We start from the raw sequence: 54,590 nt of genomic DNA, 5'->3' as shown, positions 1-54,590 counted from the left end.
TTTTTTAGTTCCGGTAAAGACAATCCACGAATAGCAGTATTGATTGAGAAGCAGGCATAGAGCCGCATACATTATTCGGGCGCTTGCCCCATCGCTCGCGGCAAAATTACCAATTTCAACAATCGAGTCGCGTGAAACGGGATGTGACAATCGTGCAGACAGCACGACTTCAACCGGGACATTAAGATAGTGTTCGAGGTATATCTTGCCCATTGAGGCCGGCTGGACGCCACAGGCTGCTTTTAATTCTCCGTTGGCATCGAACATTCCAAGTAACCATGGCATGCAGCGAGGAAGAGAAGCATGATAAAACTGAGAATAACTTTCACGAATAAACTCTGAAATATCATTTTGCTCACGTTCACCTGGAAGCCAGCGCAACGTATAAGGAGATAAGATTCGCATAGGAAGACCTCTTTTAGCGTCTTATCAGTATGGCGAGTCAACATTATGTCAACATTAAGTTGAGCATGAGCCAGGTAATTTAAATCCAATGTCGCGACAAAAATGTGTAGGACCCGAAAAAACGGAATATCTGATGTGTAAATACATTACGTAAAAAAATTAATAAGTTGCGCTCTTAAATCGTTGAACATTTCTGCTTACAGGGGTGCTGTATAAAAAACAGTGTATACATCGGAGGTAATTATGAGAGTTGAATTAGCCATTGATCGCACTAAAGAACTACCAAAAGGCGCGATACCAATTCTCCAGGATTACAGCAGGCATTCACTGAGTGCCTGCTGTAATGCTAAACATTAAAATTTGTATTTATTTCTTATCGTTACAGTCAGGGATCATTCTCAAAAGAGTGTTATCTTTCTGGACGTAGTGATGAAATAACGCTGCACCTGCATGCGCTGCGATTAAAAAGTATCCGACGTTTGCCAGTGTTTCGTGAATATCTTTAATAAGTGATTTTGTTTCCCCGTCAGGAGTAACGAAAGGTGAAATGTTAAAACTTAAGAAGCTCCAGTCCTTCCCACCGTAAGCCATAATTGCAATACCTAATAATGGCAGAGCCAAAAAAGAAATGTATAGCAGGATATGCATTATTTTAGCAGCCATCATCTGCCAGGTCGGTGGGGGCGGAGTGATGGCTGGGTCATGATACTTATGTTTAATAATTAATCGTATTATCATTAAAAACCAGACAAATACCCCGGCATTGTAATGTGTTTCTTTCATGAGCAGGTAGGTGTTGCTGCCTTTAGGAAACCAGCCGCGTAGCTCCATAGCTGCATAGGTTATCGCTATTAACATCAGAGCCAGCCAGTGTAAGCGAATCTGAAGTTTTGAGAATTTCATCATTATTGTTTCCTCAAAGGGTGTGTTGCATCGACCATAAAGTATGAAGCTTAACAAATCCTTATTTTCGTTGAGAGATTAAGAAATTGTTATTCCAATGACCGCACGTGAATGTTTTGATAATTATTATCACTTACGGGTCCTTTCCGGCAGTCCGGGCTGTTTCTTGTTGCCTTCATTTTTCCATTCGTAGCAACCATCAGCAAAGAAAATTGCGCGGCCATGCTGCCAGAGTGGTTTAAACATTCTGCGGGTGGCTGCAGTTTCAGATCGTGCATAAATTAGTAGCAGCTTAGACCACCATAGATTGTTACTTATTTGGGGGCAAATGTGGTGGGGGGGAAGGGATAATGTAGCGGGTGATAAAAAGCCGGAATCGCTTACGCTTATCCGGCTTCTGTTCAGCATCTGGGGAGTTGCTGATTACTTCAGTTCATCAACCATGGTGATGGCGCGACCAATATAATTGGCAGGCGTCATTGCTTTCAGGCGAGTTTTCTCTTCTTCCGGCAGTGCCAGACCATCGATAAACTGCTTCATACCTTCGGCGTCAACGCGCTTGCCGCGGGTCAGTTCTTTCAACTTCTCGTACGGCTTCTCAATACCGTAGCGACGCATCACGGTCTGAATCGGCTCTGCCAGAACTTCCCAGTTATGATCCAGTTCATCCAGCAGATGATCGCGGTTCACTTCCAGTTTGCTCACACCCTTCAGCGTGGACTGATAGGCGATCAGCGCATAGCCGATACCCACACCCAGGTTACGCAGAACGGTAGAGTCTGTCAGATCACGCTGCCAGCGGGAAACCGGCAGTTTACTCGCCAGGTGCTGCAGAACCGCATTGGACAGACCCAGATTACCTTCGGAGTTTTCGAAGTCGATGGGGTTAACTTTATGCGGCATGGTGGAAGAACCGATTTCACCCGCGACAGTTTTCTGCTTGAAGTGACCCAATGCAATGTAACCCCAGACGTCGCGATCGAAATCGATCAGAATGGTGTTAAAGCGGGCGATGCAATCAAACAGCTCGGCAATGTAGTCGTGCGGCTCAATCTGCGTGGTGTAGGGGTTCCACTGGATACCCAGCGAGGTGACGAACTCTTCGCTAAACTGATGCCAGTCTACTTCCGGGTAAGCGGCAATGTGGGCGTTATAGTTACCCACGGCACCGTTGATTTTACCAAGAATTTCAACCTGGTTGAGCTGGCGATACTGACGCTCCATGCGGTACGCCACGTTTGCCATCTCTTTGCCCATTGTTGATGGGGTGGCAGGTTGGCCGTGAGTACGGGAGAGCAGAGGAATATCGCGATATTCAACTGAAAGCGCGGTGATGCCATCAATCAGTTGACGCCAGTACGGCAGAACCACTTCGTCGCGTGCGGTTTTCAGCATCAGCGCGTGAGACAGGTTGTTGATGTCTTCTGAGGTGCATGCGAAGTGGATAAACTCGGAAACGGCGTGCAGTTCCGGGATATCCGCCACTTTTTCTTTCAGGAAATACTCAACTGCCTTCACGTCATGGTTGGTCGTACGCTCAATGGTTTTGATACGCGCAGCATCTTCTTCATTGAAGTTAGCGACGATCGCATCAAGGTAACCGATTGCGTCGGCAGCAAAAGCAGGAACTTCCTTGATCGCTGCGTGCGCGGCCAATTTTTGCAGCCAGCGTACTTCAACCTGTACGCGGAATTTCAGCAAACCGTATTCGCTGAAAATCCCGCGCAGCGCGCTGACTTTATCGCCGTAGCGTCCATCGACAGGGGAAACGGCGGTCAGTGAGGATAATTCCATAGATCACAACTCCGGGGTTAAATGAGCAAGAATTTGTTTTGCCTGAGTCGTCAGGCGATTACGAGAAAACATGAGTTGCAGACGGCCTCCACCAACCTGATGCCAGAGCACGGCAGCACGGATGCCAGCCAGCAGCGAAGCGCGTACTTTAGCCTGAACCTGCGGGCTCTGGAGGATGGCCGGGGAACCCGTGACCTGAATACGCGGGCCGAGTGGGCTGATGACGTCAACATAAATGCCAGCCATCGCACTCATCAACGTTTCTGACTGCAAATCAAAATGGTCCAGCTGGCGCTGCAAGCCGCTGATACGATCTCCCAGCGTGTCCATAGCGCCCTTGGCCGCTGACAGCTTACGCTCCAGCACCATCAGGCTTAGCGTGTAACGAGTGAGTTCAGCGTTCAGTCCCTGGCGACTGCTGGCGTTCAGTACGCCGAGCATTGTTTCCAGCCCCAAACGCAGGTTGGCCTCGCTGCCGCCAAACACGCCCAGCGTAGAGCTGGGATTCATGTCGATGACACTGTTCAGTGAAACGTGTAATGCATCGGCATCACAATGCCCCTGGTGCGCCAGTTCCTGCACCAGGCGTGCCGACTGGCAAATGCCTGCCAGGGCGAGGGTGATGTCATAATAATTCTTTGCCACGTTCACTGCTTCCTTGTATCAAATGTGTAAGTAATTATACCGGCAGAGGCAATCGTTGTTCGATAATGCCGCCGCCGAGGCACACTTCGCCATTGTAAAAGACAGCCGACTGACCCGGCGTAACCGCCGCGACTGGCTCGTCGAAAATGACTTCAATACGCTCAGCATCCAGTGCCTTAACGGTGCACGGAATGTCGGTCTGACGATAGCGGGTTTTCACCGTACAGCGCATGGTACCAGTGAACGGTTCGCGATCGACCCAATGCAGCTGTTGCGCCACCAGGCCAACAGACATCAGACGTGGATGTTCATGACCCTGAGCGACAACCAGAATGTTGTTCTCTACGTCTTTATCCACTACATACCATGGATCTTCTGTCCCTTCTTTCGTTCCGCCAATACCCAGACCTTTACGCTGACCCAGAGTGTGGTACATCAGCCCCTGATGCTGGCCAATCTCTTCACCATCAACGGTGATGATTTTGCCTGGCTGAGCCGGCAGGTAGCGACCAAGAAATTCGCGGAACTTACGTTCGCCAATGAAGCAGATGCCGGTGGAGTCTTTTTTCTTGGCCGTAATCAGACCAAGGTCTTCGGCAATTTTACGCACCTGCGGTTTTTCCAGTTCACCGACCGGGAACAGGCTTTGCGCGATTTGCTCATGGCCGAGCGTATAGAGGAAATAACTTTGGTCTTTATTACCATCGAGCCCACGCAGCAGGCGACTTTTGCCGTCGACATCTGCGCGACGCACATAGTGACCGGTGGCGATGTAATCGGCACCTAAATCTTCGGCGGCAAACTCAAGGAAGGCTTTAAACTTAATTTCTTTATTACACAGAATATCCGGGTTCGGCGTACGGCCCGCTTTGTACTCTTCAAGGAACAGTTCAAAGACGTTGTCCCAGTATTCTGCGGCAAAGTTGACGGTATGCAGTTCAATGCCGAGTTTGTCACAGACAGCCTGTGCATCCGCAAGGTCGGCTGCCGCTGTGCAGTATTCCTCGCCATCGTCCTCTTCCCAGTTCTTCATGAACAGGCCTTCTACCTGATAGCCCTGTTGTTGTAACAGCCAGGCAGAAACGGAGGAATCGACACCGCCGGACATGCCGACGATCACTTTTTTTGGGCTTTCAGACATAGGAATACTCACAACATTGAACTTCAAGGCGGCATATTCTAGCACGCAGCCCTTTACTTGACACCCTCTGTAAACGGCCAGTTAAATTCACCGATCATGGCCAGCGGGTAGCGCTGGCCGCTCTGATAACAGCGAATACTCTCTGCAACCAACGGCGAACGCAGGTTTGGCGCAGAGAAAATCTCTTCTGCGCTGACCCAACGACAGCAATCAATATCGCTGTCATGGGGTTCAGTAGCGCACATATTGGCAAGTTCGATAGAGAAAAGAAAACGCAAGAAGGGCGTTCTGTCCGGTGCAATCCATTGATGCATACGAACAAAATGCTGTGGCTGTGCTTTAATGCCCGTTTCTTCCCATAGTTCGCGTGCTGCGGCTTGTACCAGCGTTTCGTCGGCTTCCAGGTGTCCTGCGGGTTGATTCCACAAGGCCTTGCCATTGATCGTTTCTTCAACGACTAAGAATTTATCTTCTGCATGCACAATGCAGGCAACGGTGACGTGCGGTTTAAACATGTTTCCCCCTTATTCCTCAGCAAAACCTTCGGCAACATCTGGCCAACTAATTTCACCGCTGGTCTTGTCGATACTGATATAAGCCACAGGAGGCGATGTTTGTGGGTCGGCTCCTCCGCGACACAATGCAGTTTGATGATCCTCGCGTACGATAATCTCAATGGCCTTTTTAGCATTCCAGCTTTCATAAAAAATGCATTGATAGTCCGGGCGAAGGCTGAGGGTCGCGACTCGTGTAGCTTCGTCTGTCGATAATGGATTGATATCATAGCGGTAGTTATCACCGCTGTTTAAAGGCTGGAGTTGTGACTTTTTCAACCAGCCGCGTACGATATGGCGATCGGCGGTGTAATAAACCGCTTCAATAAAGTCATCTTTTGACTGCTCTTGTGTGGAAATAATGTCGCCGGGAACCAAAAAAACGGACTGGCTGCGGCACTGTTCCGTTGGCATGGTATAAAACCAGGCGCGATCGTTGCCTGTAACCTGATAATGATTATCAGCAACGGGGGGCATTCTTTCGCGTTGCGGCATCTCTTTGTGCGCCCATTTCTTACAGGCCGGATTTACGGATAAGGGAGTCGTCAGAGGTACCAGACCTTCAGCCGCGACCCAGCCTGTGGCGAACATGCCTTTGGCATCACGGTATCGAACATAGCGAAAAGTATGAACGGGAGCGTCTGCTGATTGGGCCGATCGCGCTTCTCTTAACACCTCTACCGTATTGCCGTTGACCAGGAAAGCAGGGAGCTGACATTCAACATCTGGTGCGGAGTTGAAGTGTAGTCGGGAGGTTGTTTTTACCTGAGCGGTTTCATAGAGATAATCAGCCGCACCTGCCGCGATACCTGCTGTCGCTTCACAATTCTGCGCGGCATAACCCAATGGCGATACGGCACACAGAATGAGTGGCGCGATGAGTCGTTTGTCCATTTCTTTCATTCTTCCTTGTTAATGGCGCTGTAAAGGCCTGATGCTAGAGCTCCCGCCACTCGCCGTTGGCGAGATTATCCAGCGTGTAATCCCCCATAGCATAGCGAATGAGACGCAGCGTAGGATATCCAACATGTGCTGTCATACGGCGAACCTGGCGGTTGCGGCCTTCATATAAGGTGACTTTCAGCCAGGTGGTGGGGATATTTTTCCGCTCCCGAATCGGCGGATTTCTCGGCCACAGCCATACAGGTTCCTCTACTACCTCAATGCCAGCGGGTAGCGTGGGGCCATCATTGAGCGTTACTCCGGTACGCAGGGCGTCCAGCGCTTCTGCTGTCGGCTCGCCTTCAACCTGGACGTAATAAATTTTCCCGGTACGCTTTCCGGGTTGCGTTAACCGCGCCTGCAGCGCGCCGTCATTGGTCAGCACCAAAAGCCCTTCGCTGTCCCGGTCGAGTCGGCCCGCCGCATAAATTCCCGGCAAGGGAATAAAATCTTTTAACGTGCTTCTGCCTGCCTCGTCAGTAAATTGTGGCAAAACATCGTAGGGTTTATTGAACAAAACCACGCGTTTTGGCTGGTTTTCTTTACGCTGCTTAGTGACTTGTCGTGAGCTGAATCGCTCAACCCGGTGATTTCTAAAAGAAGTTTTTTGCATGGTATTTTCAGATTATATCAATTGCCGCATTATAGCCTAAGAACGAGTGTCTTTCATGGCGACGAACATTAGGGTAGTATTGACATGCTCATTACAAAACATTAACAAAAAATTGCTCTAACGCATTCGTGCAGCAGGACGCAAACGCACATGCAGCGCGATGACAGACGAGCAGAACCAGAAGCGCTCGAAGGAGAGGTGAATGGAAAGCAAAGTAGTTGTTCCGGCGGAAGGTAAGAAGATCACCCTGCAAAACGGCAAACTCAACGTTCCTGAAAATCCGATTATCCCGTTCATTGAAGGCGACGGTATCGGCGTTGATGTAACCCCACCGATGATCAAAGTTGTCGATGCTGCTGTCGAGAAAGCCTATAAAGGCGAGCGTAAAATCTCCTGGATGGAAATCTACACCGGTGAGAAATCCACTCAGGTTTATGGCCAGGACGTCTGGCTGCCTGCTGAAACCTTAGATCTGATTCGTGAATATCGTGTTGCCATTAAAGGCCCTCTGACCACTCCTGTTGGCGGCGGTATTCGCTCTCTGAACGTAGCTCTGCGTCAGGAACTTGACCTGTATGTCTGCCTGCGTCCGGTGCGTTATTATCAGGGTACACCAAGCCCGGTTAAACACCCTGAACTGACCGATATGGTCATCTTCCGTGAAAACTCCGAAGATATCTACGCGGGTATCGAGTGGAAAGCTGACTCTGCCGATGCTGAGAAAGTGATTAAATTCCTGCGCGAAGAGATGGGTGTGAAGAAAATACGCTTCCCGGAACATTGCGGTATTGGTATCAAACCTTGTTCTGAAGAAGGGACTAAACGTCTGGTACGTGCAGCGATTGAATACGCCATCGCCAACGATCGTGATTCAGTTACCCTGGTACACAAAGGCAACATCATGAAGTTCACCGAAGGCGCGTTCAAAGATTGGGGTTACCAGTTAGCGCGTGAAGAATTTGGTGGCGAACTGATCGATGGCGGTCCATGGGTGAAAATCAAGAACCCGAAAACCGGTAAAGAGATCGTGGTTAAGGACGTCATTGCCGATGCGTTCCTACAACAGATCCTGCTGCGCCCGGCTGAGTATGACGTGATTGCCTGTATGAACCTGAACGGTGACTACATCTCCGATGCGCTGGCCGCACAGGTTGGTGGTATTGGTATCGCGCCGGGTGCAAACATTGGTGACGAATGCGCACTGTTCGAAGCAACTCACGGTACTGCACCGAAGTATGCAGGTCAGGATAAAGTGAACCCAGGTTCTATCATTCTGTCTGCAGAAATGATGCTGCGCCACATGGGTTGGATCGAAGCGGCTGATTTAATTGTTAAAGGTATGAGCGGTGCGATCAATGCCAAGACCGTAACCTATGACTTCGAACGTCTGATGGACGGCGCTAAGCTGCTGAAATGTTCAGAGTTTGGCGACGCAATCATCGAAAACATGTAATACGGTAATTTGTTAAATTCATTAACGGGAGCGTAACGCTCCCGTTGTTTTTTATTAGGCTGCTAACGGTTATCAAAATTTTATCAAAATAAGTTATCAAAACCCCCTAGTAGTTTGACGCACAGTGGTGGGGTGGCAGAAGATGTCACTATGCAGAGTTGTATTTTGCACCCTTATGTTGTTCGCAGTTATTTTGTAATGTGCGCCATAATATTTATGACTAGTATGTGTCTGAGACATACATTTCTATTTTATGTTTTAAGCACGAAGTAATAGGTTGTCAGTCAACAAAAAATGAACCAGCATGGTTTATGGGATACGATTAAACTTTTTATCTGATGTGAATTCTAGACGAAGCGACATGTTAGACTATTAAAACATGAGAGTGGTACGGGACTAATTTTTAATGGAGAAAATGTATCCGCATGAGCGTTAATCAAAATACCACCATTGGTGAATCTTGGGGGCTCGTATCGCTTACTCCGGAGTATATTGAGGCAGAACATGTTGGTTACGTTGCGGCTATTGAAGAAGCCCTTTCTGATGAACAAATCCGCAATATTGCGTTATCCGGAAATTACGGTGTTGGAAAGAGCAGCATCTTGCAAGAGGTTGCTAGGCGGCAAGATGGTAGGGTAGTTGAGATTTCTCTGTCAACGCTATCGCCGATCGAGGTATCAAAGCTTGATGATTCAGTGCCAAAGCAAGCAACTACTCCGACAAACCGTATACAGCAGGAAATAGTAAAACAGCTGCTCTATCGTGAGGAGCCGAGTAAAACCCCCGGTTCCCGCTTTCGGCGGATTGAACGCTTTCGATGGGAAAGGGAAATTTGGTTAGCTGCATTGATGGGATTTGTAGTTTGTATCATTTTCTTGTTGACTGGGTGGACAGCTAAAATTGTTTCGTCGATTCCTCCCCTGAAAGACATAGGCGCTTGGAAGCATGCACTCATTTTTGCAGCGGCGACAGGGAGTGCATTTTTTGTTCGCTGGCGTTTTTATGGGAAGCTTCATATCAAGCAGTTTTCAGCGGGCTCGGCTACGGTTACCTTAGACGACAACTCTGTAACATACTTCGATCAGTATCTTGATGAGATAGTCTATTTCTTTGAGGTATCAGAGCGTAATATTGTTATTTTTGAAGATATTGATCGCTTCAATGACTCACATATTTTTGAGACGCTTCGCGCTTTGAATACTTTGCTTAATGCGTCGCCACAGATTACAAAACCTATCCGTTTTATCTATGCCATTAAAGACAGTATTTTCGATTATATTACCTTGAAAGATGAAGGGCGTAGACTTGAAGAGGACATCCTTGCTATTGACGATCCTGCATTAGTTGAGGTAGTACGCGCCAACCGAACTAAATTCTTTGACTTGATTATTCCGGTGGTTCCTTTCATTACACACCGGAGCGCTAGAAATCTAGCAGTGCAGCAACTTGGCCAAATGGAATATGAAGTAGCAACTGAACTTATAGACTTAGCGGCTCAATATGTCCCAGATATGCGGTTGCTTAAGAATGTTCGTAACGAGTTTGTTATATTCCGTGACAGAATTTTTTCTGGTGATGGCGAAGAGCTTAACCTTAATAAAACAGATTTATTCGCGATGGTGCTCTATAAAAACACTCATCTTACGGACTTTGAGTCGATTAGACTTGGTAAGAGTAAGCTGGATATTCTATACAAAGTTAGTCGCGAGATGGTGAGCGAGAATATCAAGAAGCTAGAAGATGAACGCACAGTACTTCGTCAACAGCTTGAGAAAATAAATGGAGCGGTCCTACGCAGCGAACAATTGGGTGTGCGACTAATTGCTCATATTGAGCGAACAGCAAATGCAGTTAATTACCAATTCTATAATGCATCGTATTCGTTTGAGGGGGTTGCATTATCTAAAGATGAACTCAGCGGAGTGCGGTTCTGGACAGATTTTGTATCAGCCAAAGATAACCCTATTCTTCACTTTCGTAACCGCCAGCATCAAGTGATGGATTTTACCCGTGATAACCTTGCATTCGCCCTTGGTGACCCACTAGATTCAAAACTATGGGATGCAAAAGAACGAGAGAGCATTATTGACGAAATTGAAGAAAAAAATGCGGATATTAAATTTTTACGCAGTGCAGATCTCGGTGATTTAGTTAAACATCCAGAATTTTTGGTTACATATAAAGAAATTAAACAGCCCCTCGAAACAATAGCATTGCTGTTGCTGAAACCGGGATTAGCTTACCAGCTCGTGCGTGCTGGATACATCAATAGAAACTTCACCTTATATACATCAACGTTCCATGGTGATCGGGTGAGCCCTGCTGCCACTAACTTTATTATTCATCATGTTGAAAGTGATCTGATGGATGTGTACTTCGAGCTTACTCCAGAAGATGTTGATGCAGTTGTACGCGAGAGAGGCAAGGAGGCCCTGAAAGAATCAGCTATGTATAATATTGCTATTCTTGATCACTTGTTGGCGTGTGACATAGGCTTGGCTGACATTATGATCCGTTCTTTGTTAGATTTTCGGGAGAACTCTGAGCGGTTTATAAAGGCATATCTCGCGACAGGAGAACAGTGCCAGCGATTCATTGAGCGCTTTACGATTGTCTATTCGAGAATAATATCCTATCTTGTGAACCATACTGATCTAGATGACGTTTCTCGCCTGCAGTTTGTGAATATTGCATTAAACTCATTACCCCCCCTAAAACAGCGCACAGATTCAGCAGCATCACAATATCTAAAGGTTCACTATACCGAGTTCGACGTGCTTACTTCTGAAGCAACTACGCAACTCAAGGCTGAGCGCATTGGAATGCTTTTCGCGGAATCACATATTATTGTTCCCCATCTTCAGCCGTTGAATCGACAGATTCGTTTGTCATTTGTTTCGCATAATTTGTATGAAGTCTCGTATGAGAACCTTGTAATTGCCATTAATAACACAAAAACTGTAGCGCTTGACGTTATCAATACGAGAAATAAGACCGTATACGGTTATGTGCTTGGGCATTTGAGTAAATATTTGGAGGCAATTGCTGGAGTTTCGGTGACAATCGATGCAACTGAGAACTTTATTGCTGTAATCGAAGATGTGCTCGAACAGGAACCATCTCTTCTTAATATCGTGATCGAGCATGCAGCTTCAAGTTGTGAGATTGTGGATCTCGTTGAGATCTCCAAGGAAGCATGGAATGCATTGGCCGACCATTGCCGTTTCCCAGCAACATTCAGTAATGTTAGCCGTTACGTCGAGTCATTTGGTTGCGTAGACGTTCAACTGGCGAAAGTACTGGCTACATCAGGAAAGATTGCTGAGGTTAATACAGCTGAAGATGAGTCAAAATCTATATTAGCCGTAGCAATTTTATCGGCTAAAGAGCAACTTCCGAGCGCAACTCTGCGTGTAGAATTAGTTACGAGTTTGGATTTGCATTATTTCCTCGATACTAGAGATGTAATGGCTGAAGTCGGCGCTCTCTTCTCGCTACTGCTCAAGTACAACATCATTGCGGATGAAGCTGAATCATATGAGCTTCTTTCTGCAACTGATTGGCCGACGCGAAGGGATTACATTCTTGAGTCGAAGAAGTTTGCAGAGTATATGACACCTCAGTTGGTGCACACCGACTTGGCTGAGCTTTTGGAAGATCATGCAATTGACATAGCAATTAAAAATCTAATTGTTGAACAAGCTGCAGAATACATAGAAGATGCAAATCTTGAAGGTATTAAAAAACTTGCTCGATTCGCTTCGTTGCATGGAAAGGTTTGCCAACCATCTATTGTGTATAAAATGGCGCAAGAGGGAGTTTCAGCACAACTGATTATATTGCTGTTGGAACCTCATTTGGGATCGATTAGCCGTGAACAGCTTTTTTCAATCTTAAAGTTACTTGGCGGTGATTATGCAAGGCTGACTGAGGTTGGTTACGACAAACCGCGCATCCCAAATACTCCTGCCGATCTTTCACTGCTTGAGCGTCTCAGACAGGACGGAATTGTTGGAAAATATGATGAGAATGAATCACTGATTAAGGTGAACAAAAAATACAAATAGTATCGTTTTATTCAAAAATGAATTCTAATTCTATTAGAGCTGTTTCCGAACAGAGCCAGATTGTTTGTCCTCCTCAGCCACGGCATTACAATATGTGTACGTGGCTTGAAACACGATGATATTTTCAGCCCAGTAAGTTGGGGAATAAATTTGCCATGCTAGAGATTACAATTTTATAACGCCACCTTTACCCAGCTTTTACCTCGATTGTCATGATAGCGGTCAGTTTGCTGTTGTGTTTTATGACCAAGCAGTTTTTGAGTATCTAATCCCTGTTCTTTATAAAGACGCTCAGATAGAGAGCGTTGTTCATGAAACGTAGCGGGGGTACCTTCACCCCAGTCGATCCCAGCCAGATCTCTTGCCTTACTAAAATTCATTGTTAATGTATTCGATTTAACTTGAGCACCGCGTTCTGCCTGTGAAGTTGACCGGAAAAAATGCACTAAGTATGGGCTGATTGCATAGTCACGGCATCGGGCTACTACATCGCGTAAACTCCAGTTAATCGCATTGAGACGAAGAGAAAGCGGGATGGCGATTTTGCTCCCGGTTTTTTCCTGGATGATGTGAAGATGATCATCCCAAATATCGCTAAATTTCATACGTGAGATATCACCTAATCGCTGACCGGTAACCAGTGCTAACAGCATGGCATTCCCCATATAACGATGACTCGCATCTGCGATATCAAAGATTTTTTGCCATTCTTCAAGACTTAACCGTTGTCGGGTAATTTTTCTTCTGGGCTGTTTGGTGGCTAATGCAGGGTTATAACCAGGGGGGACTTCCCCGTAGTGTTGTGCCTCTTTGAATACATCAATTAGAACGGAGCGGACTACTTGCGCCATTCTCGGTTGCCCGGCAGCGATATACTCGTCAAGCAATTGTGCGATATCCCTTACATCAACGGCTGAAATCAACTTCATTCCTGCTCGTTCCCTGAGCAAGGATACTGGTTTGGCTTTCTGCTTATAGGTGTTGAGTCTTATATCACCACTTTTCAGCCTGTCATCCTGGATCGCTTGGTAGCGATCTAACCAAGTTGACGTTGTGATCGCTTTTCCTTTGCTGGTTGCGATCCTGTCACTGATAGCAAGAATCTGCCGAGTCCTTTGCTCGGCAAGGCGCGTGTTAGCTTCAGTAGCTATAGCGATGGCTTCTGCTTCGTTCGTTCCCAGCGCATGAAATTTTCCTGTTACTGGATGCTTATATCGCCAATAGACTTTATTTACCTTTCTGCTGTAAAGGGGATATAAGTTTGGGACTGAAACATTATTCTTACGCGGTCTGGCTGCCATCACTCAAAATCCGTTGCAAAAGTAATGAGTCATTTTTCTTGATTACTGGTGTTACCAACTCCCCAACTAACTCGGCGTCCTCGCGTACTCGCCATAACCGACCTTGTTTCATTGCCGGTGGACAAAACAAATTCTGCTTAGCATAACGGCGCAACGTGGAAACGCTTGGAGGATTGCTTCTGTATTTTTCAGTAGCCCATTCTTCAAGAGTTAACATTTGAAGCATATGCGATCACCTTATTACTTCACTAACTGCTTAGTCTCAGCATATCGACCCTGCACGGTCGGTTAGTTTCTCCACAAAACAGAGAAGAGCATCAGTGGCCACACCTATCAGGAGGGATCGGGTTATGACCCCGTCATCCGGGGATACTCTTCTCTGTTTTGTAAAAAGGGCGGTACCAGAAAGGACTAAGGGAAAAACTGGCACCGCCAAAGCAATAGCACTACCTTCGCAGACATGCTAACCGGGCGAGGGCGGCTTCATCTCCAGTAATGCTCTCATCGTTGCATCCTGGTCTCTTTCCAGGCGTCAAACCGAATCATGTGCCATACGCCGTGTTACAACCAAAGTTTCTTTGGTGTTTCACCTGTTCGTTTGTATGTGGGGAAAGATAAAATGAAATTGCATAGTATGCAAGTATTTTTATTGCGAGATAAGCAATTTATAGGGTAAAAAAAAGCCACCTAGTGGTGGCCGAGGAAGAGTATGCTGGCTTAATTGTGTCGCTTAAGGGTTTGCGACTGACTGATTAAGACCTTTCCAAAGACCATGAATCGGTGTTCGTTTTCGCTGGTGATTCCCCATTCACGGTAAATCTGGTTATCAGAAATTACCAACAGTTTGTCTGGGATCATTTGCAGTCGTTTAACGTATATTTTGTCGTCAAAACCAAAGACATAGATACCATCACCATCGAACTGATTGATGCTGATATCAACGAAGATTAGATCTCCAGGCTCAATGGTTGGACACATACTGTCCCCACGAACGTTGATGACTTTTATGTGATTGGCAGGTCGGCCGCCAAACATCGATAAAGCATTATCAGTTCTGTATTCGATAGCATGAATCACATCAATGACATCACCACCTTGGATAAGGCCATTTCCCGCACTGGCACTGACATCCAGCATTTCAATACGGAATACATCCTTCACCTGCACATCACCCTCACTAATACTGTTTTTATATACAGTATTATTTTTGAGCTCAGAGGTAAAGAGATCAGCAATTTCAACGTCTAAGCTCTTGGCTATATTGCCCAGGGCTTGCTCGGTAAATTGCTTCTGCTTACCTGTTTCAAGGCGTGAGATATTCGCCGAATCCACACCAATGGCTTCAGCTAGGTCGGCAATTTTCATGTTCTTCGCTTGGCGAAGTTGTCTAACTCGGTTTCCTATGCTCATGCGTTTATTACATTTCTTTATTGCGAGTTAAGCAAATCAACTTGCGCAATTCACTTGCGTAAAATAACATGCACATGGCGCAATAATTGGAGGGTGTATGCAATCACCATTACGAAATGTGCGTAAGGCGCATGGTTTTACATTACAGCATGTAGCTGAGTGTGTTCAGGTCAATCAGGCGACGTTAAGCCGTATTGAGAGACTGGAGCAGGTCCCATCCATCGATCTCGCGGAACGTCTTGCCAAATTTTTCAAGGGTGAAATTAGCGAAATGCAGATTCTCTACCCGGCTCGTTTTCAATCTAGTCAAAACCCGAGCGAGCTGAAACCACAGGAACAGGAGGTGAGCCGTGGGTAAACATCACTGGAAAGTAGAAAAACAGCCTGAGTGGTATGTGAAGGCTGTCAGGAAAACTATCGCAGCATTGCCGGGTGGGTACGCAGAAGCTGCTGACTGGCTGGATGTAACAGAGAACGCGCTATTCAACCGTCTTCGCGCTGATGGCGATCAGATTTTCCCGCTTGGCTGGGCAATGGTGTTACAGCGAGCCAGCGGCACTCACTACATCGCTGATGCTGTCGCACAGTCTGCTAATGGGGTGTTTGTATCACTTCCGGAAATTGAGGAGGTGGAGAACGCTGATATTAACCAACGTCTGCTGGAAGCCATCGAACAGGTTGGAAGCTACTCAAAGCAAATTCGTTTAGCAATCGAAGATGGGGTGGTGGAGCTTCATGAACGGATAGCCATCAACGATGAGCTTTTCCGGGCTATTACGAAGCTGCAGGAACACGCCACGCTGGTCTACAAGATTTTTTGTGCCCCAGAAAGTAATGACGCCCACGAGTGTGCAGCTCTGGGCGCCGTGGCGTGTCGTGACTGTGGAGAAACTAACGCATGAACAGTTTAACGGCAAATAACTTTGTGTCGCAACAGCTGGTGGTCGGCATGGCTGTACACCAGCTATTACGGCATGAATGCAGATTATCAAATGGCCAGGTCATTAGTAACCACAGAGGACGCGGCCAGGCTGTGGGCCAGAATCATCTCTATGGCCGCATCAATGACGCTGCGGCGCGTGCCCGTCTCATCAATCTATTACTGAACCCTTCCGAGGTAAGGGGACGCAAATGATCAGGAAGATTATTAACCGTTTCACCAGCCAGTATCGTGATTACCCTTGTGAAGGACAGTGGTATGCCTCCAGCCGTGGTCACATTCTGCGCGTCAGTCTTGTTGATACAGAGAGTCAGAAGGTGGTCTGTGAACTGTTGGGGCGTAATTACACCCTCAGCTATCCGCTCATTGCGTTTCTTTCCGGGAGGAACTTTAAACGTATTGGAGGTGCGGCATGAGCATGGAGCTGATGGTCAAAGCGATGAAAATTCGTGTGGGTAACCCATTGCGGAAACTTGTCCTGATTAAGCTGGCTGATAACGCCAGCGATCAGGGAGAGTGCTGGCCTAGCTACCAGCATATTGCCGATCAGTGTGAGATCAGCAAACGCTCGGTGATGAATCATATTGCGGCGCTTTGTGAGTCCGGGCTGGTAAAAAAGGTCACCCGGAAAGGTGACAAAGGTAACTCAAGTAATATCTATCGTCTGCATCTGGATGGTGCAGGAAATTCACTAGGGGGGAGTGCTAATAATTCACTACCTAGTGAAGCAAATTCACCAGGTAGTGCAGGACATTCACCAGGGGGTAGTGCAGGAGATTCACCCAGAATCAGTCACTCTTTTGAACCAGTCAATGAACCAGTCAATGAACCAAAAACTATTGGCGCATCTGCTGAGGCGTCTGCTCGGGCACGTTCAACACGGCTGGACTACTCGCCAGAGTTTGAGCTGGCATGGCAGTCATATCCCGCGCGTGCTGGTGGCAATTCAAAATGCGCAGCCTTCAAAGCCTGGAAAGCCCGCCTGAATGAAGGGGTAAATCCTGAAACCATGCTGGAAGGTGTGAAGCGTTACGCTGGCTGGGTATCTGCGACGGGTAGCAGCGGCACGCAATTCGTGAAACAGGCTGCCACGTTCTTTGGCCCTGACCGCCATTTTGAAGAGTCCTGGGTAGTTCCATCGGTGTCTGGTGCCAGAAGTGAAGATCTGTTTTTCAAATCCAGTTACGACAGCGTGGATTACAGCCAGGTCCCGGCAGGGTTCAGGGGGTGAGTATGAGTCTAATGGCAGATGTTCAAAAATTTATTGAGGAAAATCCGGGCTGCACTTCCAGCGACATCGCAAACGCTTTTGAAAGTTATCCGCGGCGGTGCATTTTGCAGACCGCAAGCAAGCTACGCCAGAGCGGGCGAGTGTCTCATAAGTGCCAGGGGGATATTCACAGGCATTTTGCTCTGGGGGAAGAGCCAGAGTTGGAACCCGCTGTTGAGACTAAACGCGGACGAGATTGCTATACCGGCACTAATGACCCACGGGTGATTTTGCGCCTGACCCGTAAGGCCGAAGAGCTTGAGTCGAAGGGGCTCTACCGACGCGCAGCAACGGTCTGGATGGAGGCATTCTGCGAGAGCCATTCTCAGCCGGAGCGAAATAAATTCCTGCAACGCCGTGAGCGGTGTTTACGTAAAAGCGAAAGATTCGCTGTGTCAGGTGAGGGATGGTATTTGTCGGGGAAGTATGTGGGGGCTGAATGACTGTGTTAACCCAACGCCAGAAGCAGGTGCTGGATATGCTGATTTCTTACCAGAAAGAGCGTGGCTTTCCACCAACCAATCAGGAACTCGCCACCATGCTGGGTTGCCGCTCGGTGAATGCTGCCGTGGAACAGCTCCGCGCACTGGAGAAAAAAGGCGTCATCACGATAAAGCGTGGTGTGGCGCGGAGAATAACGCTTCACACAACAGTGAAGGACAACGAAGCTGCCGGGATTATCCGCGCATTACTTGCCAACGAAGAGAACGCGAAATTACGTGCGATCCATTGGCTACATGAACGGGGAGTGACGGTATGAAACTGACTTTGCCATTTCCTCCCAGCGTGAACACTTACTGGCGGCATCCCAATAAAGGGCCGCTTGCAGGGAAAAGCCTGATCAGTGCGGCGGGGCGTAGATTTCAGAGCGAGGTGTGTGCAGCAATTATTGAACAGCTACGACGACTGCCGAAACCAACGGCGGTGCCAGCATCAGTAGAGATTGTATTGTTTCCTCCGGACAACCGAATCCGTGATTTGGACAACTATAACAAGGCGCTGTTTGACGCATTGACCCATGCAGGCGTGTGGGAAGACGACAGCCAGGTGAAAAGGATGCTGGTGGAGTGGGGGCCGGTTATCCCGAAGGGGAAAGTTGAGATCACCATCAACAAGTACGAAATAAAGGCGGGTGCAGCCGCCTGAGTAAGAGGAGAAACGAAGCATGAATCATTTGATGGTCATTGATGGTATTGAAGTTCGCCGCGATGTTCATGGACGCTATTGCCTGAATGATTTACATCGGGCTGGTGGTGGTGAAGAACGCCATAAACCGTCCAACTTCCTGCGGATGGATTCCACCCGAGAGCTTTGTATGGAAATTGACCGTTGCTCAGATATGAGCATCGGTTGTGTGGAAACTATCCGTGGTGGTTTTGGACAGGGGACTTATGTTTCCCGTGAATTGGTTTTTGCTTATGCAATGTGGATCAGTCCGTCTTTCCATTTGAAAGTTATCCGTACATTTGACCAGGTAACCCGCACACCAGACAAATTATCGGGTATGGCTGCCGATAAGATACAGGCGGGAGTAATTCTGCTGGGATTCATGCGCAAAGAATTAAACCTGTCCAACTCTTCGGTGCTGGGGGCGTGTCAGAAACTCCAGGAAGCAGTTGGCTTACCGAACCTGGCGCCTCAGTACGCCATTGATGCCCCAACAGGCGCGCTGGATGGCTCCAGCCGTCCAACCTTATCTTTGAGTGCATTGCTGAAACTGTATGGCATCCGAATGACGGCTAATCAGGCATATCACCAGTTGGCGAAGCTGGGGATCGTTGAACACCGCGAGCGTAGCAGCCGCACAGGAATCAACGGTATTAAAAAATTCTGGTCACTGACGGCGAAGGGCTGCATGTTCGGCAAGAACATCACCAGTCCGGTAAACCCGCGCGAGACGCAGCCGCATTTCTTCGAATCCAGATTCCCTGAGCTGCTGAAGCTAATCGATACCGTTCATTGAGGTGATTGTGAGAGCGTTACTGACCCCTGAAATTGCCCCTCGAATGGGGATCGTATTGTTCAGGCCGGGTTCAGAACTGATGTCCTTGTTTATGCAGGGGCGTGTCCTGCTTGAGCCTGAGCCGGAACGCTATTCATCCTTTGCCAGCGGTGCCGTTCCTGCGGTATCGCAACCGTTAGCGGATGATCCTGTTGTTGGCGATGTTTTCCGTAATGAGTCGGTAATTCGTCGTGCTGGTGGCATGGAAAGTCTTGAGAGCTGGCTACTTCGAGACAAGACATGTCAGTGGCAGCACTCTGACTGGCATAGTGAGCATCTGACAACGATGCGACATGCACCTGGTGCAATCCGCTTGTGCTGGCATTGTGACAACCTTTTACGCGAGCAGTACACGGAAAGGCTGGCGGCAATCGCTTCGGGTAATTGCGCTCGTTGGGTGCTGTCCGTTGTACGCCAGGATCTTGGTTTTGATGACCACCATGCCGTTACGTTTCCGGAGCTGTGCTGGTGGCTGGTTCGTAATGACCTGACTGATGCTTTGCCAGAAAGCGCTGCCCGTAAGGCGCTGAGAATGCCAACACCGGTGATTCAGTCGGTCACCCGTGAAAGCGACATAGTGCCATCAGTTCCGGCCACCAACATTATCCAGGATAAAGCCAGCAGGGTACTGGCATTGAAAGTTGATCCGGAGTCGCCTGAATCATTCATGTTACGTCCAAAACGTCACCGTTGGGTTAATGAGAAATACACTCGCTGGGTTAAGACGCAGCCGTGTGCATGTTGTGGAAAACCCGCCGATGATCCTCACCACCTGATAGGCCACGGTCAGGGAGGTATGGGAACAAAAGCGCATGATCTCTTTGTGTTGCCTTTGTGCAGAAAGCATCACGACGAGCTACATGCGGATACCGTGGCGTTTGAAGAGAAGTATGGCTCCCAACTGGAGCTGATATTTCGTTTTATCGATCGTGCGCTGGCAATTGGCGTGCTGGCGTAAGTGGGGAAGAATAATGCGTGATATACAGAAGGTTTTAGATTTATGGGGAGCCTGGGCTGCGAGTGATTCAAATCGCATTGACTATTCCTCAATTGCAGCTGGCTTTAAAGGTCTATTGCCTTATACAAGCAAAGCTCGCCCTCAATGTTGTGATGATGATGGACTGATTATTGAAAGTTGCCTGGCTAGGCTTCGTAAGAGGAGTCATTACGATTATGAACTGTTAGTGGCTCATTACGTTCTCAGAGTGTCCAAGAGGGGTATGGCGAAGCGACATAAAAAATGTGAAAAACAGATCCGAATAGAAATGCAATTAGCGGAAGGATTCATCGAGGGGTGTTTGTCTATGCTGGATCTCCGGCTGGAGATGGATCCGATTGTTTGTGTAGACAACCATAAAAAAAGCACTAGTGCGGTCCGCATTTTTTGATGTAAGGTGTTAAGAGTAGTTGTTATGCAGCTATTCTTAATCATTGAAAACAATTGCTTACAGCGAATGTGAGATGTTGGCAAAGGTCGCGCTGTTGTATAGGGGATGACGGAACGTAATTCCTGATTCTGGCATTCAGGATAAGCGTTCATATCAATATTCTGGATGCAAAAGCAATGCGTTGAGTCTTTTATATTTTGCCCCTGTTATCAGATAGGGGCCTCAGTACGCGATGATCTTTAGGCTAAATAAATAGCAGTATGGTCATTGCTATAGTACTGCATAAGCTCTTAAGACCAGTCAGCCAGTCGCTGAGATAGACAGTCTGATTCATGTAAACTCTCCTTGTTCTGAAGCTCTGCCTTATGATTACCAAAAGTAAAGGCGACATTTCAAGTCATGAGAGATAAACGTTCGCTGCCGAAGGACCTCTAAGGCCATTTATTCGACAAAACTCAACGCGTAACCCGGGAATGAGTGCTTCTGAATCGCGGAGGCTTAGTGCTGAAATGTGAAGCTGTACGTCTATGCGGCCATCGGAGGGGGTGATAAGACCTTTACCGCTTTTGCAGTCAAAGGTTTTGACAATTCCTGTCATTTTACGGGACAAACAAATTCCTTAATGTTGAAAACACGGTGCACTATACACGTGCTTAAAAATAACGCCAGAAATACTTCCTGGCTGTAAGGGGACCTGGACGGCTAAAATAAACATTGATTAATATGTATGCCCATGCGTTAATGATTGCGTCGGTTTGAAGAACAGACGTGTACAAGGTAGTTTATTAAAGCAGTTCTCATTTCAGGTATTATATATTTATCCCTTCTTTGAGTCTCTCCACTAAGCACGAAGTAGTTTCTGTAATAAAACCATCTATGCCGAAAGGCTCAAATTAAGGAATAAAAATATGTCTAATAAGATGACTGGTTTAGTAAAATGGTTTAATGCTGATAAGGGTTTCGGATTTATCTCTCCTGTTGATGGCAGCAAAGATGTGTTTGTTCATTTCTCTGCTATCCAGAGTGATAATTATCGCACCCTGTTTGAAGGACAAAAAGTAACATTCTCTATTGAAAATGGTGCTAAAGGTCCGGTTGCTGCCAACGTAGTCACCACAGAGTAAAAATCCAAAAATTTGTCTCTATGCGATAACGAAGAAGGCTAATGCCTGAGTAGTCATATTGACAGAAATAATGGATGTATTGTTGGGTCAGTTGAATCAAATTCTTACTGACCCGGCATTTCATGATAACGGTGAGCATATTTCAGCATATCTCCTGAAGGAGAAAGTATGCTGACCGTTGTTGTGACGTGCAACTTACTGCTCGATATAGTCGAACCAGCAGAAGCTGGCGGCTGGCCTTACAAAACGAGCGTAAGGGAGCGACTGTTCCGAAAAGTCACAATTGAAATTAATTAAATATGAAAACATTAAACCCGCATTCAGCGGGTTTTTTATTATCTTTAACAAGATAATCTCACATAATAGTTGTGGCTATTATGTGCGGGATAAAAACGTTAAATTTTATTATGCAGCGCTGAGGGTTGTCTGGAATACTTTATTACAATGAGGGCAGATTAACAGAGCACCTTTTTGTACTCTCGAAAAACTGTGTTCAGAATGTTGGGTGCAGTTCGGGCAGGCGCATTTGACAAGATAATTACGGCGTGATTTAGAGTCTTTACGTTCTGACATAGGCTTTTTCCTGAGTTAATGAACGTTCACATTACACTAATTTGTCGAAAATATCTTTAATTTATTGTTTGATTGATACAGATATCAGTTATTGGATTGAGATTGTACCCGTAAAATCGCCCTTTGGGCGTGTTTGTGAAGAGCCTCTCTAAGTATAGGTAATAGCGTCTGGGAGGATGTTGCAATGCGCCTGGATTGTGATGATTTGTGCGCTGAGGACTCAGACAACATACCTTGATTTTACTGGCATAAAAGACTTTTCTGACCCGCTTACTCGAGCGGGTTTTTTATTTCAGGCACCGGGATTCAACTCCAAACTTATTTTTTCCAAAAGAGCCCGGATGCCTGCTCCCCTTCAGTTACACAGCGCCATCCGAACGATCGGAGGTGAGGCTATGACCAGAATGAGCATCATATGCAGCGGGGTTTGAGTTGTGGCTTCTTGCACCGCAGTTTTTTTTGCTTCGATTTATACTATCGGTTTAGCCTTTTGGAGGTTTGTATGAAGGAAGGGTATTACTGGATTCAGCATGTAGGTGTTGTACAGGTAGCGTATTACACGAATGACACTGTAGATGACCTTGAAACGGGGAAAACGATCACAGGCGTCTGGCATCTGACCAGAGGCGATGACATTTGCCATAACGGTGAGGCTGAGGTTCTCGAAGGTCCTCTTACTCCACCAATGTAAACAACCTTATTCATTTTGAGGCTGCCATATGGCGGCCTTTTTTATTTCAGGCTCACGGGAATCATCCACTACGTGCTTTGTTGATAAATCCATCCCGTGAAGCTTGACCTCCTTCAATCACAGCGCCATCCGAACAATCGGAGGTGAGGCTATGGCCAGAATGAGCACTATATACAGCAGACTTTCATATGGAACAGGAACCACTCTAACAGGATGCGGTGTCTCGTCGAAGGCATACGCTGTTACAACAAAAGAGGTGTCCGGGATGTTGGCAGACAGAATAACGGATTTAAGCCTGAGTGATTGGGCGATTATCGTTGGTATTGCCTGCACTGTTATCACCTGCGTTGTGAACTGGTATTACCGACGCAAAGAAAGGGAGGATCGTCTCAATGGTTATGTCCCCGGCGCTGAGAAATAAGTTAAGCGCAGCTGTTGTTGGCCTCATCCTCGCAGGGGCATCGGCACAACAAATTCTCGATCAGTTCCTTGATGAGAAAGAAGGTAACAGCCTGACGGCTTACAAAGACGGCTCTGGTATCTGGACTATTTGCCGTGGTGCAACGATGGTAGACGGCAAGCCGGTAGTGCAGGGAATGAAACTGACTCAGGCTAAATGTGACCAGATAAATGCTATAGAACGAAACAAGGCGCTGGCATGGGTGGAGCGAAATATTAAAGTTCCACTGACCGAACCGCAGAAAGCAGGGATCGCATCATTCTGTCCGTACAATATTGGACCCGGTAAATGTTTTCCTTCCACATTCTACAAGCGCATCAATGCTGGCGACCGTAGAGGTGCATGCGAGGCGATCCGCTGGTGGATTAAAGATGGTGGTCGTGATTGCAGGTTAACCAAAGGCCAGAAAAATGGCTGTTATGGTCAGGTAATTCGTCGGGATCAGGAAAGCGCGCTGACGTGCTGGGGGATAGACCAGTGAATAAATTCGTTGCCGTTCTGTTGCTGGTAGTCGGTGCGTTTATCGCTGGAAACACATGGAGTGATCGGTTCTGGCAAAAGAAATGGGCTGACCGTGATAAAGAGGAATACTCCCGCGTGGCCAACGTGCAAACTGCCGTCCGCATGATTGAGCAGGGGCGGGTTATCGCCCGTGATGAGGTTGTAAAAGATGCACAAGAAAAAGCAGCGAGGGCTGCTGCCACTGCTGCTAGCTTGTCTGCCACTGTTAGTCAGCTGCGCACTGAAGCCACAAAACTTGCCACCCGCCTGGACGCCGCAAAACACACCGCAGATCTTGCCACTACCGTCAGAAGCAAAACAACCGACGCCACCGCCGGAATGTTTGCCGACATGCTCGGAGATATTGCAGCAGAAGCTAAACGGTATGCTGGAATCGCTGATGAACGCTACACAGCAGGAATGGCGTGCGAATTGATTTACGATTCAGTGAGAGAGTCAAACAACAATTTTCATGAAAAATAAGTATGGCTCGAGTTTTAAGATAATTTGCGGGAGCTCCTGACAAGCTAATAAAAAAAAGATATTGTGTCGTTGTTCTTTAAAGGAGTGAGGGAAACGATATGAAAAAGAAACTAGCGATTACCGCCTTGGCTTTGCTGCCTCTGATTGCCAGTGCAGAAGGTAATCCATATCTTTTCGATTTTGTGCAAGGCAAAGAAACCGGAAAAGCTTATCACGATCTGATTGGCAAAAGAAATCTACCTTCATGGGTAAAGAATGGCGGCACTAGCAGCCCGGCAAATGAAATAACAATTGGCGGGGTTAAGTATCTTGCCTTATCTGGTTGTAAGCCTCATAGCTGCTCTGAGCAATCAATAGCGATTCTATACTCCTTAGATAAGGGCGATATTCATGGTGTGTTCTCTGAATATGATATTACAACCAGTCGTCAAAGCCTTACCTGGATGAACCTTGATCCGATTGATTCGGGTGAAATGAGAAACATACTATTCAACAGGTTGAACGGCGACGTATCAACTACTAAGTAATTATCACTGTAAACCGCCCATCATTAGGAGTCAGTTCATGTGGGCGGTTTTATGTACTAATACATGGCACAGCACTATAGTGGCGTAACAACTACAGGCCGCTATCAGTGTAAGGGTAATAAAACCTCAACTCGCCATAGCGATTATAAATATGATCAAAGCCAGCAGAACAGCAACTGTAGATATTACATCTGATGTTTTTGCGGATGACTTTCGTTGATGTCGGGCTGTTTGCTGCACCAGGCGCTGGCCTTTACTACCTCTGGGCATCCATTTCATTTACTTTGTCCTCATAGCTATACATGACACTCATCTACGAACATCACTTAATTTGCCAATATTGAATATGATTGTGAACAACTCTTTGTACAAAATAGAAGAGGATAAGGCTGCTCTTATCAAAGAACTGCATGGGGCTATTACAGCACAACTTACAGGAGAAATGGACTGGGTGAGGACTCGGGCATTTTGGGCTGCGCGATTGCCAGGTATTCCATCAGAGTTGTTGGCTGAAGCCCTCGCTTCTGCAATAAACAAAGGTGCTGGGCTTTTGGCTTCTAAATAATAGTTCACCTTGTTTGTGTGGGTCCTCCCGGGAATTTGAAACACCGAGGGGACGTGGACACGCGGAAAACGGCTGGTTTTTTGTATTTTATCGGCATCATCATCTTTCTATTAACTTGTTGATATTTCAAATGTGAAATTATTCATGATGTCGATTTGGTTAAATATTGTTCATCATCATGGATAACGAACTGAAAAATCTTCGCCTCAACATTAATCAACTGGCAGCACTGACCGATCTGCATCGTCAGACCATCGCCAGCAGACTGAACAATATTGAGCCTGCCCCCGGAAGTAACTCCCGCCTAAAGCTTTATTCGGTTCTGGATATTCTCAGGGAATTACTGGGCAGAACGCCGACGCTGGAGCCGGTTGCCGTTGACAAAATGACGCCGCCGGATCGTAAGGCGTGGTTTCAGTCTGAGCGTGAGCGCCTCAAGTTTCAGCAGGAGACCGGAGAGCTTATCCCGGCCTCAGAAGTCAGTCGGGAATTTGCCTCGATGGCAAAAGCGGTTGTTCAGGTGTTGGAAACTCTGCCGGATATTCTTGAGCGTGACTGCGCAATGACACCATCAGCCGTCGTCAGGGTTCAAAAGGTTATTGATGACCTGCGGGATCAGATAGCCCTGAAGGTTGAGCAGGCAGATACGCCGGAACAGGAGGACAGTTCGACAGAAGAGGAGTAAGCCATGCGACAGGCCACGGCGGCAGAGGTCAGAAAGAATACCGCCGGGATCATAAAGGCACCGCGTCGGATGCCTGTTGCCGAGGCCGTGCATAAATATATGCGCGTTCCGGTGGGTGTCGGTAACTCCGTTGAATGGGATCCGCATCTTGCCCCCTATGTTGTGGAGCCGATGAACTGCCTGGCGTCACGCGAATATGATGCTGTCATATTTGTTGGTCCAGCGCGAACGGGTAAGACGATTGGCCTGATTGATGGCTGGGTGGTGTACAACGTGGTGTGTGATCCGTCGGATATGCTTATCGTCCAGATGACGGAAGAAAAAGCGCGTGAACACTCCAAAAAACGTCTGGCCAGGACATTTCGCGTCAGCCCGGAAGTGGCATGCAGGCTGAGCCCGTCGCGTAACGATAACAACGTCCATGACCGGACGTTTCTTGCAGGGAACTACCTCAAGATTGGCTGGCCCTCCGTCAACATCATGTCATCCTCGGATTTTAAATGCGTGGCGCTGACGGATTACGACAGATTTCCGGAAGATATTGACGGGGAAGGCGATGGCTTCTCGCTGGCCTCAAAACGCACCACCACCTTTATGTCTGCGGGCATGACGCTGGTGGAGAGTTCGCCAGGCCGGGAAATCACCAATACCAAATGGCGGCGAAAATCACCTCATGAAGCGCCACCCACCACCGGAATCCTGGCTTTATATAATCGCGGCGATCGCCGTCGCTGGTACTGGCCATGTCCGCATTGTGGGGATTACTTTCAACCAGCTATGGAGGCGATGACAGGTTACCGGGAGATTGCCGATCCGGTTAAAGCCAGTGAAGCTGCGCATATCGTCTGCCCGCACTGTAACGGGGTGATCACCGCCGATAAAAAACGGGAGCTTAACGGACGTGGTGTCTGGCTTCGTGAAGGTCAGCTAATTGATAAAACAGGGAGTATTACGGGTGATGCCCGACGCTCCCGAATTGCGTCATTTTGGATGGAGGGGCCCGCTGCGGCTTACCAGACCTGGGCGCAACTGGTTTACAAGTTACTGACGGCAGAACAGGACTATGAAACCACGGGCAGTGAAGAAACACTGAAAACGGTGATCAACACTGACTGGGGCCTGCCTTATCTTCCGCGTGCAGCAACCGAACAGCGACGGGCCGATGTGCTGATGCAGCGGGCGGAGGACTACGGTAAACGCCTGGTGCCGCCAAAGGTGCGTTTTCTGCTGGCATCGGTGGATGTGCAGGGCGGGAAGAAACGCCGTTTTGTAGTACAGATAATCGGTTACGGTGAGAACGGCGAACGCTGGTTAGTGGATCGCTATAACATTCGTCAGTCCCTGCGCTGTGATGAAAATGGCGAGGCGCTTCCGGTTCACCCTGGCTCTTACCCTGAGGACTGGCAGCTGTTGATCATGGATGTGCTGGAAAAAACGTATCCTCTCCAGTCAAATCCATTCCGGCGAATGCCTGTGCTGGCTATGGCAGTCGACAGCGGTGGTGAGGATGGCGTGACGGATAACGCGTATAAATTCTGGCGCAAATGCCGCCGCGATGGCCTGGGGAAACGGGTTTATCTGATAAAGGGGGACAGCACCCGACGCCAGAAACTGATCACCAGAACACACCCTGACAATACCGGACGAAGCGATCGCCGGGCTGATGCCCGTGGCGAAGTGCCGGTATATCTGTTGCAGACTGACCTGCTCAAAGATCAACTCAGCAATAACCTGGAGCGTGAAACACCGGGAGCCGGGTATATCCATTTTCCCGACTGGCTCGGGGAGTGGTTTTACGAGGAGTTGACGTATGAGGAGCGGGGAAGCGACGGAAAATGGCGCAAGCCAGGTAAAGGGAACAACGAAGCATTCGACCTGTTCTGCTATGCCCACGCCGTTGCCATTCTGCGCGGTTACGAAAAAATCCGTGACTGGGAGCAACCGCCAGCCTGGGCGGCATCTCAGGACACGAATCCGGACATTATTGACGGGGAACGCCCCGGGGAGATGGTAGTGAAAAAAACGATACCCGCTCGTTCATCTCCGGTTGCCGTCACTGAGCAGGCCAGCCCACTTTCTGGCGGCTGGCTGGGTGTCAGTGGCAACGGAGGCTGGCTATGACGAAATCTGAAATCCAGCAAATGTTGGTTACGGTTCGACAGGCTTACCGTGATTCTCTTGACGGGAAAAGCGTGTCTTTTACAGGCGTGAATGGTCGCGCCATTACCAATCATGATCCCGTCGCACTTCGTAAAGAGCTTGAATACTGGGAAAAACGCTGGCAGGCCGTCAATGGTCGCAGCAACACCTTCAAACTCGCTAACTTTTTGTAAGGTCATCCATGGGCATTTTCGACAGGGCACTTGGTGCTATTGCGCCAGGGTGGGCTGTTTCGCGCGCCAGAAACAAGATGCTTCTTCGGGCGTATGAGGCAGCGCACCCCTCCAGAGTGAACAAAACAAAACGTGAGAGTCGCTCGGCAGATACTGCGGTGGGTGTTGCTGGCGTGTCTCTGCGAGAGCAGGCGCGGGCACTGGATCAAGACCATGACATTGTGATCGGCCTGCTGGATAAGCTGGAAGAACGGGTCATTGGTGCCCAGGGAATCCAGGTGGAACCGCAACCGCTCGGCCTGGACGGTAAGCTGCATGAAGAATTTGCGGCAAAAATATCAGCACTTTGGTCCGAATGGTCGGTTCGTCCGGAGGTGACGGGGATGCTGACCCGTCCGGAAGCCGAGCGACTGGCGCTGCGTTCAGCACTGCGTGACGGGGAGATTTTCGCGCAGCTGGTGCGTGGCCCCGTTGCCGGACTGACATACGCAAGCAGTGTTCCGTTTTCACTGGAACTGCTGGAGGCTGATTTTGTACCGCTTAATCTGAACAGCACATCGGGACAGCAGATCCGCCAGGGGATTATCGTCAACGACTGGGGCCGCCCTGTTGGTTACCGGGTTTACAAATATCATCCGGCCAATATGACTCGCTTCAGCGCTGAATTGAAAACTGTTTCGGCAGAGAACATGTTGCACATTGCCCTGCGTAAGCGCCTTCACCAGTTACGCGGTGTAAGCCTGCTTCATGGGGTGATCCGTCGTCTGGGCGATATAAAGGATTACGAGGAGAGCGAACGTGTAGCGGCCCGTATTGCTGCTGCGCTGGGCTTCTATATTAAACGCGGTGATGCCGCCAGTTTTCCGGCGTATGAAGACTGGAAACCCTCAGAGAAAAAGTACCGTCACTTTGATATTGCGCCGGGCATGATTTTTGATGACCTGGGGCCGGGTGAAGATCTTGGCATGGTTGAGTCAAACCGCCCGAACGTTCATCTCCATGAGTTTCGCAATGGGCAGTTGCGGGCGGTCGCTGCCGGGAGTCGCGGCAGCTATTCCAGTATTGCCCGTGACTATAACGGGACCTACAGCGCACAGCGCCAGGAACTGGTGGAAAGTTACGAAGGCTATAACGTCTTGCAGCAATGGTTTGTGGGGCAGTTCAGCCGTCCGGTGTATCGCGCCTGGCTGGCGATGGCGCTGCTTAATATGGATATCCCTCCTGATATAGACAAAACCACACTTTTTAATGCGACCTATCTTGGTCCGGTAATGCCGTGGATTGATCCCGTCAAAGAGGCCGCAGCATGGCGGGCCATTTTGCGTGGTGGTGCCGGAACGGAAGCTGAGTGGATCCGTGCCCGTGGGCAGTCGCCGCAGGAGGTCAAACGCCAGCGTATGCGTGAAACCGAATTTAACCGACAAAACGGGCTGGTGTTCGATTCCGACGCCGCCAACGATAAAGGAGTGCTCCCTGATGCAGCAAATGATAAGCCCGCCCCGTCGCGGGATGATGATTAATCCCCGCGCCAGCCTTGCGGGTGTCGATGCCGCAAACGGTCAGTGCTGGTACGAAATCCGTGCGCAGGCGACCGGGCGGGTGGAAATTTTCCTCTATGACGTGATTGGTGGGTGGGGTATCACTGCGCAGCAGTTTGTTGCCGACTGTAAGGATGCGGGGGTGTTTGAGGCCAGCGCCATTGATCTGCATATCCACAGTCCGGGCGGTGATGTGATGCAGGGCTTTGCCATTTTTAACACGTTGGCACGCCTGAAAGCGAAGGTGGATATCTGGGTGGATGGTGTTGCCGCCAGCATGGCTTCAATGATTGTCTGCCTTCCGGGGGCAACGGTACATATGCCGGAAAACGCCTGGATCATGGTGCACAAGCCTTGGGGCGGGATCTCCGGAGATTCCGATGATATGCGTGATTATGCAGACTGGCTGGATCGCAATGAGGCACTGATGCTGTCGGCCTACATGAACAAAACTGGGCTGGGACAAGAGGAGCTGGAAGCAATGCTGAAAGCGGAAACCTGGCTCAGCGGCGCTGAGGCCGTGGAAAAAGGCTTTGCAGATTCCCTTGAACCTGAATTACAGGCTGCGGCTTGTGTGAATCAAAATAAACTGAAGGATTACCAGAATATGCCAAAACAGGTTAACGCTCTTTTTGCTCCGCGTGCAGAAACACCGGCCACTCCACAGCTGGATATCCAGCCTCCGGCACCGCAGATGCCTCAGGCCGCATCGCAGCCTGGTTCAGTCGATATTGCGGCACTAGCCACTCAGTTGCAGCAGCAGATGCAGGTCGCCAATGCGGAGCGTGTAAGTGCTGTCTCTGCCGTGTTTGACGCATTTCCGACATTTGCCTCGCTGAAAGCGGAGTGTCTGAGCGATTTCACCTGCTCGGCTGAAAAGGCGCGTGACCGACTGCTGCAGGCGCTGGCGGCGGGCACCACGCCCTGTGCAGGGCCGGGAGCAGCATACATTTATGCGGGCAATGGCAATCTGGTGGGCGATTCCATCCGTGCGTCAGTGATGGCCCGGGCCGGGTATGTCGAAGCAGAGAAAGACAATGCTTATAACGGCTATACGTTGCGCGAACTGGCACGTGCATCATTGGTTGATCGCGGCATCGGTATTTCCGGGCATTCCGCGCCGATGGCAATGGTGGGGCTGGCATTCACCCACAGTAGCAGTGATTTTGGCAATATCTTGATGGATGTGGCCCATAAAGCGGCGCTGCAGGGCTGGGACAGCGCCAGTGAAACCTTTGATCAATGGACCCGCAAAGGTACGCTGTCAGATTTTAAAACTGCGCATCGTGTGGGGCTGGAAGCCTTTCCGACACTGCGACAGGTGCATCCGGGTGCTGAATATAAGTATGTGACCCTTAAAGATCGCGGTGAACCCATCGCGCTGGCCACGTATGGCGAGCTGTTCAGTATTGACCGCCAGACCATCATCAACGATGACCTGGATATGCTGACCCGTATTCCGATGGCTATGGGGGCCGCAGCGCGTACTACGGTGGGCGATCTTGTCTGGGCCGTGCTGACCAGCAACCCGAAAATGGCCGACGGTAAGCCGCTTTTCCATGCCGATCACGGCAACCTTGTGACCGCAGACCTGTCCGTTGAAGGGCTGGATGCGGGGCGCAAGGCCATGTTGCTGCAAAAGTCTGGTAGCCGCCGCCTGAACATTCGTCCGGCCTTTATGCTGACACCTGTCGCCATTGAATCGCGAGCGAATCAGTTAATTAAGTCTGCCAGCGTGCCGGGGGCAGATGCCAACAGTGGGATCGTCAACCCGATCCAGAACTTTGCCACCGTTCTGTCAGAAGCTCGTCTGGATGACAGCAGCCCGACCGATTATTACCTGGTGGCAGAACAAGGCCGTGACACGATCGAAGTGGCTTACCTTGACGGTATTGATACCCCGTATCTGGAACAGCAGCAGGGCTTTACCGTTGATGGGGCGGCATTCAAGGTTCGCATCGATGCCGGGGTGGCGCCGCTTGACTGGCGCGGCATGGTCAAAGTTAAAAAACAGTAATTCACCGCCGCATCAGGCGGTTTTTTTATTCAGGTGACACCGCCGGGTGTCGCCTATACCGGAGGTGAAAATGTCAAAAAACTATGTTCAGGACGGAACGACCGTTGAGTGGGTGAACGACAGCGGAAAAACCGTCGTATCCGGGGAACTGGTCGTCAAAGACAATCTGGTCGGGGTGGCTCATGCGGATATTTCGCAGGGGAGCACTGGTGCTCTGCATACCACGGGGATTTTTGCATTACCCAAAGAGGCCGAGGAACTGACGCAGGGTAAACGAGTATATCTCAAGTCTGATACTGCCACGTTAACAGCAACAGAATCAGGTAATGCGCTGGTGGGCACCGTATGGGCAGCCGCAGAGACCAGCGACGCCACCGTGTGTGTTCGCCTGGGTTACTGATGCGCAACTTTCATGAACGGCTGATGCGGGCAGATGCCCGCATAACGAGACTCTTTGCTGAAGCATGTCCGGCAGTGCTTCACATCGGTAATGAATGCCGTCCGGTGAATGTAATTTTTGAAACGCCGGATGCACCGGTCAACGTACCGGGCGGTGGGGAAATCAGCAATCACGCCCCGGCCTTCAGTGCCATGACGGCGGATATTGCCGGGTTGTCAAAGCATGATGAGGTTGTGGTGAACAATGTTCGTTACCGGGTGACACATGTCGGTGTGAACGAAGCCGGACGTACCCGTGTCACGTTGGCCTATGGCGCACCGGGAAACGTCCAGCCGTCGATTGAACAATGGAGCTGATATGGCGCGAGGATCCAGACTGCGACGGGATTTACCTGTCGATATTGATGTGGATGCTATCTGGCAGATTGCGGACAGTATCGGTGCCACACAAAAACAGTTTCGGGCGGCTTACTCCCGGGCGCTCAGGCGAACCGCTGCGACACTGCGCAAAAAAACGCTGGCTGATCTGAAAGACGGGCTGGCCCCGCGAAGTATCGGACTGGTGCGTCGTCGTCTGCTCTTTTTTCGCCTCGACAGAGGTTCCCGACTGGATAACTTCAGGCTCTGGTTCGGTCTCAACGCCATTAAGGTGAAAGACCTGAAAGGGCGCATTAACGGACGGTTACGTCCGCACCATACCCTGCGGGATAAATCTACGGGGCGCTTTATCAAAGCGCGGCGACAGACGAAAAATGCCGGGTTTACGCCTAAAGGTAGCCTGCTTTCGGCACTGATCTTCGAAAACGGGGAAGTCGCCCGCTCAAAACGTGAGAACCGACGAACGGTGGTCATTCGTGATCCGCATACCCGCCGTACCCGGGAAGCGGAGGTGGATATTTACGAACCGATGCTGAATTACATAGAAGACAACGCCTTTGCCGAGGCGATGGAAATTTTCATGCACCATTTTGAAATGGATATCCGAGGGCGTGTGAAAGCCCGGGTATCTGTATGAGGTCGTCACAATGGCTGAACCTTTATCTCTGGCGCGATACCACGAGGCGGTTATCAGTACGCTGAAAAAGATAACGTGGGTACGTGACGCTGGAGCTTATCCTGAAAAAAATATCCCTCGTTTCACCGGGCTGGTGACACCCGCCGTGTATTTCACCATTAACAGCTGGGAGCAGAACGGCGGCAACGAGGGGCAACTCAATGTTGAACTTTCGTGTGATCTTTTTGTGGTGGTCGATGCAGCGTCCGGTCTCAGTTGCCCGGAAATCTTCCTGCGAACAGCGGCGGCAGATATTACACAGTGGATTGACGGGCAGCAGTTTGGCCTGACACACATTTCACCCGCCGTATTCACGGCTGCCGAGCGTGATGAATTTGATCCACGTATGGATGACTATCTGGTGTGGCGGGTGTCGTTTACCCAGAGTGCGGCTTTCGGCGTGGATCCGTTCGCCAGAACCGGTATGCCGCTGAATCAGGTGTGGCTGGGCGCTGTACCGGATACGGGGCGTCAGCATGTGGATGACTACCACCTTATCTGGGAGGTGAGTACTGATGAATGATATTGCGGGGGATTTACAGCGCAGGCTGGCGAATCTGGTACGGCGCGGTGTGATTCATTCTGTTCGGCATGACGGCATCCCCAAATGCCGGGTTGATCTCGGGGATATCGTCACCACCTGGCTGCCGTTATGTCAGGGCTTTTCCGGAGCAAACCGAGCTGACTCAAATCCTTATGCCGTCGGTGATGCTGTGACGGTGTTGTCGGAGGCCGGTGAGTTAAATAACGGGCGTGTTTTCCCCGGCTGGAACACGGGAAAACTGCCCGTACCGGAAGGCACTGACAGTGAGCACATCACCCGATACAGCGACGGAACAGAGATTCGTTATGACAGGGAGGCGCATGCTCTGACGATCACGTTGACGGGTGGTGGCTCTTACAAAATTGTGGGGAAAGGAACACTGGATGGTCCGGTTGAAGTCACGGACACCCTGACAGTACAGGGGAAAACCCAAATTAATGCTGACACAATCGTGAAGGGCAACATTGGTGCCTCGCAGGAGATCACGGATAAAACCGGCAGCATGAGTGGGATCCGGCAAACATTTAATACCCACGACCACCCCGGAGACAGTGGCGGGACCACGAAGAAACCTAATCAGAAAATGTGACCTGCTGCGGCAGGTTTTTTTATGCCTGGAGAAAAACATGTCTCAGTTACATGGTGTTGAAACAATCGAACTGACCTCGGGAAGCGTGGCGGTTACAACGATCCAGACCGCCATTATTGGTCTGGTGGGGACTGCGCCGGATGCCTCTGCCGGGAGTGCAGCAACTGTCACTACCGGGACACCGATTCTGGATAATGTCCTGAATTTCAGAGCAAAGGTCGCGGGCAAGGCTGGCAATATTATCCAAGTGGATGCAGTGGCAGCGGTACCGGAAACGGAGAGTCCGCAGGCCGTTAACACATCGGCCTCTTGGGATGATTCTGAGCGGAAACTAACAGTGATTCTGGGGTGTGATGAACATGGCGTGATAACGGCCCGACCCACTGATGTGGCCAGTGTCGTCAATGTGCTGGATGGGGGCAAAGTGGAGATCGAAGGTAGTGGTGACGGTCTGGTGGCCCCGTTCAGTGTAAAACTGGAAGGGGGCGAAGATGAGCCTTTTCCGTTGAATACGCCAGTGGCTGTGGCTGGCACCGCATTGATTAACCGACTGGGTGATAGTGGGACACTCAAACAGGCACTAACGGACATCAACGATCAACGTAATGCGCTGACGGTAGTGGTGCGGGTGGCTGATGAAACTGACGAAGCGAAAAAACGCGCCGCAGTTTTGAAAGGAATTGGGCTTCTGTCATCAGCAAAATCCGTTACCACGTATCAGCCGCGTATCGTGATTGCACCGGGATTCAGTGAAGATGATGCGGTTGGTAAGGCACTGGAAACTGTGGCCGGAAAATTACGCGCTGTGGCTTATGTTGATTGTGCTTCCGGTGCTTCGCTTCAGGATGTGGTCCAGCGCCGTCAGTCCTATGGTGCCCGCACCGAACTGTTGCGTCCGCGTGTTCAGGTCAGTAATGCCGAAGGGCAGTTGGTTTATCGTCCGTACTCCGCGTTTGCTGCCGGTCTGCGGGCCCGGATTGACTATGAAAAAGGCTGGTGGTGGAGTAAATCGAATCAGGATATCAACAATATCCTCGGTGTGGAGCAGATCGACGAGTTTATTCTCGGGGATGAAAACTGCGATGCAAACCTGCTCAATATGCAGAACGTGTCCACCATCATCCGTCGTGCGGGCTTTAAACACTGGGGAAACCGTCTGTGTGCAACAGATCCGCAGTGGCGCTTTGAATCCGTGCGACGCACGGCAGATGTTATCGAGGATAGTATCCAGGAAACCATGCTGGAGTATGTTGACCGTCCACTGGATCGGGAAAATGCCGATGACATTATCGGCACCATTAATGCCTACATGCGACAACTGGTTGGGCTGGGTGCCATCTTCGGCGGTCGTGCCTGGCTGGACGAAGAACTGAATTCAGCAGAGAGCATGGCGGCAGGTGCCCTGTATATCAACTATGACTTTGGGCCGAAATCGCCGACAGAACTTATCAGCCTGCGCGTTCGGGTGAATAACAAATATGCGATTGAGGAGATGCTGGCAGCATGAGCGATAAAAATACACTACGCGCCTGGACCTTCTTTCGGCAAGGGATCCGTATTCAGGGGGCGCATGAGTTTACGCCGCCGTCGCTGACTGTCGTGAAAACAGACCTGCGAACGGGTGCCCAGGATGCGCCAACACCCGTTGATGACGGGATGGAAGCGCTGACCTGTCAGGTGAAATTTTACGGTCTGGATACGGATATGCTGGCCAGCTTCGGTTTTGTCAGTGGAAGCCGTTCCCGCTTTACGGCCTATCAGGGATATCTCGGTAACGGCACTGCACGCGGCACCGTTGAGGAGATTGAGGGATTTGTTCAGGCCGTTACACCGGATGCACGGGGCAAGGACAATCTTTCTGAAAATGCCATCACGGTCGATATTGCTGTCAGTTATTACCGACAGACGCTGGAAGGGCGCGAGCTGTTTGCCATTGATACCGAGCGTTTTTCCCGCCGCGTGAATGGAGTCGATTTGCTTTCCGGACTGGCAGCAAAAGTTCGTCTCTGATTTTCCCTTTTCTTCGACTGACTGACGGCCTGCGGGCCGTTTTTTCATGGAGGTGATTATGCCTTTTCCCGGTGAAACCCGTGTTATCAGACTATTTTCCCCTGTCACCCTCGACGGTGGCGTTGTCCTTGACGAAGTAACGATGCGTGAGCCGCTGGTGCGTGACCGTATTGCTCATGCAAAAGATCGTGGCAACGAAGAAGAAAAAGAAGCCCGGATGATTGCGCTGTTGTGCAACCTCAGTGAAAAGGATGTCTGGCAACTGACGGCTGCAGACTATGCGCAATTACTGGATGCCTTCAATGTTTTTATGCTTCCGCCCGCGAAACGTCCGAAAGACATCTCCTCCGGGCGATAAGACTCCTGGGACGGCGACTGCATTTTCCGATGTCGGACTATCTGGATATGCCGTTCAGTACTTTCTCTGATTTTCTCACTGATGAACTGGAGATGATGAATCGTGGGCGGAATAGGCCAGAATCTTAAAGCCGTTATCACGTTTGGCGGCAACCTGGACAGTTCATGGAAGCGTTCGGCTGAGGGCTTGCAACAGTGCCTGAAAGATGTCGGGAAACGCTCAGAACGGCTGACAAAGGACCAGACTAAACTGGCTGCCGAAATTAAACGTGCGAAACTGGCGGGCGAAAGTCTGGGGGATTTGAAACGCCGTTATAGCGAAGTCTCCAGGGAGATCCGGAAGACCGGGGCGGAACAGCAGAAACTGAATGCCCAGATACAAAAAACGCAGCGGATTGAGGCATTCAAAGGAGCCGGAAAGGGATTATTCCGGCGAGGGATGGGGATTGCTGGACAGGTCGGTGGCATGTTTGGCACTGGGCTGGCGTTCGGTGGTGGTGGGGTGGTTGCCTCAGCGCTCGGTACGCTTATCGCGCCAGCGGCAACGAATGCCGAAACCGCCACCCGCGCCAGTGTGGCGAAAAGCTATGGCGTGGATGTAGCCACTTTTAATGCCTGGGATTCGCTGGCTCGACAGTACGATATGAATGCCGAAAACATCGGTGACCTTTTTGAAGAGTATCTGCACAAAGCGGGTGAGTATAAACAGAACGGGAAACAGGGTTCACTTCAGGATGCCTTTGAAACGCTCGGTTTTAAGACGGGTGATTTTGCCGGGCTCAGTGATATGGCTCAGTTCGATAAAATCGTTGAGCGTGCACTCAGCCTCCAGGATGAGGCGAAAGCGTCTTTTGCGCTGGATTCTCTTTTTGGGGGGGAAGCCAGTAAGTTACTGATGTTGATCAAACAGTCAGGTAGAAGCTACCGGGAACTAATGGATGAGCAACGGCGTTATAACCTTGTGACCCGTGAGGGCGCCGAGGGAGCCATTGCCGGTAATCAGGCCATCAGCAATCTGCGAACGGTGTTCTCTTCGGCGGTTGCGGAAATTTCCGGGCAACTGGGTAATGAACTGGCTCCCGATATCCGGCGGTTAACGGACGATCTGTCTGACTGGTTCAAAGGTGGTGGCGTCAAACGTATAGTCACTTTCCTGCGTAACGATCTTTATCCAGGGGTGTTGTCCTTCGGCCAGGGCGTAGTTTTTGTCGGCAAAATTGTGTATGCGCTGGCTAAAAAACTGGCCTGGCTGTTGCCGGATGAACGGGAAGATCAGCGCGATGTCCTGCAGGCGCTAGCCAGAAATGGTTCCGTCGACATCGCCAGATTGACAGCGCAGCGAAACGGACAGGGTGAATGGTTTGAACAGCAGTTAAAAGCACATCCAGAATTACCGGAAAAAGTTAAGCAGTCCTGGACATCGACTCGTGGTTATTTTGGTTTTGACTCGGATGATGAAGCCTTTAACCAGTCTGTTGAACAATATCTGACCCCGAAAAGTAACGAAACGTTATTAAACTGGAACGCCACTTTGCAGCAAAACCGTGAAGGCATCACAGAGCATGATTCGGCAACAAAAAACAGCGCAGGGGCATGGGGCAATTATGCGTTGTTAGTATCGCCTGATGCAGTTTATCCAGAGATTACGCTTCCTTCACCGCAACAGAAAGTCACGGCTCCGCGTTCTGTCAAACCACAAGAAGATAATACAGGCGGTTACTGGGAAACCCTGCTGCAGAAAATGGACGAACTGGATAAACAGTTCCCTTCCAGGCAGATTATCGATAATAGGAAGTTTGATTATCACTTCGAAATTAATGCTGCACCTGGGCAGGATGAGAAAGCCATTGCAGATAAGCTGACCTCTGTAACCAGAAACCATTCTGCTTTTAACGGTGATAACAGTCTAACCGATGGGGGGCTTGTCTGGTGAATGACTTCACGCCTTTGATTGATGAGTTCGGCCTGCAAAAAGCAGGCGCCTTGCGTTCGGTCGAAACGGTCCGAGTCATGATGATGCTGGGCAATTTTGCTTTTTCGATTGATACAACGGCCTATAACCAGTTAACCCGCGAAGCGACCTGGCGCTGGAGCGAACAGGAGCGCATTGGTAAACAGGATCTTCTCCAGTACACCGGAAAGCCAGGGCGCACTGTCAGGCTTGAAGGTCAGTCGCATGCCTTTTTTCGTAAAGGTGTGGACCCCGTCAATGACTTGTTTGTGCTTGCCGACCAAGCGAAGCCGCAGCAACTGGTCAGCGGGGAAGGGGATGTTCTGGGATGGTGGGTAGTGATTGATTTTACCGACACAACGAACCGTTTCCTGCCGGGTGGCGGTCATCGCAATAAAAACTGGACCATGACGCTGAAACACTATGCCGACGATATATCAAACCCGTGATGGTGATGTGCTGGACGCCATTTGCGCTACTCATTATGGAACTGAATCACTCTCTTATTCTGTAATACAGGTTCTGGAGGCAAATCAGGGGCTGGCGGATTACGGGGCAGTTTATCCTTCAGGTCTGCTTATCACCCTGCCTGATCTGGCACCGCCCGTTGAGGACTCACCTTTTAGTTTGTGGGATTAATATGGCTAATCAGATTACATCGCCTGAATATGGACCGGCATTCAGCATAAAGGCAGAAGGTAAGGATATTACCCGGACGCTGCAACAGTGCCTTTCTGAGCTGATACTGACGGATTATGGAGGGGCGATGGCGAAAGCCGATGAACTGAAAATCACACTGATTTCTGAAACGCTGGCACTTCCTTCAAAAGGAGCCAGGCTTCAGGTCGCTCTGGGGTTTAATGATCAACTTGTAGATAAAGGCTGGTTTGTTGTCAGCGGAGTTGCCAGTAGTGGACCGCCAAGACGCATTGAGATTTATGCTACTGCTGCGCCGATGAATGCCCAGAAGCAACCTGGTGACGTTACAAGCCAGAAAACGAGAAGCTGGGATAATCTTCGCCTTGAGGATCTTGTCAAGACAGTGGCCGTAGATAACGGGCTTATTCCTCGAGTGGCTGATGTACTGAAAGATATTCACATCAGCCATGTCGATCAGGTGGCAGAATCTGATGCCAATCTGCTCTCGAGGCTGGCCCGGACCTATAATGCTGTGAGTAAACCGTCAGGTGGTTACTGGCTCTTTTTACAGCAGGGGGCTACTACAACGGCTTCTGGGAAACAGACTCGCAGGATCACCATTACACCGGAAGATGTCTCTGAGTGGTCATACAGTGAGGGGCAACGTGGCAGCTCCACGGGCAAAGCTACCGGAAGAGAAGGCAAGTCAAAAGAGAAAATAGGTGTTCGTTATTACGACGAAATGGATGGAAAGACAAAAACCGCCTCCGTCGAACACGATGGCCCGGCAATGACGAATCCATACACTCAGTCTGAGAAAAATACTGCTGAACAGCAGGCAAAAGCCAGAAAGACACTGGCAAAGCGGAACGAACAGAAAATGACGGTTACAGGGCCATGCCGACCGAAGCATGTTCTGCTGACTGCTGAATCGGGTGTTACCACCTCTGGTTTTGGTTCCCGTGAGGACAGGACCTGGGTGGTTGAATCTCTGGCTTTTTCCCTGACACCTTCCGGATTCAGTTATACCTACAATCTGGTAGTCGATGTCCGTAAGCCCGTAACATCTTTAAAAAAATCGGAAAAGCAGGATAAAACGGGGCCTGCTTACTTCGGTTAACCCTTCCTCCATCCAGCGATTTAGCAACGGAAGTTATCATGAACGGTGTAAACAACCGGACTGGCAAATGCCTGTCTGGCGTAGACCATTTGCGCCAGTCCGTAAGCGACATTCTTAGCACCCCCGTCGGAAGCCGTGTTCTCGTGCGTGATTATGGCAGTGAACTGTTTTCGCTGTTGGACAACCCCAGGGATGAGTCTACCCGCCTGCGGATGATTGCCGCGTCAGCGACAGCACTGGCCCGTTGGGAACCCCGGCTGAAAGTGACGCGCGTGCTTGTCTCTTTTCCGGAAGGAGAGTCTGGCTGTGTTGTGAATATCGAGGGGATCAACAAGGAAACCAATTTACCTGTTAAAACGGGGGACATAACGATTTATGGCAAGTAGCTATGACGTAATTAACCTGTCCGAACTCGCTGTGCCGGATGCCATTGTGGTACCTGATGCGGCAGAGATTTTCTCCCGCTGGCTGGCGCGTTTGCGTGAGTTGGATAAGCAGTTTGATGCGCTGGTGGAGTCTGATCCGACATTTAAACAGGGGGAGGTGAATGCCTACCAGCTGACGCTGGCTTTTCAGCGGGTTAATGATGCAGTACGAGCGGTATTTCTGGCGAGCGCCAGAGACGCTGACCTTGATCAGATAGGCGCGGCGTTCAACGTTAGGCGACAGATTATTAAACCCGGTGAGCCAGATGCGGTCCCACCAATAGAGCCGCTACTGGAAGATGATGACGCATTTCGTGAGCGTATCCAGCTTTCGTGGGCACAGCTGAATACCGCTGGCGCACGAAACTCTTACCGCTTTCATGCCAAACCAGCTGATACCGATGTGTTGGATGCGGATGCTTATGGGCCGGAAACGCACAATCGACCGGGTTATGTTGATGTGTATGTTCTCTCCCGGACGGGGGACGGAACGGCAGGGCAGCAGTTGCTGGGTAAGGTAAACAGCACACTGAATGCCGATGAGATTCGTCCGCTAACTGATTTTGTGACAGTGAAAAGCGCCACAATTGCAAATTATGCTGTAACAGCAGAGCTGGAAATCCCAGAGGGGCCGGATGCGCAGGCGGTTCTGAACAACGCAATTAATGCTTTACGTGCATATACCCTGCTGTCCCATCGGATTAAAGCTGTAGTGCCGTTATCCGCAATTTATGCCTCGTTACAGCAAGCTGGAGTGGTTCGGGTAAGGCTCATTTCCCCGGTAGCGGATATTGAAGCGGAAGCTGGTAAGGCGCCGTGGTGTACCGCCATAAATGTCACACGCAGGGGGGTAAGCAGCAATGGTGGGTAAATTTAGATCCCTGCTGCCTCCAGGCGCATTCCCCGAAGAGCGAGCTCAGGAGCAGGCCGGTGCGGAGCAAATCGAGACCCTTGATACCAACATGGTGCGCAAAGCAAGAAATCCGGACACTTGTCCGGCACACCTTCTCCCGTGGCTTGCCTGGGAGCATGCCGTTGATTTCTGGGATGACAACTGGACAGAGACGCAAAAGAGGCAGGTGATAAAAGATGCTGCATATGTTCATCAACACAGGGGCACTGCCGGGGCAGTAAGGCGTTCGCTGGCCTCCGTAAACCTTCCCACAACAGTTGTGGAGTGGTGGGAGGAAACACCGCATGCAGCGCCGTATACCTTTCGGATAGAGGTGCAAAGTAGCCAGGGCGTGAGTGACGCCCTCTATCATCAGATCCGTCAACTTACTGACCGGGCAAAAAATCTGCGCAGCTATCTGAGTAAAATTGATGTGCTGGCGAATGTCGGGATGGACGGAGCTATTTATATTGCGGGGGCGACCACAGCGCATATAGACGTGGACATATTTACCGGGGAATCTCATGGCTGATTATTATTCTATTATCACCAACCGGGGCAAGGAACTGGAGGCTGAAGCCATTGCCAGTGGTCGCTGGATTGTACTTACGCAGTTTGTGGTCGGTGACAGTAATGGTAAACAGGTGCAACCCGATCCGGCACAAATACGGCTGATTAATGAAACATATCGGGGGGATATTGCGGATCTGGTTGTGTCCCCCGAACAGTCCACACAGTTGATGGCGAAAATAGTTTTGCCGACAGATGTGGGCGGTTTTACTGTCCGTGAAGTTGGCCTGATGACTGATGCCGGGGAGCTTTATGCAGTGGCAAACTGCCCGGCGATCGATAAGCCTGTTGGTGGCGTCAGCGTTAATATGCAGTTCCGCCTCGCGGTATCTGATACCTCAAATATTACGCTGAATGTTGCAACAGGCGATGGGTTATTCCTGCGCATTGACCAAAACCTGAAAGAGATAAAAGCGCGGGGCGCGGAAGCACAAAAAACATCGCGTGAATCCATTGGTGTCCTCGATGGCACGACACAACAAAGGGGGCTGGTTCAACTTAACAGCGCTGTGAACAGCACCAGTGAAACGCAGGCTGCAACCCCTGCGGCAGTTAAGATCGCAATGGATAATGCGAATGCGCGACTGGCTAAAGACCGGAACGGCGCTGATATCCCAAACCCTCCTTTGTTTGTTCAGAATATCGGTTTACAGCAAACGGTTAATAAGGCAGCTGGCGCGTTGCAAAAAGACCAGAATGGTGCGGATATTCCCGACAAAATATCATTTTTACGCAATGTCGGAGCTATACCATTAAATCCCCATGGGACAATTGGTAACAATGGTAGGATGGCATCCGCCGCGACGCCGGGATGGTGGGTGGTCTCTGTTTCAGATACTGCCACTGTAGCCGATTTCCCCATGACTCCTGATGGTAGCAAACTGTATGGCTACGGTTTCTTGTTCGTAGGGCGAACAGGGGATGCATGGGTACAGCAATATTTCTCACATAACGGAACGAGCGCTACCCGTCAAACATGGAATGGCGATATGTCTGAAAGTGTGTCGTGGGTGATTGACTACACCACAGCATATAAGCCGACTGCCGGTGATGTAGGAGCGCTGCCTATTGCTGGTGGCACGATCAATGGCAGTCTGGGTATCGGAACACCGAATGCCCTCGGCGGCCACTCAATTGTTTTGGGCGATAACGACACTGGTCTTAAGCAGAACGGTGACGGTATTTTGGATGTGTATACCAACAATGCCCATGTTTTCCGTTTCGCCAATGGAGTGAATAACAGTATCCAGCCTTTAAGGTCTGAGTCGTACATCAGTGCCAAAGGTGGTGTGTATGAGTTTAATGGTAGCCAGGATGTCAGAGTTTACTCGCCGCATAACCCACCACCGGCTACTGACTTATCAGCTTACGCGACCATGAGCTGGGTGTTGCAGAACTTTGTCCAGAATATTGATCTGACCGCGCCTACTGAATTTCAGTTTTGGGACGGGCGAGGTTATATGCGACCGACTGATGGTGCTGCTATGTACAACTTTTCAATGGTGGGTGGTTCCAGCAACGTCGGCTGGATTCAGATCCGCTATACAAGAAAATTGGTTAATAACACCTGGTATGTACTTAATTAAGGCCATAAGGAATAAGCATGCAGAGTTTCGGTAAATTTACCCCTTATATACCTGACGATCCCAATAAGCCTAAAAATATAGACGGTCAGAGCGTCATGTATTTGCAGGATGAAAAAGGTAATGACTGGTATGAAATTAGAGGGTTATTTGACGAATCAACCACACTGAAAATTGGCTATGACGATGATGGCCGGGTGAGAACCTTTACGACAGATGTTAATGCGTTTTTTCCGGTTAATCTGAGTGCGGTTGAAGTTCCTGCTACAGAAGAGAACCTCCGTGTGACCTTGGGCGATGACTGGTTTTATAAAGACGGAAAATTACAGCAAATTCGGGATTACCAGTCTATCGCAGCTGCGGAACGTGACAGACGTATGGCTGAAGCAACAACACGTATTAATTGGCTGGAAGCTGCACAGCAGGACGGTGATATTTCTGCTGATGAAGAAGCTGAACTGACGGCATTACGCGCATATCGCACCACGTTACGTCGTCTTGATTTGTCAGTTGCGCCTGATATTAACTGGCCTGTACGTCCGGGAGCGTAGGCTATTCGGGTTTTTCTGTATCAACAGGCGTAACGTTCACTCTGCATTTCTTACATTCCGAAAGTGCGGCGGTTTTTTCCGTCGCCATTCCTTCATCGCGGCGTCCTGTCGCAGTGCAATTGTGACAGTTAGCTCATATTTTTTGGACTGTTCGGTTTATCTGTTCCTTCTCGTGCTCGCTGGCGTCAGTATTGATCGCGGGCTGTGTCATCATCGGTTTAACCCGAACATCAGTATCCGGGAACATCCGGTGAACCCTCTCTTACTGAATTACGTCATCAAGGATGCCAGGACCGCAGAGTTTGATGACTGTACGGCGATGTGAGCATGTCTTATTAAGCGATGTATAGTGATCGCCAGTGAAGAGGTCAATTATCATTTCGGTCTGGATTGTTAGACAAACCAATCCCTACTTTTACCGCAGCGAACAACATGATGCACAGAGTGGTAATTACGGCAAACACTAATGAAAGGCTGGTAATCATAACGTTTCTTTAAGTCAGATGGATTCTATTTTTAGACTACTGCACAGGGAAAAGGTTCCTGACAGCTACCATGCTGGCTCTTCAAGAAGATATTACCGCAACCTGGCGTATGCAGGAGTGGAACGCAGCTTACTGGTGATCTGTCGAGGGTTTCATCCCAGTAATTCCCCAAAGTTTTCACGTGCAAAAGATAGGCATAAAAAAGACGTAATTTTTTATTTTTAAACAGTTTTTTAATCTAAAGCTCGATTTGGTTGAGAGTATCATCCCAAAAATCGCAAGAGTCACTTTTGTCATCGCGGAAAGTGAAGCAGTATGCAAGGCGTCAATTCATTTTCAACCAGTATGATTCCTGGCAAACGTTATGAAATTGCTTTTTCATTGGTCTGATATCCTGTCCAGCCGCATCGATTACTTCCCAACAGATCCAGCATTCAGGACAAGCATTAGCGGAGCTTTTCATTGCTTCAAGCTCATTAGTGTAGCCGATTACCACACCACTCTCATGAAGCCATACCTTAGAGACAGACTCAACTTCTGCCAAGTCATCTTTTTCCCAACTCTCTTGAATGCAATTTACTTCCTTTCCGTTTTTAATAGCATTCACATAATACCTTAAGTCGATCATCACCTGATTCGTCGCAACAAATAATTGTGGTAAAGCATATATTATCTTATTGCTTCTCCCGCAACATCACTGTCGTAAAAAAACGACCAATCCCACGCTGTCAACCTTTGGCATCGATTCACTTATTTAGGTATACACACCTGATTGACCCTGACCCAAAGTCCTTCCCCATTCAGAAGCAGAATTTAGGTACGATGAACACTCCCCCCTGAGCGTCACCTGCGTGCCAAAAGCGGACATGGTTAACATCACGATGTATTAATCAACGGGGAGCCAGTCAAGGATTATCTGTATCGTTCTGTACCACTATCAAGAGTACAAACACTACTTTAAGCTATATTGGTTTATGAGGCTATTTCCTTTGTTAACTCCAAAGGTTATCATAATGGAAATATCCTCTAGGGTTTATAAAATGAAATGGATAAAACAATATAGTAAAGAGTTTGAAAGGGATGCTTTAAGGAAATTAATTTCAAAAGTCAATTGGAAACACTTCAAACCATCTATCAAAGCTAGCCTTATAGGTATAGCTGAAGAATTGAATAAAAATGGTATAGAGGTAAGTGTTTATGACCAGCAAGATGAACCAGATGGATTTGGCTTTGATTCGTTGAGTTTGCAGTTTAATTCTAAATTTACTGGAAATATGCGGCAGGTCATAGAAACAGATAAAATAACTTTTAATCACCATATGCAATCTGGTGGGGTGTTATCCATTACATATAGTGCTGTTGGTCATATTCATATTCTTGTTGAACCTCCTAAAACTGAAGACTCTGTCGCAGTTCATAGTTATCTTATCCTTTACCAAACTTATGATGCAAAAAATATCACAAGTAAACGTATTGAGAAAAGTGTTAAAAACTTCATCCATTACCAAAGGTACTCAGGTGTTCTTTATAGAAAGACATTTAAAGATAGATGGGTAGTCAGATGGCTTAAAGCAAAGATGTACTTTATTCAATATCTAGAACCCAAAAATAAATTTATAAGATATTCAGCTTTATATATTCCGCTTATTAGTATGATTGTTGCAACAATTGCGGCAGTCGCAAGCCTGATAGCAGTATATCTGACCTATTTGAGTTTAAATCATTAAATAAAAAGGCACCCATTAAGGTTGAACGGCTCCCTGACGACTAACACATGGCTACGTTAGAATTTTTTCAGCTACTGCAGAACGATTTTCAATGCCCGTTCTTCGCTCATGAGGGACAGCCATACTCAGATCACCCACATTTCAGGAGATTTGAGTATGAACACATCACCGTGGAACAAAGACCGTATCATCGGCCAAAAAAGACCACTTCAGATATCTCATATCTGGGGGATCCGAATCAGGCTTGAACTGGAAGGTAAAACGCGCGATTTGGCTCTGTTCAATATGGCCCTGGATAGTAAGCTTCGAGGCTGTGATCTGGTAAAACTCAAAGTATCTGATGTTGCATATGGTAGCTCTGTTTCAAGCAGAGCTACGGTGCTACAACAGAAAACCGGCAGCCCTGTCCAATTTGAGATAACCAAAGGGACAAGAGAGGCTGTTTCTGCATTGATAAAGCTTGGCAATTTACGCAGTAAAGACTACCTGTTCCGATCTCGGGTCGGTACTAACCAACACATATCACCCCGGCAATACAACCGAATTTTTCATGGGTGGGTAGCAAAAATTGGTCTCGAAGATTCTCTTTACAGTACACATTCCATGAGAAGAACAAAACCTTACCTGATCTACAAGAAAACTAAGAATCTTCGTGTGATTCAACTCCTGTTAGGTCATAAGAAACTGGAAAGCACGGTCCGTTATCTGGGCATTGAAGTCGATGATGCGTTAGAGATTTCTGAATCGATTGAAGTCTAAGGTTGTCAGGGCTGCAACAGCAGCCCTGTGCCAGGAGCGGACATCCAGATCATTTCAGAGGGTTAAGTGCACGGGAAGTCTTCAAGTATGTTAATTATCAAATCGAGTGGGAAGATGATTTCATTGGTCTGTCTGAGCTCTTCTAAGCTCCACCAGTAGTGATCGCTAATGACTTCTTTTTCGTTGTTACTCCAACCTGAGCGGTCAATTTCTGATTTATCCGTAGTTATAATAAAGAAACGTTCTTCAGCAAGAACGTTCTCACCACTTGGTAGCACCATAGGGAAGGTTCTGGAGGCTATTTGTGGTCCCATAGTTCTTCTTGTCAGACCCGTTTCTTCAAATAATTCACGTAACGCCGCCTGCTCAAAAGACTCGTTGTGCTCGAGTCCTCCCCCTGGCGTTGCCCAGTATGTTTTTCCTTCCAGAGCATCATCTTTATGGCAGAATCTAAAGAGCAGAACGTGATTTTCAGGTGAAAGGACTATCAATCGAGAGGCTGGACGAGTACGCATGTAATCCCTCTTAAATAAAATTTAAACCCTCATTTCGGATTTTCCAATAAACATAGATTGCAGCACTACAAGTGCACATTGAGGATACCTTTTCTTACCACGTCAACTGCGCTTATCGTCCGCTCCTCGCTCATAGCCGACCTGACAAGTCGCTTGGCCTGTCCGCTCCGTGCCAAAAGCGGACGATTCAGAAGCTAGCTCTTAATAAAAGCTGACGCATTATCGAACCGGATAACCATGCGTAAAGGCTGTGGATGGCCATATCGAGATGTGTTTCAGCGCTGGAAACAGAATGACAGCAATCAACAACCTGTTTGACTGCTGCGATTTTAAACTCTTCGGTATAACGCTAACCACTCATGGTAACCTCTCTTTAAGTCATCTTAATTGACTCTGAGGTATCTGTTAAACCCGTGGCGATTCAGGGGATTCAGTTAGTCCGCTCCATAGCAGGAGCGGACGTGGAGAACAACAGTCTTAGTTGAGCAACGGGGAGCTGGTTAGCATTTTTACTCATCACTTTCGCAGACCAACCCTTATAAGATCATGAGGGAATAAAGGCTTAATCATTATCTTATCGTTAAAAATAAATAGTTTAGGTGACAGGGCGATGACATCGTAGATATTATCGACAATGAGTTGTAGATGGGTTCTGAACACGGGCACATTCGCATCATCCGCTACGACAAATACAGTTTCATTGCCTAAGTCGCTCACGTTAAACATCTCATGACTAGGTTCATAATCGCTAAAGTCCATTTCCGACCATTTGAGATCACCGCTATACCATGGATATTGAAGAAAAATATCCATTACCGCACTCAAATCATCCCCTTCCATAACATTAAAATCTGTCTTGAGAAGGTCCTTACATTCCTCAAACAATGTCATGTCCATTCCCTTTAGGCTTTATAGCTGAATATTTTTATCATATCCTCCCTGGATGATTGTTTAAAGGAATTAGGAACGTCCTCTGATCGCTCATAGCGGACCGTTAGGACTGTATAAGCTTCATCATTGAGGTTTGCAGTCAGCGGTAACTTATTGATTATGGGTATAATGCGCACGATCAAAATCCCTATTCTGAATAGCTCTGATTGTTGTTTTAACGCTAAAAGTGGTTATCAAAACCTAAAAAAATATATTTATAATCAGTGGGTTAGGGAACGCCCAATAGTCAGTAGAACATATGTGAATTGATGAAATTATGCTTTTATATCAGATGGTTGCGGCTGAATGATCTAACTAATGCTGCGCCACATGGGTTGGACCGAAGCGGCTGATTTAATTGTTAAAGGTATGGAAGGCGCTATCAACGCGAAAACCGTAACTTATGACTTCGAACGTCTGATGGATGGCGCTAAGCTGCTGAAATGTTCAGAGTTTGGTGACGCGATCATCGAAAATATGTAATCCACATTCTGGGTTGTATGAGAACGGGAGCCGGTTGGTTCCCGTTTTTTTGTGCCTGATAAATTCTTTCCCTGTCATTTTATCCGCCCAGTACCTAGGGGGATCAGGGCTTGTTGTGGTCTATTTATGTTTGGTTTAGCTAAAAAAAGGCAAAACGAGACTAAAGCCTCCGACATAAAGCGCTGACCAGGTCGCCGCAGAGATCAGACTGACTGCATACACTTTCATTGGATGAAGATGCAACATTCCAGCAACTAATGGCACAATGTAACGCAGCACGGCAATAAAGCGCGAAGTAAAAAGTATCGGTACAGAACTGTTTTGCAACCGGCGTCGAACCCGTACTACTGTATCGGCATGACGCGACATGATGCGTGCCAGCCAGGGTAGGTGTCCCATCATCATTCCAAGGTGATAATTAACAATTGTCCCGCACCATGCGCCAATCATTACAGCAATTCCCGCTTCCCATGGCGCAATAGTCGCCTTGCCGACGGAAATTACAGCAACCAACATAACAGATGCTGGCGGTAATACAGCTGAAATGAGGAACGTAGATTTTGCGAATGCTATTCCAAAAAGCAGGCCCCACAGGCTGAAAGGATGAAGCGCGAAATGGCTCATCAACGCGTTTACCCACTCCATCAATGCTTCTCCAGTTAAGGTTCCTTGGCTATTTAACCGCGATACGGCTTAATCAGGCCTCAACACAGATGAATTACTGACTGCTGCACTTAATCCCGGCTGTGACAGCTGTCTGCGTATAGCAGCAGAATACAGTTGAGCGGGATAGGGTAAAGGAAGATGAATCGAACGCACTTAATCTGAAACCAGCCACATATCAGCCTCTTCAAACATTTCCTGGACAGTACGGCTTATCTGTTCCTTCTCGTGCTTGCTGGCGTCAGTGTTGATCGCCGGCAATGTCATCATCGGTTTAACCCGGACATCAGCGTCGGGGAAAATTCGGTGAACCCTCTTGGTCAATTCGCCCAGAATGATATCTTTTGCACCGGGCAGCCCATCAAAATTCCTTTTGTCATAAACGAGTTCCACGAACATTGCTTATCGTCTCTTTGCTGGATAGATATACAGTATTTATACTGTGTTTTTATCCGGTATTCAAGAGAGGGCATAAACATGGGCTTTCCTTCACTTGCGGCAGATTATGTTGAAACACGAATCTCCCTCGATCAGCAACTAATCAGCCAGCCCGCAGCGACTTATTTCATGCGGGCATCGCGTTCACATTTCAGGGAAGGAATACTTCAGGGGGGCTGCTTGTTGTGGATGCGTCACTTACTGCCTGCGATGGCTCATTGCTGATATGTGCAATTGTAAGTAGCCCGCATAATCGTGCCATTCACACTTAGAGATCATCCGGCATAATCAATCTGCCAAAGCGGACATTGGTAAGCTCATGCAGTATGGATTCACGAAGAACATACGTTATATTTTGTCCTGATTGACACGGGATGAAAGCTCCTGATGGCTCTCTTTTCGCTCGCTGTAACGATCTGCAAGATAACTGGTTTGTCCCTTAAGCAGCAGCGTGATTTTAAACAGCTCCTCGGCTACATCGACGATGCGGTCATACCATGAAGAAGGTTTCATTCGTCCGTTTTCGTCGAACTCTTGCCATGCCTTGGCTACAGAGGACTGGTTGGGGATCGTAAACATCCGCATCCAGCGACCAAGTATACGCATCTGGTTCACGGCATTGAAGGACTGTGAACCGCCGCAGACCTGCATTACCGCAAGTGTTTTGCCCTGCGAAGGACGAATCGCTCCTTCACTTAAGGGTATCCAGTCAATCTGCGCCTTCATGACTGCGCTCATAGCACCGTGCCGTTCCGGAGAACTCCACACCATCCCATCACACCATCTGACCAGACCGCGCAGCTCGGTGACTTTGGGATGCGTGTCCGGCGCATCATCCGGCAGGGGTAAACCGGAGGGGTTAAACAGTTTCACTTCCGCGCCCATCGCCGTCAGCAGGCGACCGGCTTCCTCCGCGGCAAAGCGGCTGTAGGAGCGGAACCATACAGGATCAGAATCCGTGGTGGCTCCTGCACGTTCAGGCGTTCAGCGATGTGTTGATCAAAGCATGCAGTATTCAGGGCAGGAAATTGTTCCATTTTTCTCCTCCAGAGAGAGCAGATGATTTCAAAGTTAATACATATGATTTACCATATGTGTATTCTAAAGGGAGCGGAGAGAAAAATGCTACAACCTGTTCAGCTTTTCAAAATTCTGTCAGATGAAACACGGCTCGCCATTGTTATGCTTCTGCGGGAGTCCGGAGAACTGTGCGTGTGCGATATCTGTGCAGCTACCGCCGAATCACAGCCCAAAATATCACGACATATGGCCGTCCTGCGCGAGGCAAAGCTTGTTCTTGATCGTCGGGAAGGGAAATGGATCCACTATCGTCTGTCACCTCATATTCCGGCGTGGGCCGCTGAGACAATCACGACATCCTGGCTGTGCCTTCGGGAGGATGTGCGGGAATGGTTGGCAAAGTCGGCCTGTACCTCCTGCTGAGGCAGGAGAACATATTTACATAATCATATATAACGGAGTCTGAAATGTTTTTGGCAGGGAGTATATTTTTACTGACGCTGGTACTGGTTATCTGGCAACCCAGAGGCCTGAGTATTGGCTGGAGCGCGAGTATTGGAGCTGCGCTGGCGCTGGGAACCGGAGTCATCCATATCGCAGATGTTCCCGTTGTCTGGAATATCGTCTGGAACGCGACAGCGGCATTTATTGCGGTCATTATCATCAGCCTGTTGCTTGATGAGTCCGGCTTCTTTGAATGGGCCGCACTGCACGTCTCCAGCTGGGGTAACGGACGTGGTCGCCTTTTGTTTACCTGGATAGTCTTGCTTGGTGCCGCTGTTGCTGCGTTGTTTGCCAATGACGGCGCTGCGCTGATCCTGACGCCGATTGTAATTGCGATGCTGCTCGCACTGGGATTCAGCCAGGGCACGACATTGGCGTTTGTCATGGCCGCAGGATTTATTGCAGATACGGCCAGCCTGCCGCTAATTGTTTCTAACCTGGTGAATATCGTCTCGGCGGACTTTTTCGGTCTGGGCTTTACGCAGTATGCCTCCGTTATGATCCCCGTAGATGTGGCAGCGATTGCGGCCACTCTGGTCATGCTGCATCTCTTCTTTCGCAGGGACATTCCGGCGACGTATGACGTTTCGCTGCTGAAGACGCCTGCCAGTGTGATAAAGGATCCGGCAACGTTCAGGGCGGGCTGGATTGTCCTGTTATTGCTGCTTGTCGGTTTCTTTGTTCTGGAGCCACTGGGGATCCCGGTCAGTGCGATAGCGGCTACTGGCGCAGCAATACTGTTTATAGTGGCGAAAAGAGGTCATGCCATCAACACCGGAAAAGTCCTCCGCGGTGCGCCATGGCAGATCGTTATTTTTTCGTTGGGTATGTACCTGGTGGTCTACGGCCTGCGCAATGCAGGGCTTACGGAGTATCTGTCTGACGTGCTGAACTTACTGGCAGAAAAGGGGTTATGGGCAGCAACGTTCGGCACCGGCTTCCTGACCGCGTTCCTGTCGTCGGTGATGAACAATATGCCGACGGTGCTGATTGGTGCACTGGCGATTGACGGGAGCACGGCAACTGGCATCGTCAAAGAGGCAATGATTTATGCCAACGTGATTGGCTGCGATTTAGGTCCGAAAATCACCCCGATTGGCAGTCTGGCAACCCTGCTTTGGCTGCATGTGCTTGCCCAGAAAAATATAACGATTACCTGGGGATATTACTTCCGTACGGGTATTATCATGATTCTGCCCGTGCTGTTTGTCACTCTGGCCGCGCTGGCGTTGCGGCTCTCCATCACTTTGTAATGAGATACAGATATGAGCAACATTACCATCTATCACAACCCTGCCTGCGGCACTTCTCGCAACACGCTGGAGATGATCCGTAACAGCGGCAACGAACCAACGATAATTTATTATCTCGATACGCCACCGACCCGTGATGAGCTGATTCAACTTATTTCAGATATGGGAATTACGGTGCGTGCATTACTGCGTAAGAATGTTGAGCCTTATGAACACCTGGGTCTTGATGAAGAGAAATTTAGTGATGAGCAGTTGATTGATTTCATGCTTCAACATCCGATCCTGATTAATCGGCCGGTAGTCGTTACGCCGCTTGGCACTCGTCTTTGCCGCCCTTCAGAAATAGTGTTGGATATTCTACCGGAAGGTCAGAAAGGAGCGTTTACCAAAGAGGATGGCGAGAAGGTCATTGACGAAACGGGTAAGCAGATTAAGTAATCTGCCACTTCAAAATACCGGATGTCTGTTCACGCTATGCGGGTATCCGGTTTTCGCTCAAATCGGACCTCTGCGGCAGCAACAGCTTTACCATCGAGGCTTGCCATTAGTGGTAGTGTGTTGAATGCGCTGGCGTGAAAAACTTGGATTCTTGGCGAAAACTCTTCCCCAAAACTAAAACCAAAGTTTAGATAATCAATGAGTTTAAAATGGTAGCTACTGGCTGATTTGAAAGTAGAGAGGATGATAATTTCGACTTTATCAAATGGTTGCTATGATTTTAGCAATGAAATGTTGCGCCACATGGGGGGGACCGAAGCGACTGACTTAATTGTTAAAGGTATGAAAGGTGCGATCAACGCCAGG

68 protein-coding genes and 8 pseudogenes (2 of these 76 cut by a window edge) are annotated in these 54,590 nt (G+C 48.9%); 51 read left to right on the top strand and 25 right to left on the bottom strand.

Annotation, left to right across the window (positions count from 1 at the left end; genetic code table 11):
- The 9 genes and pseudogenes from SK39_RS02255 to rluE all read right to left on the bottom strand — a co-directional run.
- Positions 1–405 carry the 5' portion of a thermostable hemolysin gene (locus SK39_RS02255; protein WP_053069593.1) on the bottom strand. 252 nt of this gene lie to the left of the window's left edge, so only the first 405 of its 657 coding nucleotides appear in the window; its start codon is at positions 403–405; the stop codon falls past the left edge of the window.
- Positions 406–771: 366 nt separating this feature from the next.
- Positions 772–1,311: a cytochrome b gene (locus SK39_RS02250; RefSeq protein ID WP_048216595.1), complete on the bottom strand. Its 540-nt coding sequence runs from the start codon at positions 1,309–1,311 to the stop codon at positions 772–774.
- 153 nt (positions 1,312–1,464) lie between these two features.
- Positions 1,465–1,716 (bottom strand): annotated as a pseudogene (locus tag SK39_RS27785) (SOS response-associated peptidase family protein); the annotation flags it as partial.
- Between the two features lie 15 nt (positions 1,717–1,731).
- Complete coding sequence (gene purB, locus SK39_RS02245) at positions 1,732–3,102, bottom strand: adenylosuccinate lyase (protein WP_003846707.1); 1,371 nt, start codon at positions 3,100–3,102, stop codon at positions 1,732–1,734.
- 3 nt (positions 3,103–3,105) lie between these two features.
- Complete coding sequence (gene hflD, locus SK39_RS02240; RefSeq protein ID WP_003841885.1) at positions 3,106–3,747, bottom strand: high frequency lysogenization protein HflD; 642 nt, start codon at positions 3,745–3,747, stop codon at positions 3,106–3,108.
- Positions 3,748–3,781: 34 nt separating this feature from the next.
- On the bottom strand, positions 3,782–4,888 hold the full coding sequence (gene mnmA, locus SK39_RS02235; protein ID WP_003832402.1) for a tRNA 2-thiouridine(34) synthase MnmA: 1,107 nt from the start codon (positions 4,886–4,888) through the stop codon (positions 3,782–3,784).
- A gap of 53 nt (positions 4,889–4,941) precedes the next feature.
- Positions 4,942–5,403 (bottom strand): NUDIX hydrolase, encoded by a 462-nt coding sequence (locus tag SK39_RS02230; RefSeq protein WP_003841887.1) that lies wholly within the window; start codon positions 5,401–5,403, stop codon positions 4,942–4,944.
- A gap of 9 nt (positions 5,404–5,412) precedes the next feature.
- Positions 5,413–6,345, bottom strand: coding sequence for a hypothetical protein (locus tag SK39_RS02225; RefSeq protein ID WP_052946586.1), 933 nt, complete (start codon positions 6,343–6,345; stop codon positions 5,413–5,415).
- Between the two features lie 34 nt (positions 6,346–6,379).
- Entirely contained in the window at positions 6,380–6,997 is a 618-nt protein-coding gene (gene rluE, locus SK39_RS02220; protein WP_003841891.1) for a 23S rRNA pseudouridine(2457) synthase RluE, read from the bottom strand.
- A gap of 202 nt (positions 6,998–7,199) precedes the next feature.
- Here rluE and icd point away from each other — a divergent pair, with 202 nt between their 5' ends.
- Positions 7,200–8,450, top strand: coding sequence for an NADP-dependent isocitrate dehydrogenase (gene icd, locus SK39_RS02215; protein WP_048216594.1), 1,251 nt, complete (start codon positions 7,200–7,202; stop codon positions 8,448–8,450).
- Between the two features lie 425 nt (positions 8,451–8,875).
- Positions 8,876–12,517 (top strand): YobI family P-loop NTPase, encoded by a 3,642-nt coding sequence (locus SK39_RS02210; protein ID WP_048216593.1) that lies wholly within the window; start codon positions 8,876–8,878, stop codon positions 12,515–12,517.
- 173 nt (positions 12,518–12,690) lie between these two features.
- On the opposite strand, the gene SK39_RS02205 is transcribed toward SK39_RS02210, so the two are convergent.
- The 4 genes and pseudogenes from SK39_RS02205 to SK39_RS02195 all read right to left on the bottom strand — a co-directional run bounded on the left by SK39_RS02205 (position 12,691) and on the right by SK39_RS02195 (position 15,228).
- On the bottom strand, positions 12,691–13,818 hold the full coding sequence (locus tag SK39_RS02205; protein WP_048216592.1) for a site-specific integrase: 1,128 nt from the start codon (positions 13,816–13,818) through the stop codon (positions 12,691–12,693).
- Positions 13,799–14,044 (bottom strand): excisionase, encoded by a 246-nt coding sequence (locus SK39_RS02200; RefSeq protein WP_048216591.1) that lies wholly within the window; start codon positions 14,042–14,044, stop codon positions 13,799–13,801. The genes SK39_RS02205 and SK39_RS02200 overlap by 20 nt, the downstream gene beginning before the upstream one ends.
- A 36-nt stretch (positions 14,045–14,080) precedes the next feature.
- Positions 14,081–14,260, bottom strand: a pseudogene (locus SK39_RS27515) (hypothetical protein); the annotation flags it as partial.
- Between the two features lie 275 nt (positions 14,261–14,535).
- Entirely contained in the window at positions 14,536–15,228 is a 693-nt protein-coding gene (locus tag SK39_RS02195; protein ID WP_048216590.1) for an XRE family transcriptional regulator, read from the bottom strand.
- Between the two features lie 97 nt (positions 15,229–15,325).
- On the opposite strand from SK39_RS02195, the gene SK39_RS02190 reads away from it, so the two are divergent.
- Genes SK39_RS02190 through SK39_RS02140 form a run of 11 tightly spaced genes read left to right on the top strand, consistent with a single transcriptional unit; the run spans position 15,326 to position 20,828 of the window.
- Positions 15,326–15,586 (top strand): helix-turn-helix transcriptional regulator, encoded by a 261-nt coding sequence (locus SK39_RS02190; RefSeq protein ID WP_048216589.1) that lies wholly within the window; start codon positions 15,326–15,328, stop codon positions 15,584–15,586.
- The gene (locus SK39_RS02185; protein ID WP_048216588.1) at positions 15,579–16,130 is read left to right on the top strand and encodes a YmfL family putative regulatory protein; all 552 of its coding nucleotides are present in this window, start codon (positions 15,579–15,581) and stop codon (positions 16,128–16,130) included. The genes SK39_RS02190 and SK39_RS02185 overlap by 8 nt, the downstream gene beginning before the upstream one ends.
- Positions 16,127–16,363, top strand: a complete 237-nt coding sequence (locus tag SK39_RS27510; protein WP_048216587.1) for a hypothetical protein — start codon at positions 16,127–16,129, stop codon at positions 16,361–16,363. The genes SK39_RS02185 and SK39_RS27510 overlap by 4 nt, the downstream gene beginning before the upstream one ends.
- Complete coding sequence (locus SK39_RS02175; protein ID WP_048216586.1) at positions 16,360–16,584, top strand: hypothetical protein; 225 nt, start codon at positions 16,360–16,362, stop codon at positions 16,582–16,584. Before SK39_RS27510 ends, SK39_RS02175 begins: the two co-directional genes overlap by 4 nt.
- Complete coding sequence (locus SK39_RS02170) at positions 16,581–17,399, top strand: helix-turn-helix domain-containing protein (RefSeq protein WP_048216585.1); 819 nt, start codon at positions 16,581–16,583, stop codon at positions 17,397–17,399. Before SK39_RS02175 ends, SK39_RS02170 begins: the two co-directional genes overlap by 4 nt.
- A gap of 2 nt (positions 17,400–17,401) precedes the next feature.
- Complete coding sequence (locus SK39_RS02165; protein WP_048216584.1) at positions 17,402–17,881, top strand: PerC family transcriptional regulator; 480 nt, start codon at positions 17,402–17,404, stop codon at positions 17,879–17,881.
- The gene (locus SK39_RS02160) at positions 17,878–18,198 is read left to right on the top strand and encodes a LexA family protein (protein WP_048216583.1); all 321 of its coding nucleotides are present in this window, start codon (positions 17,878–17,880) and stop codon (positions 18,196–18,198) included. The genes SK39_RS02165 and SK39_RS02160 overlap by 4 nt, the downstream gene beginning before the upstream one ends.
- A complete protein-coding gene (locus tag SK39_RS02155) occupies positions 18,195–18,584 on the top strand; it encodes a RusA family crossover junction endodeoxyribonuclease (RefSeq protein ID WP_048216582.1) in 390 nt (129 codons plus the stop codon). Before SK39_RS02160 ends, SK39_RS02155 begins: the two co-directional genes overlap by 4 nt.
- 19 nt (positions 18,585–18,603) lie before the next feature.
- Entirely contained in the window at positions 18,604–19,401 is a 798-nt protein-coding gene (locus SK39_RS02150; protein ID WP_048216581.1) for a KilA-N domain-containing protein, read from the top strand.
- 7 nt (positions 19,402–19,408) lie between these two features.
- A complete protein-coding gene (locus SK39_RS02145; RefSeq protein WP_048217389.1) occupies positions 19,409–20,398 on the top strand; it encodes a DUF968 domain-containing protein in 990 nt (329 codons plus the stop codon).
- 13 nt (positions 20,399–20,411) lie between these two features.
- Positions 20,412–20,828, top strand: coding sequence for an antiterminator Q family protein (locus SK39_RS02140; protein ID WP_048216580.1), 417 nt, complete (start codon positions 20,412–20,414; stop codon positions 20,826–20,828).
- 244 nt (positions 20,829–21,072) lie between these two features.
- Here the strand turns inward: SK39_RS02140 and SK39_RS27780 are convergent, their stop codons facing one another.
- Together SK39_RS27780 and cspF are read right to left on the bottom strand one after the other, a co-directional pair.
- Positions 21,073–21,162: a hypothetical protein gene (locus SK39_RS27780; protein WP_423753153.1), complete on the bottom strand. Its 90-nt coding sequence runs from the start codon at positions 21,160–21,162 to the stop codon at positions 21,073–21,075.
- Between the two features lie 63 nt (positions 21,163–21,225).
- Positions 21,226–21,438, bottom strand: coding sequence for a cold shock-like protein CspF (gene cspF, locus SK39_RS25260; RefSeq protein ID WP_075261945.1), 213 nt, complete (start codon positions 21,436–21,438; stop codon positions 21,226–21,228).
- Between the two features lie 298 nt (positions 21,439–21,736).
- On the opposite strand from cspF, the gene cspE reads away from it, so the two are divergent.
- Both cspE and SK39_RS27775 read left to right on the top strand, forming a co-directional pair.
- Entirely contained in the window at positions 21,737–21,952 is a 216-nt protein-coding gene (gene cspE, locus SK39_RS02135) for a transcription antiterminator/RNA stability regulator CspE (RefSeq protein ID WP_048216579.1), read from the top strand.
- A 168-nt stretch (positions 21,953–22,120) separates the two neighbouring features.
- Complete coding sequence (locus SK39_RS27775; RefSeq protein WP_282186982.1) at positions 22,121–22,249, top strand: hypothetical protein; 129 nt, start codon at positions 22,121–22,123, stop codon at positions 22,247–22,249.
- Between the two features lie 108 nt (positions 22,250–22,357).
- Here the strand turns inward: SK39_RS27775 and SK39_RS27505 are convergent, their stop codons facing one another.
- On the bottom strand, positions 22,358–22,525 hold the full coding sequence (locus tag SK39_RS27505; protein ID WP_217916176.1) for a YnfU family zinc-binding protein: 168 nt from the start codon (positions 22,523–22,525) through the stop codon (positions 22,358–22,360).
- Between the two features lie 502 nt (positions 22,526–23,027).
- Between SK39_RS27505 and SK39_RS27500 the strand changes: the two genes are divergently transcribed.
- The 28 genes from SK39_RS27500 to SK39_RS01995 all read left to right on the top strand — a co-directional run bounded on the left by SK39_RS27500 (position 23,028) and on the right by SK39_RS01995 (position 45,009).
- The gene (locus SK39_RS27500; RefSeq protein ID WP_016152723.1) at positions 23,028–23,216 is read left to right on the top strand and encodes a hypothetical protein; all 189 of its coding nucleotides are present in this window, start codon (positions 23,028–23,030) and stop codon (positions 23,214–23,216) included.
- A 151-nt stretch (positions 23,217–23,367) separates the two neighbouring features.
- On the top strand, positions 23,368–23,637 hold the full coding sequence (locus SK39_RS27770) for an HP1 family phage holin (RefSeq protein ID WP_075261944.1): 270 nt from the start codon (positions 23,368–23,370) through the stop codon (positions 23,635–23,637).
- A complete protein-coding gene (locus SK39_RS02120; protein ID WP_048216577.1) occupies positions 23,609–24,157 on the top strand; it encodes a lysozyme in 549 nt (182 codons plus the stop codon). The genes SK39_RS27770 and SK39_RS02120 overlap by 29 nt, the downstream gene beginning before the upstream one ends.
- Entirely contained in the window at positions 24,154–24,660 is a 507-nt protein-coding gene (locus SK39_RS02115; RefSeq protein ID WP_231593808.1) for a DUF2514 domain-containing protein, read from the top strand. Before SK39_RS02120 ends, SK39_RS02115 begins: the two co-directional genes overlap by 4 nt.
- Before the next feature lie 98 nt (positions 24,661–24,758).
- A complete protein-coding gene (locus tag SK39_RS02110) occupies positions 24,759–25,187 on the top strand; it encodes an Ivy family c-type lysozyme inhibitor (RefSeq protein WP_048216575.1) in 429 nt (142 codons plus the stop codon).
- A 352-nt stretch (positions 25,188–25,539) separates the two neighbouring features.
- On the top strand, positions 25,540–25,752 hold the full coding sequence (locus tag SK39_RS02105; RefSeq protein WP_156182974.1) for a hypothetical protein: 213 nt from the start codon (positions 25,540–25,542) through the stop codon (positions 25,750–25,752).
- Positions 25,753–25,930: 178 nt separating this feature from the next.
- Positions 25,931–26,437: a DUF1441 family protein gene (locus tag SK39_RS02100; protein ID WP_048216573.1), complete on the top strand. Its 507-nt coding sequence runs from the start codon at positions 25,931–25,933 to the stop codon at positions 26,435–26,437.
- Between the two features lie 3 nt (positions 26,438–26,440).
- The gene (locus SK39_RS02095) at positions 26,441–28,558 is read left to right on the top strand and encodes a phage terminase large subunit family protein (protein ID WP_048216572.1); all 2,118 of its coding nucleotides are present in this window, start codon (positions 26,441–26,443) and stop codon (positions 28,556–28,558) included.
- Positions 28,555–28,770, top strand: coding sequence for a hypothetical protein (locus SK39_RS02090; RefSeq protein ID WP_048216571.1), 216 nt, complete (start codon positions 28,555–28,557; stop codon positions 28,768–28,770). The genes SK39_RS02095 and SK39_RS02090 overlap by 4 nt, the downstream gene beginning before the upstream one ends.
- Positions 28,771–28,778: 8 nt before the next feature.
- Positions 28,779–30,290, top strand: coding sequence for a phage portal protein (locus SK39_RS02085; RefSeq protein WP_048216570.1), 1,512 nt, complete (start codon positions 28,779–28,781; stop codon positions 30,288–30,290).
- Positions 30,247–32,325, top strand: a complete 2,079-nt coding sequence (locus SK39_RS02080) for a ClpP-like prohead protease/major capsid protein fusion protein (RefSeq protein ID WP_048216569.1) — start codon at positions 30,247–30,249, stop codon at positions 32,323–32,325. The genes SK39_RS02085 and SK39_RS02080 overlap by 44 nt, the downstream gene beginning before the upstream one ends.
- Before the next feature lie 70 nt (positions 32,326–32,395).
- The gene (locus SK39_RS02075) at positions 32,396–32,725 is read left to right on the top strand and encodes a DUF2190 family protein (protein WP_048216568.1); all 330 of its coding nucleotides are present in this window, start codon (positions 32,396–32,398) and stop codon (positions 32,723–32,725) included.
- The gene (locus tag SK39_RS02070; protein ID WP_048216567.1) at positions 32,725–33,081 is read left to right on the top strand and encodes a head-tail joining protein; all 357 of its coding nucleotides are present in this window, start codon (positions 32,725–32,727) and stop codon (positions 33,079–33,081) included. Before SK39_RS02075 ends, SK39_RS02070 begins: the two co-directional genes overlap by 1 nt.
- A gap of 1 nt (position 33,082) precedes the next feature.
- Positions 33,083–33,739 carry a hypothetical protein gene (locus SK39_RS02065; protein ID WP_048216566.1) on the top strand — a complete coding sequence of 219 codons (657 nt, stop codon included), beginning with the start codon at positions 33,083–33,085 and terminating at the stop codon, positions 33,737–33,739.
- A gap of 10 nt (positions 33,740–33,749) precedes the next feature.
- Entirely contained in the window at positions 33,750–34,301 is a 552-nt protein-coding gene (locus SK39_RS02060) for a hypothetical protein (RefSeq protein ID WP_048216565.1), read from the top strand.
- Entirely contained in the window at positions 34,294–34,911 is a 618-nt protein-coding gene (locus SK39_RS02055) for a phage baseplate assembly protein V (protein ID WP_048216564.1), read from the top strand. The genes SK39_RS02060 and SK39_RS02055 overlap by 8 nt, the downstream gene beginning before the upstream one ends.
- Positions 34,912–34,948: 37 nt before the next feature.
- Positions 34,949–36,418, top strand: coding sequence for a phage tail sheath family protein (locus tag SK39_RS02050; protein WP_048216563.1), 1,470 nt, complete (start codon positions 34,949–34,951; stop codon positions 36,416–36,418).
- On the top strand, positions 36,415–36,921 hold the full coding sequence (locus SK39_RS02045) for a phage major tail tube protein (RefSeq protein WP_048216562.1): 507 nt from the start codon (positions 36,415–36,417) through the stop codon (positions 36,919–36,921). The genes SK39_RS02050 and SK39_RS02045 overlap by 4 nt, the downstream gene beginning before the upstream one ends.
- A gap of 58 nt (positions 36,922–36,979) precedes the next feature.
- Positions 36,980–37,279 (top strand): phage tail assembly protein, encoded by a 300-nt coding sequence (locus tag SK39_RS02040; protein ID WP_048216561.1) that lies wholly within the window; start codon positions 36,980–36,982, stop codon positions 37,277–37,279.
- 102 nt (positions 37,280–37,381) lie between these two features.
- On the top strand, positions 37,382–39,211 hold the full coding sequence (locus SK39_RS02035) for a phage tail tape measure protein (RefSeq protein WP_048216560.1): 1,830 nt from the start codon (positions 37,382–37,384) through the stop codon (positions 39,209–39,211).
- A 14-nt stretch (positions 39,212–39,225) separates the two neighbouring features.
- On the top strand, positions 39,226–39,678 hold the full coding sequence (locus SK39_RS02030; RefSeq protein WP_244849045.1) for a phage tail protein: 453 nt from the start codon (positions 39,226–39,228) through the stop codon (positions 39,676–39,678).
- The gene (locus SK39_RS02025) at positions 39,653–39,868 is read left to right on the top strand and encodes a tail protein X (protein ID WP_048216558.1); all 216 of its coding nucleotides are present in this window, start codon (positions 39,653–39,655) and stop codon (positions 39,866–39,868) included. Before SK39_RS02030 ends, SK39_RS02025 begins: the two co-directional genes overlap by 26 nt.
- 1 nt (position 39,869) lies before the next feature.
- The gene (locus SK39_RS02020; RefSeq protein WP_048216557.1) at positions 39,870–40,988 is read left to right on the top strand and encodes a contractile injection system protein, VgrG/Pvc8 family; all 1,119 of its coding nucleotides are present in this window, start codon (positions 39,870–39,872) and stop codon (positions 40,986–40,988) included.
- Positions 40,989–41,026: 38 nt separating this feature from the next.
- Positions 41,027–41,374, top strand: coding sequence for a GPW/gp25 family protein (locus SK39_RS02015; protein ID WP_048216556.1), 348 nt, complete (start codon positions 41,027–41,029; stop codon positions 41,372–41,374).
- Positions 41,364–42,284 carry a baseplate assembly protein gene (locus tag SK39_RS02010; protein WP_048216555.1) on the top strand — a complete coding sequence of 307 codons (921 nt, stop codon included), beginning with the start codon at positions 41,364–41,366 and terminating at the stop codon, positions 42,282–42,284. The genes SK39_RS02015 and SK39_RS02010 overlap by 11 nt, the downstream gene beginning before the upstream one ends.
- Positions 42,274–42,837: a phage tail protein I gene (locus tag SK39_RS02005; RefSeq protein WP_048216554.1), complete on the top strand. Its 564-nt coding sequence runs from the start codon at positions 42,274–42,276 to the stop codon at positions 42,835–42,837. Before SK39_RS02010 ends, SK39_RS02005 begins: the two co-directional genes overlap by 11 nt.
- Positions 42,830–44,461: a phage tail protein gene (locus SK39_RS27490; RefSeq protein WP_048216553.1), complete on the top strand. Its 1,632-nt coding sequence runs from the start codon at positions 42,830–42,832 to the stop codon at positions 44,459–44,461. Before SK39_RS02005 ends, SK39_RS27490 begins: the two co-directional genes overlap by 8 nt.
- A 17-nt stretch (positions 44,462–44,478) precedes the next feature.
- Complete coding sequence (locus SK39_RS01995; RefSeq protein WP_048216552.1) at positions 44,479–45,009, top strand: tail fiber assembly protein; 531 nt, start codon at positions 44,479–44,481, stop codon at positions 45,007–45,009.
- 133 nt (positions 45,010–45,142) lie between these two features.
- On the opposite strand, the pseudogene SK39_RS01990 reads toward SK39_RS01995, so the two are convergent.
- The 3 genes and pseudogenes from SK39_RS01990 to SK39_RS01985 form a co-directional block, all read right to left on the bottom strand.
- Positions 45,143–45,271 (bottom strand): annotated as a pseudogene (locus SK39_RS01990) (DinI-like family protein); the annotation flags it as partial.
- Between the two features lie 106 nt (positions 45,272–45,377).
- A complete protein-coding gene (locus SK39_RS27765) occupies positions 45,378–45,494 on the bottom strand; it encodes a YnaM/YnfT family protein (RefSeq protein WP_352446998.1) in 117 nt (38 codons plus the stop codon).
- Positions 45,495–45,819: 325 nt separating this feature from the next.
- On the bottom strand, positions 45,820–46,101 hold the full coding sequence (locus SK39_RS01985; protein WP_231593807.1) for a hypothetical protein: 282 nt from the start codon (positions 46,099–46,101) through the stop codon (positions 45,820–45,822).
- A 433-nt stretch (positions 46,102–46,534) separates the two neighbouring features.
- Between SK39_RS01985 and SK39_RS27485 the strand changes: the two genes are divergently transcribed.
- The gene (locus tag SK39_RS27485; RefSeq protein ID WP_181595247.1) at positions 46,535–47,221 is read left to right on the top strand and encodes a hypothetical protein; all 687 of its coding nucleotides are present in this window, start codon (positions 46,535–46,537) and stop codon (positions 47,219–47,221) included.
- A 156-nt stretch (positions 47,222–47,377) separates the two neighbouring features.
- A complete protein-coding gene (locus tag SK39_RS01975; protein ID WP_048216550.1) occupies positions 47,378–47,980 on the top strand; it encodes a site-specific integrase in 603 nt (200 codons plus the stop codon).
- 62 nt (positions 47,981–48,042) lie between these two features.
- Here SK39_RS01975 and SK39_RS01970 read toward each other — a convergent pair whose 3' ends face one another.
- The 3 genes and pseudogenes from SK39_RS01970 to SK39_RS01965 all read right to left on the bottom strand — a co-directional run bounded on the left by SK39_RS01970 (position 48,043) and on the right by SK39_RS01965 (position 49,386).
- Positions 48,043–48,495 (bottom strand): NUDIX hydrolase, encoded by a 453-nt coding sequence (locus tag SK39_RS01970; protein ID WP_048216549.1) that lies wholly within the window; start codon positions 48,493–48,495, stop codon positions 48,043–48,045.
- A 232-nt stretch (positions 48,496–48,727) separates the two neighbouring features.
- Positions 48,728–48,844, bottom strand: a pseudogene (locus SK39_RS27760) (transposase); the annotation flags it as partial.
- Between the two features lie 167 nt (positions 48,845–49,011).
- Positions 49,012–49,386 (bottom strand): CDI toxin immunity protein, encoded by a 375-nt coding sequence (locus SK39_RS01965; protein WP_048216548.1) that lies wholly within the window; start codon positions 49,384–49,386, stop codon positions 49,012–49,014.
- 354 nt (positions 49,387–49,740) lie between these two features.
- On the opposite strand from SK39_RS01965, the pseudogene SK39_RS25250 reads away from it, so the two are divergent.
- Positions 49,741–49,908: pseudogene (locus tag SK39_RS25250) on the top strand (isocitrate/isopropylmalate family dehydrogenase); the annotation flags it as partial.
- A gap of 135 nt (positions 49,909–50,043) precedes the next feature.
- On the opposite strand, the gene SK39_RS01960 reads toward SK39_RS25250, so the two are convergent.
- Both SK39_RS01960 and SK39_RS01955 read right to left on the bottom strand, forming a co-directional pair.
- Positions 50,044–50,553 carry a DedA family protein gene (locus SK39_RS01960; protein WP_048216547.1) on the bottom strand — a complete coding sequence of 170 codons (510 nt, stop codon included), beginning with the start codon at positions 50,551–50,553 and terminating at the stop codon, positions 50,044–50,046.
- 174 nt (positions 50,554–50,727) lie between these two features.
- Entirely contained in the window at positions 50,728–50,970 is a 243-nt protein-coding gene (locus SK39_RS01955; protein WP_003840850.1) for a DinI family protein, read from the bottom strand.
- 78 nt (positions 50,971–51,048) lie between these two features.
- Between SK39_RS01955 and SK39_RS25245 the strand changes: the two are divergent.
- Positions 51,049–51,245 (top strand): annotated as a pseudogene (locus SK39_RS25245) (S24/S26 family peptidase); the annotation flags it as partial.
- Positions 51,246–51,357: 112 nt separating this feature from the next.
- Here SK39_RS25245 and arsH read toward each other — a convergent pair.
- Positions 51,358–52,046, bottom strand: a pseudogene (gene arsH / locus SK39_RS01950) (arsenical resistance protein ArsH).
- Between the two features lie 85 nt (positions 52,047–52,131).
- On the opposite strand from arsH, the gene SK39_RS01945 reads away from it, so the two are divergent.
- The 4 genes and pseudogenes from SK39_RS01945 to SK39_RS25240 form a co-directional block, all read left to right on the top strand.
- On the top strand, positions 52,132–52,452 hold the full coding sequence (locus SK39_RS01945; RefSeq protein ID WP_003030762.1) for a transcriptional regulator: 321 nt from the start codon (positions 52,132–52,134) through the stop codon (positions 52,450–52,452).
- Between the two features lie 44 nt (positions 52,453–52,496).
- A complete protein-coding gene (locus tag SK39_RS01940) occupies positions 52,497–53,786 on the top strand; it encodes an arsenic transporter (protein ID WP_032936140.1) in 1,290 nt (429 codons plus the stop codon).
- 12 nt (positions 53,787–53,798) lie between these two features.
- Entirely contained in the window at positions 53,799–54,224 is a 426-nt protein-coding gene (gene arsC, locus SK39_RS01935; RefSeq protein WP_003030760.1) for a glutaredoxin-dependent arsenate reductase, read from the top strand.
- A gap of 291 nt (positions 54,225–54,515) precedes the next feature.
- A pseudogene (locus tag SK39_RS25240) lies at positions 54,516–54,590 on the top strand (NADP-dependent isocitrate dehydrogenase); its annotated part runs 90 nt beyond the window's last position; the annotation flags it as partial.

The organism is Citrobacter sp. BIDMC107 (assembly GCF_001037575.1).
GTDB classification, from domain to species: domain Bacteria; phylum Pseudomonadota; class Gammaproteobacteria; order Enterobacterales; family Enterobacteriaceae; genus Citrobacter; species Citrobacter freundii.
Note: the sequence above shows the minus strand (reverse complement) of the source record. Positions and strands in the feature narration are given on the sequence as shown.

Excerpts from the sequence above, each read along its gene's own strand:
- SK39_RS02250 (WP_048216595.1), bottom strand. The coding sequence starts at position 1,311 with ATGATGAAATTCTCAAAACTTCAGATTCGCTTACACTGGCTGGCTCTG.
- purB (WP_003846707.1), bottom strand. The coding sequence starts at position 3,102 with ATGGAATTATCCTCACTGACCGCCGTTTCCCCTGTCGATGGACGCTAC.
- mnmA (WP_003832402.1), bottom strand. The coding sequence starts at position 4,888 with ATGTCTGAAAGCCCAAAAAAAGTGATCGTCGGCATGTCCGGCGGTGTC.
- SK39_RS02230 (WP_003841887.1), bottom strand. The coding sequence starts at position 5,403 with ATGTTTAAACCGCACGTCACCGTTGCCTGCATTGTGCATGCAGAAGAT.
- SK39_RS02225 (WP_052946586.1), bottom strand. The coding sequence starts at position 6,345 with ATGAAAGAAATGGACAAACGACTCATCGCGCCACTCATTCTGTGTGCC.
- rluE (WP_003841891.1), bottom strand. The coding sequence starts at position 6,997 with ATGCAAAAAACTTCTTTTAGAAATCACCGGGTTGAGCGATTCAGCTCA.
- icd (WP_048216594.1), top strand. The coding sequence starts at position 7,200 with ATGGAAAGCAAAGTAGTTGTTCCGGCGGAAGGTAAGAAGATCACCCTG.
- SK39_RS02210 (WP_048216593.1), top strand. The coding sequence starts at position 8,876 with ATGAGCGTTAATCAAAATACCACCATTGGTGAATCTTGGGGGCTCGTA.
- SK39_RS02205 (WP_048216592.1), bottom strand. The coding sequence starts at position 13,818 with ATGGCAGCCAGACCGCGTAAGAATAATGTTTCAGTCCCAAACTTATAT.
- SK39_RS02200 (WP_048216591.1), bottom strand. The coding sequence starts at position 14,044 with ATGCTTCAAATGTTAACTCTTGAAGAATGGGCTACTGAAAAATACAGA.
- SK39_RS02195 (WP_048216590.1), bottom strand. The coding sequence starts at position 15,228 with ATGAGCATAGGAAACCGAGTTAGACAACTTCGCCAAGCGAAGAACATG.
- SK39_RS02190 (WP_048216589.1), top strand. The coding sequence starts at position 15,326 with ATGCAATCACCATTACGAAATGTGCGTAAGGCGCATGGTTTTACATTA.
- SK39_RS27510 (WP_048216587.1), top strand. The coding sequence starts at position 16,127 with ATGAACAGTTTAACGGCAAATAACTTTGTGTCGCAACAGCTGGTGGTC.
- SK39_RS02175 (WP_048216586.1), top strand. The coding sequence starts at position 16,360 with ATGATCAGGAAGATTATTAACCGTTTCACCAGCCAGTATCGTGATTAC.
- SK39_RS02170 (WP_048216585.1), top strand. The coding sequence starts at position 16,581 with ATGAGCATGGAGCTGATGGTCAAAGCGATGAAAATTCGTGTGGGTAAC.
- SK39_RS02165 (WP_048216584.1), top strand. The coding sequence starts at position 17,402 with ATGAGTCTAATGGCAGATGTTCAAAAATTTATTGAGGAAAATCCGGGC.
- SK39_RS02160 (WP_048216583.1), top strand. The coding sequence starts at position 17,878 with ATGACTGTGTTAACCCAACGCCAGAAGCAGGTGCTGGATATGCTGATT.
- SK39_RS02155 (WP_048216582.1), top strand. The coding sequence starts at position 18,195 with ATGAAACTGACTTTGCCATTTCCTCCCAGCGTGAACACTTACTGGCGG.
- SK39_RS02150 (WP_048216581.1), top strand. The coding sequence starts at position 18,604 with ATGAATCATTTGATGGTCATTGATGGTATTGAAGTTCGCCGCGATGTT.
- SK39_RS02140 (WP_048216580.1), top strand. The coding sequence starts at position 20,412 with ATGCGTGATATACAGAAGGTTTTAGATTTATGGGGAGCCTGGGCTGCG.
- SK39_RS27780 (WP_423753153.1), bottom strand. The coding sequence starts at position 21,162 with ATGAATCAGACTGTCTATCTCAGCGACTGGCTGACTGGTCTTAAGAGC.
- cspE (WP_048216579.1), top strand. The coding sequence starts at position 21,737 with ATGTCTAATAAGATGACTGGTTTAGTAAAATGGTTTAATGCTGATAAG.
- SK39_RS27775 (WP_282186982.1), top strand. The coding sequence starts at position 22,121 with ATGCTGACCGTTGTTGTGACGTGCAACTTACTGCTCGATATAGTCGAA.
- SK39_RS27505 (WP_217916176.1), bottom strand. The coding sequence starts at position 22,525 with ATGTCAGAACGTAAAGACTCTAAATCACGCCGTAATTATCTTGTCAAA.
- SK39_RS27500 (WP_016152723.1), top strand. The coding sequence starts at position 23,028 with ATGAAGGAAGGGTATTACTGGATTCAGCATGTAGGTGTTGTACAGGTA.
- SK39_RS27770 (WP_075261944.1), top strand. The coding sequence starts at position 23,368 with ATGGCCAGAATGAGCACTATATACAGCAGACTTTCATATGGAACAGGA.
- SK39_RS02120 (WP_048216577.1), top strand. The coding sequence starts at position 23,609 with ATGGTTATGTCCCCGGCGCTGAGAAATAAGTTAAGCGCAGCTGTTGTT.
- SK39_RS02110 (WP_048216575.1), top strand. The coding sequence starts at position 24,759 with ATGAAAAAGAAACTAGCGATTACCGCCTTGGCTTTGCTGCCTCTGATT.
- SK39_RS02100 (WP_048216573.1), top strand. The coding sequence starts at position 25,931 with ATGGATAACGAACTGAAAAATCTTCGCCTCAACATTAATCAACTGGCA.
- SK39_RS02095 (WP_048216572.1), top strand. The coding sequence starts at position 26,441 with ATGCGACAGGCCACGGCGGCAGAGGTCAGAAAGAATACCGCCGGGATC.
- SK39_RS02090 (WP_048216571.1), top strand. The coding sequence starts at position 28,555 with ATGACGAAATCTGAAATCCAGCAAATGTTGGTTACGGTTCGACAGGCT.
- SK39_RS02085 (WP_048216570.1), top strand. The coding sequence starts at position 28,779 with ATGGGCATTTTCGACAGGGCACTTGGTGCTATTGCGCCAGGGTGGGCT.
- SK39_RS02080 (WP_048216569.1), top strand. The coding sequence starts at position 30,247 with ATGCAGCAAATGATAAGCCCGCCCCGTCGCGGGATGATGATTAATCCC.
- SK39_RS02075 (WP_048216568.1), top strand. The coding sequence starts at position 32,396 with ATGTCAAAAAACTATGTTCAGGACGGAACGACCGTTGAGTGGGTGAAC.
- SK39_RS02070 (WP_048216567.1), top strand. The coding sequence starts at position 32,725 with ATGCGCAACTTTCATGAACGGCTGATGCGGGCAGATGCCCGCATAACG.
- SK39_RS02065 (WP_048216566.1), top strand. The coding sequence starts at position 33,083 with ATGGCGCGAGGATCCAGACTGCGACGGGATTTACCTGTCGATATTGAT.
- SK39_RS02060 (WP_048216565.1), top strand. The coding sequence starts at position 33,750 with ATGGCTGAACCTTTATCTCTGGCGCGATACCACGAGGCGGTTATCAGT.
- SK39_RS02055 (WP_048216564.1), top strand. The coding sequence starts at position 34,294 with ATGAATGATATTGCGGGGGATTTACAGCGCAGGCTGGCGAATCTGGTA.
- SK39_RS02050 (WP_048216563.1), top strand. The coding sequence starts at position 34,949 with ATGTCTCAGTTACATGGTGTTGAAACAATCGAACTGACCTCGGGAAGC.
- SK39_RS02045 (WP_048216562.1), top strand. The coding sequence starts at position 36,415 with ATGAGCGATAAAAATACACTACGCGCCTGGACCTTCTTTCGGCAAGGG.
- SK39_RS02040 (WP_048216561.1), top strand. The coding sequence starts at position 36,980 with ATGCCTTTTCCCGGTGAAACCCGTGTTATCAGACTATTTTCCCCTGTC.
- SK39_RS02025 (WP_048216558.1), top strand. The coding sequence starts at position 39,653 with ATGCCGACGATATATCAAACCCGTGATGGTGATGTGCTGGACGCCATT.
- SK39_RS02020 (WP_048216557.1), top strand. The coding sequence starts at position 39,870 with ATGGCTAATCAGATTACATCGCCTGAATATGGACCGGCATTCAGCATA.
- SK39_RS02015 (WP_048216556.1), top strand. The coding sequence starts at position 41,027 with ATGAACGGTGTAAACAACCGGACTGGCAAATGCCTGTCTGGCGTAGAC.
- SK39_RS02010 (WP_048216555.1), top strand. The coding sequence starts at position 41,364 with ATGGCAAGTAGCTATGACGTAATTAACCTGTCCGAACTCGCTGTGCCG.
- SK39_RS02005 (WP_048216554.1), top strand. The coding sequence starts at position 42,274 with ATGGTGGGTAAATTTAGATCCCTGCTGCCTCCAGGCGCATTCCCCGAA.
- SK39_RS27490 (WP_048216553.1), top strand. The coding sequence starts at position 42,830 with ATGGCTGATTATTATTCTATTATCACCAACCGGGGCAAGGAACTGGAG.
- SK39_RS01995 (WP_048216552.1), top strand. The coding sequence starts at position 44,479 with ATGCAGAGTTTCGGTAAATTTACCCCTTATATACCTGACGATCCCAAT.
- SK39_RS27765 (WP_352446998.1), bottom strand. The coding sequence starts at position 45,494 with ATGATTACCAGCCTTTCATTAGTGTTTGCCGTAATTACCACTCTGTGC.
- SK39_RS27485 (WP_181595247.1), top strand. The coding sequence starts at position 46,535 with ATGAAATGGATAAAACAATATAGTAAAGAGTTTGAAAGGGATGCTTTA.
- SK39_RS01975 (WP_048216550.1), top strand. The coding sequence starts at position 47,378 with ATGAACACATCACCGTGGAACAAAGACCGTATCATCGGCCAAAAAAGA.
- SK39_RS01970 (WP_048216549.1), bottom strand. The coding sequence starts at position 48,495 with ATGCGTACTCGTCCAGCCTCTCGATTGATAGTCCTTTCACCTGAAAAT.
- SK39_RS01965 (WP_048216548.1), bottom strand. The coding sequence starts at position 49,386 with ATGACATTGTTTGAGGAATGTAAGGACCTTCTCAAGACAGATTTTAAT.
- SK39_RS01960 (WP_048216547.1), bottom strand. The coding sequence starts at position 50,553 with ATGGAGTGGGTAAACGCGTTGATGAGCCATTTCGCGCTTCATCCTTTC.
- SK39_RS01955 (WP_003840850.1), bottom strand. The coding sequence starts at position 50,970 with ATGTTCGTGGAACTCGTTTATGACAAAAGGAATTTTGATGGGCTGCCC.
- SK39_RS01945 (WP_003030762.1), top strand. The coding sequence starts at position 52,132 with ATGCTACAACCTGTTCAGCTTTTCAAAATTCTGTCAGATGAAACACGG.
- SK39_RS01940 (WP_032936140.1), top strand. The coding sequence starts at position 52,497 with ATGTTTTTGGCAGGGAGTATATTTTTACTGACGCTGGTACTGGTTATC.
- arsC (WP_003030760.1), top strand. The coding sequence starts at position 53,799 with ATGAGCAACATTACCATCTATCACAACCCTGCCTGCGGCACTTCTCGC.